Annotated in this window: 49 protein-coding genes and 1 pseudogene (2 of these 50 only partly in view); 24 read left to right on the top strand and 26 right to left on the bottom strand. The window is 57.2% G+C overall.

Annotation, left to right across the window (positions count from 1 at the left end):
- Both JOE34_RS20270 and JOE34_RS20265 read left to right on the top strand, forming a co-directional pair.
- On the top strand, positions 1 to 717 hold the 3' portion of the coding sequence (locus JOE34_RS20270) for an Nramp family divalent metal transporter (protein WP_004417997.1). 603 nt of this gene lie to the left of the window's left edge; only the last 717 of its 1,320 coding nucleotides appear in the window; the start codon falls outside the window, past its left edge; it ends in the stop codon at positions 715 to 717.
- A gap of 61 nt (positions 718 to 778) precedes the next feature.
- On the top strand, positions 779 to 2,227 hold the full coding sequence (locus JOE34_RS20265; RefSeq protein WP_024662731.1) for an MFS transporter: 1,449 nt from the start codon (positions 779 to 781) through the stop codon (positions 2,225 to 2,227).
- Positions 2,228 to 2,236: 9 nt separating this feature from the next.
- Here the strand turns inward: JOE34_RS20265 and JOE34_RS20260 are convergent, their stop codons facing one another.
- From JOE34_RS20260 to JOE34_RS20240, 5 genes are all read right to left on the bottom strand, one after another.
- The gene (locus tag JOE34_RS20260) at positions 2,237 to 2,434 is read right to left on the bottom strand and encodes a hypothetical protein (protein WP_003349205.1); all 198 of its coding nucleotides are present in this window, start codon (positions 2,432 to 2,434) and stop codon (positions 2,237 to 2,239) included.
- 154 nt (positions 2,435 to 2,588) lie between these two features.
- Positions 2,589 to 2,792 carry a hypothetical protein gene (locus JOE34_RS20255; protein WP_004404016.1) on the bottom strand — a complete coding sequence of 68 codons (204 nt, stop codon included), beginning with the start codon at positions 2,790 to 2,792 and terminating at the stop codon, positions 2,589 to 2,591.
- 63 nt (positions 2,793 to 2,855) lie between these two features.
- Positions 2,856 to 3,344: a DUF3828 domain-containing protein gene (locus JOE34_RS20250; protein WP_016567990.1), complete on the bottom strand. Its 489-nt coding sequence runs from the start codon at positions 3,342 to 3,344 to the stop codon at positions 2,856 to 2,858.
- Positions 3,345 to 3,688: 344 nt separating this feature from the next.
- Positions 3,689 to 3,997, bottom strand: coding sequence for an RcnB family protein (locus JOE34_RS20245; RefSeq protein ID WP_003317877.1), 309 nt, complete (start codon positions 3,995 to 3,997; stop codon positions 3,689 to 3,691).
- Between the two features lie 97 nt (positions 3,998 to 4,094).
- The gene (locus JOE34_RS20240; RefSeq protein WP_209996509.1) at positions 4,095 to 4,952 is read right to left on the bottom strand and encodes an SDR family oxidoreductase; all 858 of its coding nucleotides are present in this window, start codon (positions 4,950 to 4,952) and stop codon (positions 4,095 to 4,097) included.
- A gap of 88 nt (positions 4,953 to 5,040) precedes the next feature.
- On the opposite strand from JOE34_RS20240, the gene JOE34_RS20235 reads away from it, so the two are divergent.
- The 4 genes from JOE34_RS20235 to JOE34_RS20220 all read left to right on the top strand — a co-directional run bounded on the left by JOE34_RS20235 (position 5,041) and on the right by JOE34_RS20220 (position 11,741).
- Positions 5,041 to 5,505, top strand: a complete 465-nt coding sequence (locus JOE34_RS20235) for a helix-turn-helix domain-containing protein (RefSeq protein WP_010410693.1) — start codon at positions 5,041 to 5,043, stop codon at positions 5,503 to 5,505.
- 138 nt (positions 5,506 to 5,643) lie between these two features.
- A complete protein-coding gene (mrdA, locus tag JOE34_RS20230) occupies positions 5,644 to 7,533 on the top strand; it encodes a penicillin-binding protein 2 (protein ID WP_024648895.1) in 1,890 nt (629 codons plus the stop codon).
- Positions 7,534 to 7,689: 156 nt separating this feature from the next.
- Entirely contained in the window at positions 7,690 to 9,408 is a 1,719-nt protein-coding gene (poxB, locus tag JOE34_RS20225) for a ubiquinone-dependent pyruvate dehydrogenase (RefSeq protein ID WP_003424086.1), read from the top strand.
- Between the two features lie 371 nt (positions 9,409 to 9,779).
- Positions 9,780 to 11,741 carry a methyl-accepting chemotaxis protein gene (locus JOE34_RS20220; protein WP_050511479.1) on the top strand — a complete coding sequence of 654 codons (1,962 nt, stop codon included), beginning with the start codon at positions 9,780 to 9,782 and terminating at the stop codon, positions 11,739 to 11,741.
- Positions 11,742 to 11,965: 224 nt separating this feature from the next.
- On the opposite strand, the gene JOE34_RS20215 is transcribed toward JOE34_RS20220, so the two are convergent.
- Positions 11,966 to 12,226, bottom strand: coding sequence for a hypothetical protein (locus JOE34_RS20215; protein WP_154232073.1), 261 nt, complete (start codon positions 12,224 to 12,226; stop codon positions 11,966 to 11,968).
- A gap of 133 nt (positions 12,227 to 12,359) precedes the next feature.
- On the opposite strand from JOE34_RS20215, the gene JOE34_RS20210 reads away from it, so the two are divergent.
- From JOE34_RS20210 to JOE34_RS20200, 3 genes are all read left to right on the top strand, one after another.
- Complete coding sequence (locus JOE34_RS20210) at positions 12,360 to 12,677, top strand: hypothetical protein (protein WP_010410725.1); 318 nt, start codon at positions 12,360 to 12,362, stop codon at positions 12,675 to 12,677.
- Between the two features lie 204 nt (positions 12,678 to 12,881).
- A complete protein-coding gene (locus JOE34_RS20205; RefSeq protein WP_010410728.1) occupies positions 12,882 to 13,400 on the top strand; it encodes a chalcone isomerase family protein in 519 nt (172 codons plus the stop codon).
- 17 nt (positions 13,401 to 13,417) lie between these two features.
- Complete coding sequence (locus tag JOE34_RS20200) at positions 13,418 to 13,951, top strand: DUF3833 domain-containing protein (protein ID WP_010410731.1); 534 nt, start codon at positions 13,418 to 13,420, stop codon at positions 13,949 to 13,951.
- A gap of 39 nt (positions 13,952 to 13,990) precedes the next feature.
- Here JOE34_RS20200 and moaA read toward each other — a convergent pair whose 3' ends face one another.
- From moaA to JOE34_RS20155, 9 genes are all read right to left on the bottom strand, one after another.
- Entirely contained in the window at positions 13,991 to 14,989 is a 999-nt protein-coding gene (moaA, locus tag JOE34_RS20195) for a GTP 3',8-cyclase MoaA (RefSeq protein WP_003317890.1), read from the bottom strand.
- Positions 14,990 to 15,255: 266 nt separating this feature from the next.
- Positions 15,256 to 16,602 carry a sodium:proton antiporter gene (locus JOE34_RS20190; RefSeq protein WP_024664650.1) on the bottom strand — a complete coding sequence of 449 codons (1,347 nt, stop codon included), beginning with the start codon at positions 16,600 to 16,602 and terminating at the stop codon, positions 15,256 to 15,258.
- A 149-nt stretch (positions 16,603 to 16,751) separates the two neighbouring features.
- A complete protein-coding gene (locus tag JOE34_RS20185; RefSeq protein ID WP_003409951.1) occupies positions 16,752 to 17,804 on the bottom strand; it encodes an ABC transporter substrate-binding protein in 1,053 nt (350 codons plus the stop codon).
- Positions 17,801 to 18,985 (bottom strand): FAD-dependent oxidoreductase, encoded by a 1,185-nt coding sequence (locus tag JOE34_RS20180; protein WP_209996506.1) that lies wholly within the window; start codon positions 18,983 to 18,985, stop codon positions 17,801 to 17,803. Before JOE34_RS20180 ends, JOE34_RS20185 begins: the two co-directional genes overlap by 4 nt.
- A complete protein-coding gene (locus tag JOE34_RS20175; RefSeq protein WP_209996504.1) occupies positions 18,982 to 20,373 on the bottom strand; it encodes an FAD/NAD(P)-binding oxidoreductase in 1,392 nt (463 codons plus the stop codon). The genes JOE34_RS20180 and JOE34_RS20175 overlap by 4 nt, the downstream gene beginning before the upstream one ends.
- Positions 20,370 to 20,660, bottom strand: coding sequence for a (2Fe-2S)-binding protein (locus tag JOE34_RS20170; RefSeq protein ID WP_024664646.1), 291 nt, complete (start codon positions 20,658 to 20,660; stop codon positions 20,370 to 20,372). Before JOE34_RS20170 ends, JOE34_RS20175 begins: the two co-directional genes overlap by 4 nt.
- A 16-nt stretch (positions 20,661 to 20,676) precedes the next feature.
- Positions 20,677 to 21,471, bottom strand: coding sequence for an ABC transporter permease (locus tag JOE34_RS20165; protein WP_161421266.1), 795 nt, complete (start codon positions 21,469 to 21,471; stop codon positions 20,677 to 20,679).
- A 3-nt stretch (positions 21,472 to 21,474) separates the two neighbouring features.
- A complete protein-coding gene (locus JOE34_RS20160; RefSeq protein WP_116816932.1) occupies positions 21,475 to 22,347 on the bottom strand; it encodes an ABC transporter permease in 873 nt (290 codons plus the stop codon).
- Positions 22,344 to 23,372: an ABC transporter ATP-binding protein gene (locus JOE34_RS20155; RefSeq protein ID WP_116816933.1), complete on the bottom strand. Its 1,029-nt coding sequence runs from the start codon at positions 23,370 to 23,372 to the stop codon at positions 22,344 to 22,346. Before JOE34_RS20155 ends, JOE34_RS20160 begins: the two co-directional genes overlap by 4 nt.
- Positions 23,373 to 23,613: 241 nt before the next feature.
- Between JOE34_RS20155 and JOE34_RS20150 the strand changes: the two genes are divergently transcribed.
- Both JOE34_RS20150 and JOE34_RS20145 read left to right on the top strand, forming a co-directional pair.
- Entirely contained in the window at positions 23,614 to 24,453 is an 840-nt protein-coding gene (locus tag JOE34_RS20150; protein ID WP_004403948.1) for an IclR family transcriptional regulator, read from the top strand.
- A gap of 194 nt (positions 24,454 to 24,647) precedes the next feature.
- Positions 24,648 to 26,267 (top strand): methyl-accepting chemotaxis protein, encoded by a 1,620-nt coding sequence (locus tag JOE34_RS20145; RefSeq protein ID WP_074953592.1) that lies wholly within the window; start codon positions 24,648 to 24,650, stop codon positions 26,265 to 26,267.
- 57 nt (positions 26,268 to 26,324) lie between these two features.
- On the opposite strand, the gene JOE34_RS20140 is transcribed toward JOE34_RS20145, so the two are convergent.
- The 5 genes from JOE34_RS20140 to JOE34_RS20120 form a co-directional block, all read right to left on the bottom strand.
- Positions 26,325 to 27,287, bottom strand: coding sequence for a class I SAM-dependent methyltransferase (locus JOE34_RS20140; protein ID WP_003317900.1), 963 nt, complete (start codon positions 27,285 to 27,287; stop codon positions 26,325 to 26,327).
- 65 nt (positions 27,288 to 27,352) lie between these two features.
- The gene (locus JOE34_RS20135) at positions 27,353 to 28,057 is read right to left on the bottom strand and encodes a YoaK family protein (protein WP_017278376.1); all 705 of its coding nucleotides are present in this window, start codon (positions 28,055 to 28,057) and stop codon (positions 27,353 to 27,355) included.
- Positions 28,058 to 28,107: 50 nt separating this feature from the next.
- Complete coding sequence (locus tag JOE34_RS20130; RefSeq protein WP_003317903.1) at positions 28,108 to 28,335, bottom strand: hypothetical protein; 228 nt, start codon at positions 28,333 to 28,335, stop codon at positions 28,108 to 28,110.
- Between the two features lie 129 nt (positions 28,336 to 28,464).
- Entirely contained in the window at positions 28,465 to 28,806 is a 342-nt protein-coding gene (locus JOE34_RS20125) for an FKBP-type peptidyl-prolyl cis-trans isomerase (RefSeq protein WP_046266251.1), read from the bottom strand.
- Positions 28,807 to 28,960: 154 nt separating this feature from the next.
- Complete coding sequence (locus JOE34_RS20120; RefSeq protein WP_003424123.1) at positions 28,961 to 29,242, bottom strand: hypothetical protein; 282 nt, start codon at positions 29,240 to 29,242, stop codon at positions 28,961 to 28,963.
- A 668-nt stretch (positions 29,243 to 29,910) separates the two neighbouring features.
- Here JOE34_RS20120 and JOE34_RS20115 point away from each other — a divergent pair.
- Entirely contained in the window at positions 29,911 to 31,479 is a 1,569-nt protein-coding gene (locus tag JOE34_RS20115) for a TerC family protein (RefSeq protein ID WP_046265644.1), read from the top strand.
- A gap of 70 nt (positions 31,480 to 31,549) precedes the next feature.
- Here the strand turns inward: JOE34_RS20115 and JOE34_RS20110 are convergent, their stop codons facing one another.
- The 6 genes and pseudogenes from JOE34_RS20110 to JOE34_RS20085 all read right to left on the bottom strand — a co-directional run bounded on the left by JOE34_RS20110 (position 31,550) and on the right by JOE34_RS20085 (position 39,747).
- Positions 31,550 to 32,125 (bottom strand): N-acetyltransferase, encoded by a 576-nt coding sequence (locus JOE34_RS20110; protein ID WP_010410890.1) that lies wholly within the window; start codon positions 32,123 to 32,125, stop codon positions 31,550 to 31,552.
- 56 nt (positions 32,126 to 32,181) lie between these two features.
- Positions 32,182 to 32,864, bottom strand: a pseudogene (locus JOE34_RS25995) (permease).
- On the bottom strand, positions 32,861 to 36,259 hold the full coding sequence (locus JOE34_RS20100) for a toxin VasX (RefSeq protein ID WP_209996500.1): 3,399 nt from the start codon (positions 36,257 to 36,259) through the stop codon (positions 32,861 to 32,863). The pseudogene JOE34_RS25995 and the gene JOE34_RS20100 overlap by 4 nt, the downstream one beginning before the upstream one ends.
- Complete coding sequence (locus tag JOE34_RS20095; RefSeq protein ID WP_046266633.1) at positions 36,249 to 37,130, bottom strand: DUF4123 domain-containing protein; 882 nt, start codon at positions 37,128 to 37,130, stop codon at positions 36,249 to 36,251. The genes JOE34_RS20100 and JOE34_RS20095 overlap by 11 nt, the downstream gene beginning before the upstream one ends.
- The gene (tssI, locus tag JOE34_RS20090) at positions 37,127 to 39,157 is read right to left on the bottom strand and encodes a type VI secretion system tip protein TssI/VgrG (protein WP_046266655.1); all 2,031 of its coding nucleotides are present in this window, start codon (positions 39,155 to 39,157) and stop codon (positions 37,127 to 37,129) included. The genes JOE34_RS20095 and tssI overlap by 4 nt, the downstream gene beginning before the upstream one ends.
- A 71-nt stretch (positions 39,158 to 39,228) precedes the next feature.
- Positions 39,229 to 39,747 carry an Hcp family type VI secretion system effector gene (locus JOE34_RS20085; RefSeq protein WP_010410937.1) on the bottom strand — a complete coding sequence of 173 codons (519 nt, stop codon included), beginning with the start codon at positions 39,745 to 39,747 and terminating at the stop codon, positions 39,229 to 39,231.
- Positions 39,748 to 40,348: 601 nt separating this feature from the next.
- Here JOE34_RS20085 and tssA point away from each other — a divergent pair.
- The 12 genes from tssA to tssM all read left to right on the top strand — a co-directional run.
- Complete coding sequence (gene tssA, locus JOE34_RS20080) at positions 40,349 to 41,899, top strand: type VI secretion system protein TssA (RefSeq protein ID WP_010410941.1); 1,551 nt, start codon at positions 40,349 to 40,351, stop codon at positions 41,897 to 41,899.
- Positions 41,900 to 41,930: 31 nt separating this feature from the next.
- A complete protein-coding gene (gene tssB / locus JOE34_RS20075; protein ID WP_003318346.1) occupies positions 41,931 to 42,431 on the top strand; it encodes a type VI secretion system contractile sheath small subunit in 501 nt (166 codons plus the stop codon).
- Positions 42,432 to 42,459: 28 nt separating this feature from the next.
- The gene (tssC, locus tag JOE34_RS20070; protein WP_010410950.1) at positions 42,460 to 43,935 is read left to right on the top strand and encodes a type VI secretion system contractile sheath large subunit; all 1,476 of its coding nucleotides are present in this window, start codon (positions 42,460 to 42,462) and stop codon (positions 43,933 to 43,935) included.
- Positions 43,936 to 43,946: 11 nt separating this feature from the next.
- Positions 43,947 to 44,357: a type VI secretion system baseplate subunit TssE gene (gene tssE, locus JOE34_RS20065; RefSeq protein ID WP_010410954.1), complete on the top strand. Its 411-nt coding sequence runs from the start codon at positions 43,947 to 43,949 to the stop codon at positions 44,355 to 44,357.
- Between the two features lie 97 nt (positions 44,358 to 44,454).
- Positions 44,455 to 46,242: a type VI secretion system baseplate subunit TssF gene (gene tssF, locus JOE34_RS20060; RefSeq protein ID WP_010410956.1), complete on the top strand. Its 1,788-nt coding sequence runs from the start codon at positions 44,455 to 44,457 to the stop codon at positions 46,240 to 46,242.
- Positions 46,206 to 47,213 (top strand): type VI secretion system baseplate subunit TssG, encoded by a 1,008-nt coding sequence (gene tssG, locus JOE34_RS20055; RefSeq protein ID WP_010410959.1) that lies wholly within the window; start codon positions 46,206 to 46,208, stop codon positions 47,211 to 47,213. The genes tssF and tssG overlap by 37 nt, the downstream gene beginning before the upstream one ends.
- A 9-nt stretch (positions 47,214 to 47,222) precedes the next feature.
- Positions 47,223 to 49,814 carry a type VI secretion system ATPase TssH gene (gene tssH, locus JOE34_RS20050; RefSeq protein WP_017278258.1) on the top strand — a complete coding sequence of 864 codons (2,592 nt, stop codon included), beginning with the start codon at positions 47,223 to 47,225 and terminating at the stop codon, positions 49,812 to 49,814.
- 1 nt (position 49,815) lies between these two features.
- Positions 49,816 to 51,345: a sigma-54-dependent Fis family transcriptional regulator gene (locus JOE34_RS20045; RefSeq protein ID WP_046266635.1), complete on the top strand. Its 1,530-nt coding sequence runs from the start codon at positions 49,816 to 49,818 to the stop codon at positions 51,343 to 51,345.
- A 271-nt stretch (positions 51,346 to 51,616) separates the two neighbouring features.
- Positions 51,617 to 52,126, top strand: a complete 510-nt coding sequence (gene tssJ / locus JOE34_RS20040; RefSeq protein WP_010410989.1) for a type VI secretion system lipoprotein TssJ — start codon at positions 51,617 to 51,619, stop codon at positions 52,124 to 52,126.
- Positions 52,123 to 53,454 (top strand): type VI secretion system baseplate subunit TssK, encoded by a 1,332-nt coding sequence (gene tssK / locus JOE34_RS20035; RefSeq protein WP_003318358.1) that lies wholly within the window; start codon positions 52,123 to 52,125, stop codon positions 53,452 to 53,454. Before tssJ ends, tssK begins: the two co-directional genes overlap by 4 nt.
- Positions 53,436 to 54,323 (top strand): type IVB secretion system protein IcmH/DotU, encoded by an 888-nt coding sequence (icmH, locus tag JOE34_RS20030; RefSeq protein ID WP_024661667.1) that lies wholly within the window; start codon positions 53,436 to 53,438, stop codon positions 54,321 to 54,323. Before tssK ends, icmH begins: the two co-directional genes overlap by 19 nt.
- Before the next feature lie 13 nt (positions 54,324 to 54,336).
- Positions 54,337 to 57,671, top strand: the 5' portion of a protein-coding gene (gene tssM / locus JOE34_RS20025; protein ID WP_046266636.1) for a type VI secretion system membrane subunit TssM. It continues 169 nt past the right edge of the window; the window shows 3,335 of its 3,504 coding nt (coding positions 1–3,335); it begins with the start codon at positions 54,337 to 54,339; its stop codon lies off the right edge, out of view.

Genomic DNA, 57,671 nt, shown 5'->3' with positions numbered 1-57,671 from the left:
CTCAAGCCGAGTTGGGATGTGTTGAGCAGCCAGGAGCCGCTGTATATCGCCATCGGCATTCTGGGCGCCACCGTCATGCCGCATAACCTTTATCTGCACTCATCGGTGGTGCAGACGCGGGTCAACGGTTCCGACCAGGCCAGCAAGGCCAGCGCCATTCGCTATGCACGGCTCGATACCATCGGTTCGTTAAGCCTGGCGCTGCTGATCAATGCGGCGATTCTGATCCTTGCTGCTGCCGCTTTTCACAAGACCGGGCATACCGAGGTGGTCGAGATTCAGGACGCCTACCACCTGCTTGATCCGCTGGTGGGTGGTGCGATCGCCAGCGTGCTGTTCGGTATTGCCTTGCTGGCGGCGGGGCAAAGCTCGACCTTCACCGGCACCATCGCCGGCCAAGTGGTGCTCGAAGGTTTTCTGCAGGCGAAGATTCCGTGTTGGCAGCGGCGTTTGATCACTCGGGCGCTGGCACTGATTCCGGCGCTGATCGGCGTGGTCTGGCTGGGTGACAGCTCGGTGGGGCAGATGCTGGTGCTCAGTCAGGTCGTGCTGAGCCTGCAACTGCCTTTCGCGCTCTGGCCGTTGATTCGTTTTACCAGCGACCCACAATTGATGGGGCCGTTCGTCAACAGCCGGCTGGTGAAAACGGCTGCCTGGGGGCTGTTCGGGCTGATCTCGGCGGCCAACCTGACGTTGCTGTGGTTCTGGATCAGCTGAACTTGATCGGCTGCAGCGACTCTCACACCTGACACCAATGTCAGCCGTCAGGTAGCCGGACATGAGCACACCGAGCGATAAGGGCAGCGTCTTCGAAACCGATTTGCCTGCACGTCTGGACCGCCTGCCTTGGGGGCGATTCCATACCTTGCTGGTCGTGGCGCTGGGGATCACCTGGCTGCTGGACGGCCTGGAAGTGACCCTCGCAGGCTCGGTAGCCGGGGCCTTGAAAGCCAGCCCGGCGCTCAACCTCAGCAACAGTGACATTGGCCTGGCGGGCGCCGCCTACATTGCCGGTGCTGTGCTGGGCGCGTTGTTCTTCGGCTGGCTGGCGGACCGTCTCGGGCGTCGCAAACTGTTCTTCATCACCTTGCTGCTGTATGTCGGCGCGACGGCCGCCACGGCGTTCTCCTTCAGTGTATGGAGCTTCATGCTGTTCCGCTTTCTGACCGGCATGGGCATCGGCGGCGAGTACACGGCAATCAACTCGACCATTCAGGAATTTACCCCGGCCCGCTATCGGGGGTGGGTCGACCTGACCATCAATGGCACGTTCTGGCTGGGCGCTGCGCTCGGGGCCATTGGCTCGATTGTCTTGCTCGACCCGCTGTGGATCGGGGCCGAGCTGGGCTGGCGCCTGTGTTTCGGGATCGGCGCGGTATTGGGGCTGCTGGTTCTGCTGATGCGCCTGTGGTTGCCAGAGAGCCCGCGCTGGTTGTTGATACATGGCCAGGCTGAACAGGCGAAGCAGATCGTTGAGCAGATAGAAGCAGACTTGCAGCGCCAGGGCCATGTATTGCCCGCCGTGTCGGGCAGCCCCCTGCGGCTGCATGCCCGTGACCACACGCCGCTGGGCGAGGTCGCCAGAACGTTGCTGGTGACGTTCCGTCAGCGTTCGCTGGTAGGCCTGACGCTGCTCACCGCCCAGGCGTTTTTCTACAATGCGATTTTTTTCACCTACGCACTGGTACTGACCGACTTCTATGGCGTGCCGGCCGAGCGCGTCGGCTGGTATGTGCTGCCACTGGCGTTGGGTAACTTCTGCGGCCCGCTGCTACTAGGCAGACTGTTTGACGTGGTAGGACGACGGGTGATGATCAGCCTCACGTATGGCGTTTCGGGCGTACTGCTGGCAATCAGTGGCTACCTGTTCCAGCAAGGCTTGCTGGACGTTACCCAGCAGGCCATCGCCTGGATGGTGATTTTCTTCTTTGCATCGGCAGCGGCCAGCTCGGCCTACCTGACCGTCGCCGAAACCTTTCCACTGGAAATCCGTGCCCTGGCGATTGCGGTGTTCTACGCATTCGGTACCGGGCTGGGCGGGATGATTGGTCCGACGCTGTTCGGCGAGCTGATCGAAACCGGCGAGCGCAGCAACGTGCTTATCGGCTATCTGATCGGAGCAGGGCTGATGTTGCTGGCGGCGATTGTGCAATCGATATGGGGCACGGCTGCCGAGCGCAAATCTCTGGAAGATGTGGCCAGACCGTTGTCGCAGGCCGGGGACTGATAGGGGGCGTTAACGGAATATGCCGCGCAGGCTGTCCACGGACGCCTGCAGGCCGATGATCCGCTCACTGACCTCTTGCGCTTCGTGTGCCCGGGAAGTTCGCTCGAGGTACAGGAGATGTCCGGCCAGGTTGGCCGAAACAAGTTCCAGGTCGTCGGCAGTACGCCTGATGTACGCCTGCATGTCTTGCAACTGTTCGATCTGCACGGATGGTGCCCTTATAGGTCGCATCCGAGCGCACTAAATGAATGGGGGGCAATCATCAATCCACCCAACCGGGTTGTCGGCGGCAAGGCCGGTTTTCTTTAGTGCCGCAGGTAAATAAACAGGCCAATCATTTTTTCGCATCGTGCCGAGCGATTTATTCGTCTTCCTGATCATCGTGTTCCGAGTAGGAGTCCAGCAACTCGGCCAGCGCCAGAGTGCGGTCCAGCCCTTTGCGGGTGGACATGATTTCGGCTACCGCCTGCGTGGCGGCAACTCTGGCAGCTTCGCGTTCGGCATCGGTGTTATTGGGCGTGGCGGCCTGCGCAGCCTCAATAATCGATTGCTCAAAGGTATTCATGGTGCTCGCTCGTGAAATTCAAGTGCCTGTGATACCGAGAATGGCGGATTGTTTCAAGGCCGATCAATCACCTTCGTAGGGAAATTCCTCCAGGCTCTGCATCAGCGCGACACCCTGTGGGCCCTGAAGATTCTCCAGCACCCAGCAACTGTTGGCATTTTTGGCCAGCAGCAGGCGTGTCGTCTGGCTGGCGACCGGCTGCTGCGGGGCGTCCTTGTAACCCAGGTTATAGGTCATTTCGACCACCGCCTGCTTGTCCGAAGTGGACACCAGCTTCCAGTCGATCGGCTTTTGCACATCACCGTCCTGCGCGTCGGTCCACGGGTTGGCACTGACGGCGCATTGATCGCCGTTCTGGCACGCCCAGTCCTTCTTGAGCAGGCTCAGCAGCGGTTTGGACAAATAATCAGCGCTGCCTTTGCCATTCAGATAAAAATCCTGGTGCTTCTCGTAGATCCAGCGCGCCGTGTCGACCGGGGTTGCAGCCGGGCAGGCCGCATGGGCAGTGGTTGAAAGCAGGCAAGCAAATGCAATGGCGACGGTTCTGGACATGGAGCGGGCTCGCAGAAAAGGTGGCGGTGAGGGTGACAGGCACATGACAGTGCATTTGTAAGCCAAGTGGACAAAAAAGCAATGGTTTTGGTCGTGTAGAGCAGGGGGCGGTTCGGCAAAAACCGATTGCGGGTCATTCAGTTAATACGCAGTTCGCTGCCGTCACTCCCTTTATTCGGGTATTTGCCCCGTCTTTGAAGAAGGTTGCCATGAGGCTGCTTATTTTAATGGAGGCATTTGCACAGGGGGGTTATCGAATCATGCCCTGCGCTGGCATGTTCGCCGTTAAGCCTGCGTTACTTGAGCGTGCTCGCGCAGAGCGCGAGCACCAAGGAGAGTAGCCCTTACTTCTTGACCGGCACGATCTCCATGATCTGGCCATTGACCTTCTGGAAACGCACGTACTTGTCGTTAATTTTCACCCATTCGCTTTCCTTGGCGGGTGTTTCCAGGCCTTTGCTTTTCCAGTCCTTCACTTCCAGATCGCTGCGGCGATATTTTTCCGGAACACGGGAGCCTACTTCCAGCTCATGGACGTTGTCCTTGGATTCGGTGACTTTCGGGTCCGCCGTCTCTGCTGCGTGAACCGGCAGGGTGACGGCGGAAAAGCAGCCGAGCAAGGTCATGCAGGCGATCAACGATTTGCTGTTCATGTGAAGACTCCCAGTCTTTGGTATCAGGCGATGGCTTAATGCCTCGTAATAACTCGGACCCTCACTGTCGCAAATCATTCGATCGGGTTTGCTGTGCTCAGCCTTTAAGTGTCTCAGCGATGGTTACAGAGAGTAGGGTGGTCGGGCGGCCGATCAGCGCGCTCAACTGGCGACTGTCATCGAACAAGGCGTCCTTGGCAGCCGCGGCATCGGAATCGGCCAGCAACCGGGCCACGAAGTCCGGCAAACCTGCCTGGATAAGCGCTGCTTCGAATTCGGCCTGTGGCAGGTTGACGTAAGGCAGGGACTTGCCACTCTGCGTTGACAGCTGCGCTGCAAATTCGGACAGCGTGTAGGACTCGTCGCCTGCCAGTTCATACACGTTACCGGCCTGTGCTGTTTTCGAAGTTAGCAGCACAGCGGCCGCCTCGGCGTAATCCAGACGCGAAGCGGAGCTGATACGACCCTCGTCGGCACAGCCCATGACCGCACCATGGGCCAGTGCGCCTGGAATGCCTGCGGTGTAGTTCTCGGTGTACCAGCCATTGCGCAGCAAGGCGAACGGCAGTTCACTGGCGCGCAGGTAGTCTTCGGTTTCGCGGTGCTCTCTGGCCAGGCCTAATGCCGAGGTGTCGGCGTGCAGAACACTGGTGTAGGCCAGCAGCTTGACCCCGGCGCGTTTGGCCGCATCGATCACCGCCTTGTGCTGCGGCAAACGCTGGCCCACTTCGCTGGAGGAAATCAGCAGCACCTTGTCGGCGCCGGCAAATGCGCTGTCCAGTGTCGCAGGCTGCGAATAGTCGGCCTGGCGAACCTGAATGCCCTGCCTGGACAGATCGGCGGCTTTTTCCGGACTGCGCACGGCTGCAATGATTTGCGAAGCAGGTACGCGGCTGAGCAATTGTTCAATGACGAGGCGGCCAAGCTGGCCGGTGGCACCGGTGACAACGATCATGGAATGATTCCTTGAATCAGGTTGAAAGGAAGCGCCAGCATAGTCATGATGCTTACCTTTAGTAAGTACGTACAAAAAGGTAAGTGTCATGAGCGAATCCGCTTCGCAATCAAGTGCCTCGCGATCAGATAGTGTGCAGCAAGGCCTCCAGCCGGAAGTGGCCGAGACGCTGTTGGCGCTGGTTCGTCAGGGCCAGGTGCTGGCGTCTGACTGTCCTTCGCGGGTGGTGCTCAATCACGTCTGCAGCCGTTGGGGTGTGCTGGTGCTGGTGGTGTTGCGGGGTGGCATGCATCGCTTCAGCGAAATACGCCGCAAGATTGGCGGGGTGAGCGAGAAAATGCTCGCGCAAACGCTCCAGCATCTGGAACATGATGGTTTCGTCAGCCGCAAGTCGTTGCCGGTGGTGCCACCGCATGTTCAGTACCGCTTGACCCCGATGGGCGAAGAGGTCGCCTTGCAGGTTGAAACCCTCGTCACCTGGATCGAGACCAATCTGCCGCGCATCATGCACGCCCGCGAAGCGTCGAATACGCTGCATACCACGCCCGAATGAGTCTTTTCTGACAGATTTTTCATCCTGCGATTGTCGGCTCGATCGCCTGCAATCAGCCGCTTCTTGGTATGGTGCGCGCCGAAATCTTTATATACACGTTCAGTTGCGCCGTTTGCCCTTCACCGAGAAGCTGTAGAAATGCCCAATCCAATTCCTCTGAAAGACCACGAAAAAGAGACGCGGCTGGTCAATCAGCGCCTGATTGCCTGCGCAGTGCTGGTGGGCGTGCTGGCTGCCTGTCTGGTCGCGCGCATGTATTTCCTGCAAGTGACAGAGTTCGACTATCACTCGACCATTTCCGAAAACAACCGTGTTCACGTGCTGCCGATCCCGCCCGAGCGCGGTTTGATCTTTGACCGCAATGGCGAAGTGCTTGCCGACAATCGTCCCAGCTTCAACCTGACCCTGACCCGCGAGCGCGCTGGCGACTGGCACAAGGTGATCGATGAACTGATGACCCTGCTGGAATTGCCCGACGAAGACCGGATTCTGTTCGACAAGGAGCTGAAGCAGGTTCGTCACCCGTTCGAGCCGGCAACATTGCTCTACGAACTCACTGAAGAGCAGATCGCAACGCTGGCGGTCAATCAGTACCTGCTGCCGGGCGTGGACGTGGCGGCGCAGTTCGTCCGTCACTACCCGTTGGGCGCTCATTTCGCGCATTCGATCGGCTACGTCGGGCGTATCAACGAAAAGGAAGCGGCGCATCTCGACAACGAGTACCGCGGCACGCAGTCCATCGGCAAGACCGGTGTCGAGCGCTTCTACGAGTCCGAGTTGCACGGCCACGTAGGCTATGAGGAGGTCGAAACCAACGCCCAGGGCCGCGTGCTGCGCGTGTTGAAACACACTGATCCGGTGCCGGGCAAGAACATCACCCTCACGCTGGACGCGCATTTGCAGGCTGCCGCGGAAAACGCACTGGGTGATCGACGTGGTTCGGTGGTCGCACTGGACCCGGAAACCGGCGACGTGCTGGCGATGGTCAGCAAACCAAGCTTCGACCCCAACCTGTTTGTCACCGGCATCAGCTTCAAACAATATGCGGCGCTACGCGATTCCATCGACCGGCCACTGTTCAACCGCGTGCTGCGTGGCCTCTACGCGCCGGGCTCGACGGTCAAGCCGGAAGTGGCGATTGCCGGTCTCGACAGCGGCGTGATGACGGCCTCGACAAAGGTCTTCGACCCCGGCTATTTCCAGTTGCCGGACTTCGACCACAAATACCGTAACTGGAACCACAGTGGCGATGGCTGGGTGGACATGGACACCGCGATCATGCGTTCCAATGACACTTATTTCTACACCGTGGCGCACAAGCTCGGCATCGACCGCCTGCACGACTACATGACCATGTTCGGCATCGGCCAGAAGGTGTCGCTGGACATGTTCGAGGAGTCTGCAGGCTTGATGCCGTCCCGCGAATGGAAGCGGGCCACGCGTCGCCAGGCATGGTTCCCTGGCGAAACGGTGATTCTCGGCATTGGGCAGGGCTACATGCAGGTCACGCCGTTGCAGCTGGCTCAGGCCACTTCCCTGATTGCCAGCAAGGGTGTCTGGCATCGCCCGCACCTGGCGATGGAAGTCGGTGATAAGGCACCCGTCGACGAGCATCCGATGCCAAACATCGTGCTGCACGATCCCAACGAATGGAATCAGGTCAATACCGGCATGCAGATGGTCATGCACGACCCGCGCGGCATTGCGCGGGATGCGGCCAAGGGCGCTCAGTACCGCATCGCCGGCAAAAGTGGTACGGCGCAGGTGGTGGCGATCAAGCAGGGTGAGCGCTACAACCGTCTGAAAACACTGGAACGTAACCGTGACAACGCCTTGTTCGTCGGCTTCGCGCCGGCTGACCATCCCAAGATCGTCGTGTCGGTGACCATCGAGAACGGCGAGGCGGGTGGCCGGGTAGCAGGTCCTGTGGTGCGGGAGATTCTTGATGCCTGGCTGCTCGACAGCGAGGGCAAGCTTAAACCGGAGTACGCAGCACCCGTCAAGGCACCGGGCAACCCGCACGCCTGATCAGCGTTTCAAAGCGCTGGCCGAATGACCGAGCCCTGAACAGGGCTCAGGTTTTCTGAACTGTCGAGAATGCATCGGGTCGACCACAACAGGCGTGGCAGAGCGCTGCGCGCGTTTTATCGAACTCATTATCATTGCCTCGACAAGGAACCCCGCATGTCCAAGACCATTGCCGACCACCTCGCGCAAACCCTCGCAGCGGCAGGTGTTTCGCACATCTGGGGGGTGTCCGGTGACAGCCTCAACGGCCTGACCGACAGCCTGGAACGCACCGATTCGATTCGCTGGATGCACACCCGTCATGAAGAAGTCGCAGCCTTTGCTGCCGGTGCCCAGGCAGCGTCCAGCGGCAAGCTGGCGGTCTGCGCCGGCAGCTGCGGACCGGGCAACCTGCACCTGATCAACGGCCTGTATGACTGCCACCGCAATCGAGTGCCGGTACTGGCCATTGCTGCGCATATTCCGTCCTCGGAAATCGGTCTGGATTACTTTCAGGAAACCCATCCGCAGGAGCTGTTCAAGGAGTGCAGCCACTTCGTCGAGCTGGTCAGCAACCCCGAGCAGTTCCCGCGCGTGCTGGAACGTGCCATGCGTGCCGCGATCAGCCAGAAAGGTGTGGCGGTGATTGTCTTGCCGGGCGACGTGGCGCTCAGCGATGCGCCGGATGTTGCGGCAAAATGGATCGAAGCCACAGCGCCCAAGGTCGTGCCTGCCGAAAACGACCTGCAGTCGATGGCCGACATGCTCAACGCTTCCAAAGCCGTCACACTCCTGTGCGGTGCGGGTTGTGAGGGTGCTCACGAGCAGCTTCTGGCATTGGCGGATACGCTGGGCGCGCCGATCGTTCACGCATTGCGCGGCAAGCAGCACGTCGAGTACGACAACCCGTTCGACGTCGGCATGACCGGCCTGATCGGTTTCAGCTCCGGCTACCACGCCATGCTGTCCTGCGACACACTGGTCATTCTGGGCAGCAGCTTTCCGTATCGGAATTTCTACCCCGAAAAAGCCGACATCATCCAGATCGACCTCGATCCGACCCAGCTTGGTCGCCGTACGCCGGTGGCGCTGGGTCTGGTTGGTGGGGTGCGGGAAACCCTGGAAGCGCTTCAGCCAAAGCTCAAGCCGCATACCGATCGCCGTTTCCTCGACAAGGCCCTGAAGCACTACGCCAAGGCCCGGGAAGAACTGGACGAGCTGGCCACCCCGACGCCAGATGGCACGCCGATTCATCCGCAGTACCTCACTCGACTGGTCGACGAGCAGGCGGACGCCGATGCGATCTTTACCGTCGACGTCGGTACGCCGACGCTGTGGGCTGCGCGCTATCTGCACATGAACGGCAAGCGCAGTCTGCTTGGCTCGTTCAACCACGGCTCGATGGCCAATGCCTTGCCACAGGCTTTAGGGGCCAAGGCTGAACATCCGGATCGTCAGGTCATCGCCCTGTGTGGCGACGGCGGCCTGTCGATGTTGCTGGGCGATCTGCTGAGCATTCGTCAGCTGAACCTGCCTATCAAGATGGTGGTGTTCAACAACAGCTCGCTGGGCTTTGTCGACATGGAAATGAAAGCCAGTGGTTATGTGCCGCACGGCACTGACCTGCATGAAACCAACTTCGCCGGTATTGCCCTGGGTGCAGGCATTCTGGGCCTGCGTGTCGAGAACGCCGAAGAGTTGCCGGCCGCCTTGCGCAAGGCGTTCGATCATCCCGGTCCGGTGCTGATCGACGTTGTCACGGCCAAACAGGAACTGGGCATTCCACCGAAAATCAAGCTGGCCCAGGCCAAGGGCTTCAGCCTGTACATGATGCGCGCGATCATGAGCGGGCGCGGCAGTGAAGTGGTGGAACTGGCGAAAACAAACCTGCGTTAATACATTATAAAAACCTATGGGATGAATAGAAAAAGTTGCAACTTCTATCCGCTGAGATTGTCACCGCTGTTACAGGTGACAATCTCGGTGTCTCTATATTTCTTTTCTCGCGATGATTGCCCAAGGCGGTCATTTCTTTGTGGATCCAAACTTCTCGCCCCCTCTGCTTTATTGAATTCGCTATTTGAATTAACAAATTCAAATAGTGGGTAAAGCTTCCCGGCAGGCAGCCGAGACAGTGATACGGGAGCAGGACCGGCTACGGCAGGCTGATTACCGAACAGTCCCTGGCGACAAAAAAACGTCGACGTTACAGAACGTTACGCCCTGGAAAGTCTTTATAGAAAAGTCTGCACGTCATGAGGTCTGCAATGCTTAGAAATGCTCCTTTGAGTATGAAACTGCTGCTTATTTTAATATTCCCCTTGGTGGGCTTCCTGGCCTTCGCAGGTCTGTTCGTCGCTGACAAAAGCGAAAACCTCGGTGACATGAGGCGCGCAGTGACAGCCACCAGTGCCGCACAGAAAGTGAGTGACGTAGTCACCACTCTCCAGCGCGAACGTGGCGCCAGCGGCGTATTTCTGGGTAGCGGCGGCAAGTCCATGCAGGACAAGCTGAAAACGTTTCGTCAGGAAACCGACAAGGCGATAAGTGAGATGCGCGCCCAGTCCACCGACGGTATTCCCGGACCTGATAAGGTCAACCGCGCATTCGAGGAGCTGATCGCTCTGCGCCTCAAGGTCGATTCGCTCGGGATCAACAATACAGAATCCGGTACGCGCTTCACCGACATCATCAAGACACTCATAGGCTTCTCTTACTCAATGGAATCGAGTATCGAGGATCCGGAAATATTGCGCGGCCTGAGCTCGCTCAATCAGTTCGTGGATATGAAGGAACGTGCCGGTCGCGAGCGTGTATTGCTTGGTCTGGCATTCAATCAGAACCGGTTTGACGCCGCACTGTTATCACGCTTCAGCCGCAACTTGGGCGAGTTCTCGGGGTATTTCGAAGCGTTCCAGCGCTGGTCACCCGAAGCCTTCAAAACCAAACTCAATGCCGTTTTGCAGCAACCAGGATCGCTCGAAGTGGCGCGCTTGCAGCGTCTGGGCTTCGATACTCCGCTGGGTGAGCCGCTCAACGTCAAGCCGGAAGACTGGTTCAACCTTTCCACCGCGCGTATCGACATGATGGCCAATGTAGAAGCAGAGCTTGGCCAGAACGTCGTCGGCCTGGCAACGGACGCACGCAGCTCCGCTCAAAACAGCCTGTACGTGGCGGTTGCCATTGTCGTCCTGATGCTGATAGTCGTGCTGTGGCTGGCATCGGTGATCATCCGCAACATCAAGGTTGCGGTGGTCGATGTGAACCGCACGCTGATGGCACTTTCCACACGTGATCTGACCGCCCGGACCCGTTATGTCGGCAAGGACGAGTTCGGCGAGATCTCGCGCAATCTGGACAACATGGCGCAACAGATCAGTGATGTCATCCGCGACATCGGCAGCGCCACGGCACAGGTTGCCACCGCCGCCGAGCAGTCTTCCGCAGTGGCGTTGCAAACCAATCAGAACGTGGCGCAACAACGCCAGGGCACTGATCAGGTCGCTACTGCCATCAGCGAGATGAGTGCCACGGTGAAGGATGTAGCACGCAGCACCACCGACGCGGCCGAGATGTCACAGCGCGTCAACAACAGCACCCTGCAGGGCAAGACCGAAATCGACAACACCATCGGTCTGATTCAGGGGCTCTCGGTGCAGGCTGAAGAGACTTCACGGATCATTGATGAGCTCAAGGGCGAGAGCAACTCGATCTCCTCGGTGCTCGATGTCATTCGTGGCGTCGCCGACCAGACCAACCTGCTGGCGCTCAACGCAGCCATCGAGGCTGCGCGTGCCGGCGAGCAGGGGCGTGGTTTCGCGGTGGTTGCCGACGAAGTGCGCAATCTGGCCAAGAAGACTCAGGACTCTACCGTCAGCATCCAGAAAATGATCGCCAACCTGCAGTCCGGTTCAGAACGCGCTGCCGCGTCGATGCAGGAAACCCTGGGCAAGGCGCAGGAGGGTGCCAGCAACGTCGTACGCGCTGGTGAACTGCTGGAAGAAATTGCCGAAGGCATCGCGACCATCAGCGACCGCAACATCCAGGTCGCTTCGGCCGCTGAAGAGCAAAGCCTGGTGGCCGAAGAGATCCACCGCAACGTCGACGACATCAACTCGCTGGTCATCCAGGTCAGTGCCGGTGCCGAGCAGACCGCAGTCACCAGTCGCGAACTCGCGCGTCTGGCTGAGCAGCAGCAGGGGTTGGTGGGTCGCTTCAAGGTGAGCTGACAACAAGCTGTTAGTGTGTTGTGAAAAGGCCTGGAAGCGAAAGTTTTCAGGCCTTTTTGTTGGTCTGCGGATACTGTCGTGCCGCGGTCTCTGATCACCATCGATAGTCCGTCAGCCATGACCCTTCAGTCACCTTTTCACGTAACCCCACGTCCCGCTTACGATTATGTAGTGACTAAAAATAATCACTACATAATCGTTGACGCACTCTATTTGCCCTTGCATTATGCAGCTGTCTCCCTGATCGGGAGCGCTGCAAAAGGTGTGATGAACAGGCTCGGCAAGCCGTCGAGATGTTCCCGGATGTAGGCTGCCCACAAGGCAGATTGATGGAGCTGAACTGGCATTTGTCGTCGATAAGGGCGAGAAGCTGGCGAAATGTCCTCATGATGCTTGTAACGGATCGATTGCCGATCCTGGGCCGGGTCTTTGGGTTTCGTGACTTCTTCTCTCTGCGCTGATGCCGCTGTGTAGCGGCTCTTCATCAAGGCTACCTGCATGTCCTTGAGGGCTGGAACGGTATTCAACGCACATTCAATCGTGTTGCGTTGCTGACGTTCTGGCGCATGAACTTGATGTATCAATTATTGAACAGTCTATGAGCGAAGGGGCATCAACATGAATATCAACACACAACCGACTATTGATGAACTGGCTCGTCTGTTTGCTGCGTGCAAAGACACGCTGGATAACCATATCGCCTGGGTAGCCGAATCGGGTGAAGTTCGCGTCGACGCCATGTCGCCGTTCACGCAAGAGCACGAGTTTCGTGATGCGCACCCGCAACTGCGCGCAGCCCTGAAGATGTTCCGTCGTGGCCAGGGTTATGTTGGCAAGAAGGCCGCTGCCGATCGTGCCTACATGGAGGACACGCTGCAGGCGTTGAAAGGTGAGTGGCAGAAGACTCGTCGGCCGGCGCACTCGCAGGTTGCCTGAGCAGGTCATCGCATGTCTTGAAGCCTGTTCCCGATCCGCGATCGGGACAGGCTTTTTGGTTTTCGGCATCGGGAGGGCGAAGGCCTTATCGGTTGTACAAAGTGATTTTGCTGGTATAGATTCCGGGAGTGAGTCAGTGCATCTGACTCGTCTCGTTCCCAGCCTGCCATCGAAGCCGTGGCAGTGCCTATACAGAGGTTGCCGATGCGTGCGCCACGATGGTTATGGTTGGTGATGTTACTCAGCGCCGGCGCTTCGGCGGACTGGCGCGAGGTATTGCCCAATGCTCAGGTCGTCGGCGGTGGCGAGTTGAGCCTGTTCGGCTTTCGTGTCTATACGGCCAGGTTGCTAAGCCCCACCAAGCCCTTCGTCGCGGATGCACCGCTGGCTCTCGAGCTGACCTACCACCGCGATATTGACCGGGAAGATTTGGTCGATGCCAGTATCGATGAGATCAAGCGTATTTCCGGTTCGAAGGTGACCGAACAGCAACTGACTGAATGGCGCCAGCAGATGAACCAGTCATTTGTCGACGTCCAGCCGGGCATGAAGATTACCGGCGTCTATCTGCCTGGCCGCGAAGCGCGGTTTTATGTGGGTGACAAGCTCCAGCATGTGGTGCCCGACAGCCAGTTCGCCAAGGCTTTCTTTTCCATCTGGCTGGACCCGAAAACCCGTAACCCCGAACTTCGCGAGCAGTTGCTCGGCAGTACCGGCTCATGACCCATCAAGGAGGGCGCATGCTGAGAAAGTGGATGTTAATGCTGTGTGTGGGGCTTGTACTGAGCGGCTGCGGTGGCGTGCCGGTAACGCGTTACAGTCAGGAAGCGCCGAAGCTCGATCTGCGCCAGTACTTCACCGGGCGTGTCGAGGCCTGGGGAATGTTTCAAAAACGCTCTGGTGAAGTCACCAAGCGCTTTACCGTGGTGATCGACGGGCACAGTGAAGGCGAAGTGCTGGTCATGCACGAGGCCTTCAGCTACAGCGATGGCACCAAGCAGGTGCGGGAGTGGCGCTTGCGTCCCGATGGCCCAGGGCGCTGGAAGGGCACGGCAGGTGATGTGGTTGGCGAGGCCTATGGCGAAGTGTCAGGCAACAGCTTCCACTGGAACTATGTGCTCAGGTTGCCGGTGGATGGCACCGAGTACGACGTGAGCCTGGATGACTGGATGTACCTGATCGACGAGAAGACCATGGCCAATCGTTCGTCGATGACCAAGCTGGGTGTCGAAGTCGGGCAAATCACCTTGTTCTTTCGCAAGGTCGGCAAATAAACAACGCCTCGTATGAGGCGTCATCCTTCAGGGCGGCTGTCAGCCGCCCGTCATATTCATGAAGCGCACCACCTGCACGCCATCGTCGTGGGTGAAGTTATGGCTCCACGGCTTGAGCTGCATGGCGTCGATGATGGCTTTTTCGAGCTTTTCCGGCTGGCCGGGATTGGCACGCAATACCGCCTTCAAATCCACGGAATGCTCGTTGCCCAGGCACAGCAGCAAACGACCTTCGACGGTCATGCGCACGCGATTGCAGGTGCCGCAGAAGTTATGGCTGTGCGGGGAGATGAAGCCGATGCGAATGCCCGGCGCCTCGGCCAGGCGCCAGTAGCGCGATGGCCCCTGAGTCGAGTCAGTCGAAGGCACCAGCGTGTAACGTTCGGCAATGCGTTCGCGCACCTGATCGCTGGAGTAGAAGGACTCGGCGCGGCTGTGTTCGCTGATGATGCCCAGCGGCATTTCTTCGATGAAAGAGACGTCCAGGTTGCGATCGATGGCAAACGCCAGCAGGTCGTTGATCTCATCATCGTTGCGACCGTGCATCACCACGCAGTTGAGCTTGGTGTGCACAAAACCGGCGGCGTTGGCGGCATCGATGCCGGCAATCACTTTGTGCAGATCGCCTGTACGGGTCAGCTCGCGGAAACGCTGTGGATCAAGGCTGTCCAGGCTGATGTTGAGACGCGTGACGCCGGCCTTGAACAGCGGGGCAGCCAGTTTGTCCAGCTGCGAACCGTTGGTGGTCATGCACAGTTCACGCAGGCCGGGCAGGGCGGCGATCTTTTCACAAAGCCCCACCACTCCGGCGCGTACCAGCGGCTCACCACCGGTCAGACGAATCTTGCGCGTGCCCAGTGCCACGAAGCGCTCGGCCACCTGGAGGATCTCCTCCAGCGACAGAATCTGTTGCCGAGGCAGAAACGTCATCTCTTCGGCCATGCAGTACACGCAGCGAAAATCACAGCGGTCGGTGACCGACATGCGCAGATAATCGACTTTACGTGCAAAGCGGTCCATCAGGACGGGTTCTGACATTTCACCTTCTAAATAATCGAGTGGGCTGTATTACCGGATTTGGAGGCCAGTGCGTGATAAGGGTTCAGCCAATTTGCGGTGTCCTGATTTCAGGATCGATTGCAGACTGGCAAAGTGCCTTTGCACGAGTTACATAGTAGCTGCACGCATTGCTGCTTGCACTGGCTGCATGAGCGCCACGCTAACCGAGTCGAAATGCCGCAGTCCAATTGCTTGTTCCAATACGCTCATCGACACGCTCTATGGCGCTTTGCCTTGATGGCTGATCAGTCAGGACTGGCGGCAGTACTGCGCTCGTAACGCTCCAGCAAAGGCTGGATACTGATGCCGTGTACCAGGATGCTTAACGCAACAACCGACAGGGTCATGCCGATCACCACGTGGCCGACGTCGTGTGCCAGACCATGTGACAAGGCGAAGCACAGGTAATAAAGACTGCCGATGCCGCGAATGCCGAACCAGCCAACCAGTGCTTTTTGCCTGACGTTGAGCAGACGGCGACTCACTAGCAACCAGACGCTGGCAGGGCGAATCACGCAAAACAGCGCGATCCCCAGGCCGATGGCGCGCCAGTCCCAGTACATCGCCAGCGCCGCGCCCAGCAGGGTGATCAGCAGGACTTCCATGGCGCGCTCCACCAGGCTACCGAACGCCAGCATATCGCCCATCATCACGCCGGCAGCCAGTTGCGAATCGCTCATGTCGTCGACCTGCGCGACCGTGCCCTGTTCGAGGGATGACGTCATATGCCCGAGGACCGGTTGCGCGACATGCTCGGACGGTAGCTCTGAACGCGTGACACGTACCTCAGCCTGACGCAGCCCGAACCCAGCGGCAAATACCGAAAGAAAGCCAAAGGCACCCACGCTTTGCGCGAATACATAAGCCAGAGCGATCAGGGCCAGCGCCAGAAAGTCATTGGGCGAGGTGGTGCTGTCGGCGTTCTTGATGCGCAGGAAGATCATCAGATGGCCGACCCCGCGGCCCATGCCGTAACCCATCAACAAACCGGCCGGCACCGCCCAGATCAAGTCCTTGATCAGCCATCCCTGGACCCAGTCGCTCATCGCGCCCCCGGAACTCAGGTACAGCAAGGCAAAGATCACGAATGGAAACGCGGTTCCGTCGTTGAGGCCCGCTTCGCCGGACAGGCCGAAGCGCAGGCGGTCCTGATCTTGGGCGTTGTTGACCTGCACCATGCCGGCGAGCACCGGGTCGGTCGGCGACAGCATGGCACCGAGCAACAACGACACGCCCCAGTCCAGGCCAATGATGTAATGCCCCGCGACCGTCACGCCGGCAATGGTCGCCAGCATCACCGGCCCGGCCAGCCAATAGGCTGAATGCCAGGCTTTGCCGCGCAAGGGCAGGCGCAACTTGATACCCGTACCGAACAGCGAAAACAGCACCGCCACTTCGGTCAGGCGTTCCAGCCACTCGTAGGATTTCTCGAAATCCAGATCGACGATATCCAGGCCCATCGGGCCGATGCCGAAGCCGAACGCCAGGCACACGGCCGATGTGGTCACTGGCATCCAGCGCAGGTAAGAGGAAGTGAGCGCCAATAGCATCAACAGCACGCCAAGCACGCCCATGCACACAATAAAACTCATAGGGAAAGAACCACCGTCAAAATGCGCCCGAAGAAGAGGGCGTAACGGTGGGACTCCCTTGCACGGTAATAAGTTGAAATAATTTGCCGGATGGTGATCAGTGTAGGTCTTTTGCGCGCGGCGATGCCTTTCGGCGCCGCCGCTGATCTCTAGCGCTCGATGCTGCGGCTCCAGCGTGCGTTCCACTCTGGACGGATCTGATTGACCTGATCCCAGTCAATGGTCACTGCTGTTTCCAGGTACTTCTCCATGGCCTCGACCTGACTGCGTGTCTTGTCAGTGGTCGGGGTTTTCGGGTTCGAGGGGATCTGGTCACCGAACTCCAGCGCAGGCGCCTGTGCTTCCGGCGTCAGCAGATAAGCGGCCAGCTTCTGCGCCAGCTCCGGCTGGTTGTTGTTGGCTATCGCGCATTCAGCCACGTTCAACACCACGCCGCCTTCCTTGGGCGATGCGTATTCCACCGGTACGCCCTTGATCTTCAGCGCGGTGACCTGGGTCGGCGTCAGCGGGAACAGGGCGGCTTCGTCGGTCTGGACCATTTCCGAGATCTTGGCCGAGCTGGCGATGTATTCCAGCACGTTCGGGCCGATGGTTTTCGGCCAGGCCTTGAAGCCGGGCTCGACGTCTTTCTCGCTGCCGCCCTGGATACGGTTGAACATCAGAAAGCCATGCAGGCCGAAGGTCGAGGAGGCCAGTGACTGGAACACCACCTTGTCCTTGAAACGTTTGTCGGCCAGGTCCATCCACGAGGTGGGCGCGCTCCAGCCCTGTTCCTTGAACATTCGCGTGTTGTAGGCCAGGCCGGTCACGCCCAGGCTGACGGCTGCTGCCTGTTCCTTGATTTTGGCCTTGGCAGGCAGGTCTGCCAAGCTTGCGCTGGGTTGCAGCGTGTCGCACAGGCCCATGGAAATGGCCCGGTACATGATGCCGTCGTCGAGAAAGATGACGTGCATCTGCGGGTTGTCCTTACTCGCCTGAACCTTGGCGAGGATATCGGCCGACGTGCCAGGCACGATCACCACCTTGACGTTGTTGGCCTTCTCGAACGCCGGCAGCACCTGATCGGCATACAGGCGCTCCATGGTCCCGCCGTTCATGCCCAGGTACAGCGTGGTTTCGGCCATGGCAGGCGTGGACAGAAGTGCGGCAGCCAGCGGCAGGCAGGACAGCCCGGTGAGGGCGAGACGTTTGGTGCTTTTCATAGGGACGACCTTCCTCTGTGCAATGGGATGACGTTCGTAACAGGTTCGATGGCAGGGGGTTGCAGAGCGATTTGCTGAAAGCGGTTGATGGAAAAGGCATCGAGCGAGATCCGTGAGGCGCCGTCGCAGACCCATTCGGCCAGCGCTTCACCCGCTGCCGGACCGATCTGAAAGCCCGCCCCGGCAAAGCCGAAGCCGTGCAGCAGGCCCGGACGAGTCAGGCTCGGACCCAGCACCGGCTCGCGATCCGGCAGATAGCCTTCGGTGCCACTCCAGGTGCGAATGGCCTGGGCGCCGGCGAGTGGTGGGTAGAGTTCGACGGCGTTGCGCAGGATATCCAGCACCGCCGCCTGTCCCGGTCTGGCGCGTGCCGGGTCGAGGGCAAAGCCTTGTCCGCCGCCCAGCACGCAATTACCACGTGCCACTTGCCGGGCATAAATGCCGCCGCCTTCGACACCGGTGCTGACGTCCATGAACATCGGCAGCGGTTCGGTCACCAGCATTGCCGGGTGCCCTGAATACATCGGTACCGGTTCGTTGAATTGTGCGGCCAGCGCTGCGGCCCACGCCCCGGCGCAGTTGAGCAGCCAGGTGGCGCGCAGTGTCAGGCCGCTGGCGGTGGTGACGACGAACACGTTGCCGTCGTGGCTGACTTCACTGACCGGCGCCTGCTCGAACACCTGTGCGCCTGCCCGACGCGCAGCGCGGGCGAAGGCCGGCGACACCAAACGTGGATTGGCGTGCCCGTCGTCAGCGCACAGCGATGCACCGACGGCGACATCGCCGGCCCAGGGATAACGCGCGCGCAGTTGATCGCGATCAAGCAACTGCAAGTCCAGGCCGAATCCCTGGCTGGCTTCGGCATAGGCGCGCAAGGCATTCATGTCCTGTTCGCTGCGCGCCAGTTTGAGGTGGCCCGAACGCCGGTACTCGCCGTCGATGCCGATCAGCTCGCGCAGGTTGCCCCAGATCTGGTGCGCCCGTTGCGACAAGGGTAACTGCGACAGCGGACGGCCCTGACGCCGCACGCCGCCGTAATTGACGCCGCTGGAGTGCGATCCGCAAAAATCGCGTTCCAGCAAGGCGACCCGCTTGCCCTTCAGAGCGAGGGCCAAGGCTGCCGAGGCGCCGACTATGCCACCGCCGATGACAATCGCATCGGTTTCAATCAGCGTGCTCATGGTTGCGTCTCCACTGATTGCTTTTCCACGGGCTGCATCCCCAGGCCGAAGGGCAGCGGCTTGATCGGTGCCTGACCGCGCAGACGGCCGACGTGCTCGACGGACCGGCCGCTCTCGCGGGCGATGATCTCGGCCGCGGCCAGACCACACATCCGTCCCTGACAGCGACCCATACCGACCCGGCACATGGCCTTGACCCGGTTGATCTCCCAATGGCCATCCTGCACGGCACTGCGAATCTCACCTGCAGAGACTTCTTCGCAACGGCACACCAGCGTGTCATCCGCCACAGTGGCGGCCCAGTCCTCAGGGAACGGAAACGCGGTTTCCAGCCCGTGGCGGAAGCGTTCGATGCGTCGCAAGGCAGTTTTAAGTGTGTCGATACGTGCGGTGTCTGCCACCACACCGATGTCTTGCAGCAGCCCGAGCGCGGCCAGTTCTCCGGCCATTTCCGCAGCGTCTGCGCCCATAATTCCCGCGCCGTCGCCCGCCAGATAGATGCCTGACACGCTGCTGCGTCCACACTCATCGCGGGTCGGCAGCCACGCCCGGTTGAGCGCGCTCCAGGCGAATTCACAGCCCAGCAGGTCGGCCAGTTGTGTCTCGCTGCGCAGCGCATGGGCAAAGGCGACCGCGTCACAGGCCAGGTGGCCCGATTTGCCGTTCCGTTGCCATTGAACGCCGTCTACGCGTTTTTCCCCGTCGATGCGTGTCAGCTGCACACCTTGATGCACCGGAATGCCGTGCGCGCTCAGCCACGCGCGGTAGTAGATGCCTTTGGCCAGCGTTGCCGGCTGGCCCAGCAGCGCCGGCAATGCCTTGCATTGCGCCGAAAACGGCGCGCTGTCGAGCACCGCCAGCACTTTTGCGCCAGCCTTGGCGTACTGATAGGCGACCAGATACAGCAACGGGCCGCTGCCACAAAACACCACGCGCTGGCCGATCGCGCAGCCCTGGTATTTGAGCGCGACCTGCGCTGCGCCGAGGCTGTACACGCCGGGCAGGGTCCAGCCGGGCACCGGCAGAATGCGATCCGTGGCACCGGTGGCGACGATCAGGTGGCTGAAATCGACGGTGGCAGCGGTACCGTTTTGCAGGGTATCGAGTTGATGATCTTCGGCATTCCAGACCAGCGTCTGCGGCCGGTAGTCGATCTGCGCTGCCAGCGTGTCGAGCGCTTCGTGTACCGCGACCGCCTTGGCACTTTCAAAACCGTAGAGCGCCTTGGCCGAGCGCTGAAAGTTGTCCGGCTGGCGACGGTAGATCTGGCCGCCGCCGCGCAGCCCTTCATCGATCAGGCAGGCCTTGATGCCGTGAGCCAGTAGCGTCTGGGCGGCGCGAATACCGGCCGGTCCTGCGCCGACAATGGCAATGGCCTGATCGCTCATACGCAGCGCCCCGGTTCACGAATCACCGCCTGACCGGCTTCCAGCAGCGTCGAACAGGCACGCACGCGCTGGCCGTTACCCAGCCTTACCCAGCAGTCCTGACAGGCGCCCATCATGCAGAAACCGGCGCGAGGTTCGGCACTGAAGTCGCTGCCGCGCAAGTGGTCGCTGGCGGTCAGTACCGCAGTCAGCAAGGTGTCGCCCAACAGACCGCTGGCCGGTTGGCCGTCAAGGGTAAAGGGCAGAACCGGGCGGTCATGTTCGGTCAGTCGTTTCAGCAATGCCATAACGTCAAAGCTCCGGTTAGTGTTTGCCGACCAGCACGCGATCCAGCCCATAGACCCGGTCGAGCAGGATCATGGTGGCGGCGGTGAGGGCGATGACCAGTGCTGACACTGCGGCCATCATCGGGTCGATGGACTCGGTGGCGTAGACATACATGCGCACCGGCAGGGTCTGCGTCGCGGGCGAGGTGACGAAGATCGACAGCGTGACTTCATCGAAACTGTTGATGAACGCCAGTAACCAACCGCCTGCCACGCCGGGCAGGATCATTGGCAGGGTGATCTGTCGAAACAGCGTGAAACGGTCGGCCCCCAGAGACTCGGCAGCGTGCTCGGCGCTGCGGTCAATGCCGATTGCCGCTGCCAGTACCAGGCGCAGTACGTAAGGCGTGATGACCAGCACATGGGCGAAGATCAGCCAGGTGAAGCTGCCGTTCACGCCCATCAGCGCAAACAGGCGCAGCATCGCCACCCCCAGTACCAGGTGCGGAATGATGATCGGCGACAGAAACAGGGCATTGAAAAAATTGCGGCCCGGGAATGTATGGCGAGTGGTCGCCAGAGCGGCGGGTACCGCGATCAGGGTGGCCAGCGTCGCCGATACGAACGCCAGGATCAGGCTGTTGTAGAAAGAATCGATAAAGTCGGCGCGCTCGAAGACGGCCTTGAACCAGCGCAGCGAGAAGTGGGTGGTGGGCAGGCTCAAGGTGTTTTCCGGGGTGAACGCCACCAGGCACACCACCACCAGCGGGGCCATCATGAAGATCACCACCAGCGCATGAAACGAGAGGGCCAACGGACCGTTCTTGGACATGGATCATTCCCCCAGAGTTTTTTTGTAACGGCCTTCGATCATGCGGTTCCAGGACAGCATGACCAGCAGGTTGACCAGCAGCAGCGCCACGGCAAGGGTTGCGCCCATCGGCCAGTTCAGCTCCGAGAGGTACTGGTCGTAGATCACTGTGGCGACCATCTTCAGGCGTCGTCCGCCGAGCAGGCCGGGGATGGCGAACGAACTGGCGGCCAGACCGAACACGATCAGCGAGCCGGACAGCACGCCGGGCATGACCTGCGGCAGCACGATCAGACGCATGACTTTCGCCTGGCTAGCGCCCAGCGACAGCGCGGCCTGTTCGGCAGTGGGGTCGAGCTTCTGCAGCGAGGTCCAGACCGGAATGATCATGAACGGCAACATGACGTGGACCAGCGCAATGACCACGGCAAACGGGGTGTACAGCAGTTTCACCGGGCGTCCGCCCATGAACTGGATGACCTGATTGATCAAGCCGTCCGCGCCCAGCAGCAGGCTCCAGCCGAATGCGCGGACCACCACCGAGATCAGCAGCGGCGTGAGAATCAGGATCAGGAAGATCGAGCGCCACGGCGTGCCCATGCGGCTGAGAATGTAGGCTTCGGGGACGCCGATCAGCACGCACAGCAGGGTGACCAGCGCACTGATCCAGAAGGTGCGCAGGAAGATTTCATAGAAATACGAGTCGGTGACCACGGCCATATAGTTGGCCAGCGTGTAGCTGTCGCTTTTCACCCCGACCTGATAGTCGAACACGTTGAACGACAGCACCAGGGTCAGACCCAGCGGCAACACCAGCAAGCCGATATACAGCGCCAGCGCCGGTGCTGACAGCCAATAGCCGTGGCCGCCCCGACGCATTTCGCTCAGCAGGCTCATGCGCGCACCTCGTCGGCATCCAGCACGCGCAGCAACTCGTCGGGCCAGTCCATGTCGACCGCCGCGCCTTGTTCCAGCGGCGCCTGGCCGTCGTTGCGACGTACTACCGTCACTTCGCCAATGCCGGTCTGGATGCGATACAGCCACTGGCTGCCAAGAAAATAACGGGTGACGATGCGCCCGGACAGTCTTCCGCAGCCAGGTGCCACCAGATCGATCTTCTCGGGACGCAGGCTGAGGGTCAGGCTGCCATCGCCGGGCACCTGACGAATCTGCGGAATGCCGCTGCTGTCCAGATCACCCTGCAACATGTTGGCCTTGCCGACAAAGCCCGAAATGAAGCGTGTACGCGGGTGTTCGTAAAGTTTGTAAGGCTCGTCGATCTGGGTGATACGACCGGACTGCATCACCACCACCCGATCGCTGATCGACAGGGCTTCGGCCTGATCATGGGTGACCATCAGCGTGGTAATGCCGACTTCATTCTGAATGCGACGGATCTCGAACTGCATCTCTTCGCGCAGGTTGGCGTCCAGGTTGGACAGCGGCTCGTCGAGCAGCAGCACTGGCGGCTCGATCACCAGTGCACGGGCCAGTGCGACCCGTTGGCGCTGACCACCGGACAACTCGCGCGGGTAACGCTCGGCATGCTGACCGAGGCGCACCAGCTCCAGTACCCGTTTGACACGCGGGTGCAACTCGGCGGCAGGCACCTTGCGCATACGCAGGCCAAACGCAACGTTGTCAGCCACGGTCATGTGCGGAAACAGCGCATAGCTTTGAAACACTACGCCGAGGCCTCGGCTGCTGGGTTTGGCGTGGGTGATGTCGCGCCCGTCGAGCACAATGCGTCCGTCACTGACGTCAACGAAGCCGGCGATCATTTGCAGGGTGGTGGTTTTGCCGCAGCCGGAAGGGCCGAGCAGTGAAACGAATTCGCCCTTGTCGACGGCCAGGTTGGTGGCAACCACCGCGTCAATGGAGCCGTAGCGTTTGGAAAGTCCTTCGAGCTGCAGAAATGCCATGCCTGCTTCCACCTTTGTGCATGCGCGCCGAAGCACGCGTTTGTCATGGGCAGATGCGAAATGAAGTCATGCAGTTCTGTGGACGTTGGTGCTCGCTCTGCGTCGGCTACCGATGATTGTTCAAATCGCCCCTGTGGACTGAGAGTAGGGCGAAGGCTAGGATGGGCTCAACAGAGAATTTCACTGAATAACATTTTTCTTTGAATTAATTCTTTTAGTGGAAATATAAAGAGATATTGCCATGGATAATTCCACTGATCGGAATAGCGAGAAAGCTGAAGTCGGAGTGGGAGCCGTTTCCCGTCTGTTCGCGGTACTGCGCTGCCTGGGCGATTGTGATGAAGGCGGCGAGCGGGTCACGCAACTTGCCCAGCGGGTCGGGTTGTCGCAACCCACCACACACCGCTTGCTGCGCAGCCTGATGGATGAGGGCATGGTCGAGCAGGATCTGCTCAGCAAACGTTACCGGTTGAGCATCGAGTTCTTCGCCCTGGCCGCCAAGGCGGGTAATACCGGCAACCTGCGTGACGTGGTGCGCCCCAGCCTTTTGCGCCTGTCGGCCTCACTGGGTGACTCGCTGTTTCTGCTGGCACGCAGCGGTTTTGACGCGATCTGTCTGGACCGCAGCGAAGGTCCGTACCCGATCCGCACGTTCACCGGCGACATCGGCGGCCGTGTAGCCTTGGGCGTGGGGCAGGGCAGTCTGGCGATTCTTGCGTTTCTGCCCGAGGACGAGCGGGAAACGGTCATTGCCTACAACCTGCCACGGCTCAAGGATTTTCACCTGTACGACGAGGTATTTCTGCGTTCGGAGGTGGAAAACGTACGACGCCAGGGCTACGCGGGGCGCAACACCGGCGCGCTTCCGGGCATGGCCGGGCTTGCTGTGCCGATCCTGGACCGCAGCGGTCGTGCAGTGGCTGCGCTCAGCGTGGCGACCATTTCCGATCGGCTGGGGCCGGATCGCCTGATGACCGTGGTCGAATTGCTCAAGCGCGAAGCCACGGCCATCAGTGCCAGAATCAACCCGTTCGACCCGTCGCTGCGGCGGCCCAGCCAGGTGTTCGGGCAGGTCGATTAGCCAGCAGGTTACCCGCTGCTGTTTTGTTCTTTTATCGGGTGTATTGCCGATCATCGCTGTTTTTAAAGAAAAAGTTTTGTGGGCCGATGTTGATCGCAAGGGCCACATATACCTGATCCACAAGATCGGTCTACAGGGACGTGTCTGCAACTTTCGCGTATCCCGCGGATTCTTTTTCTCCAGAGATCGTCCTGATGTCCAAATCCCTGCGACTGCAAATTCTAGGTCTGCTCGGCGGTAGCCTTGCGCTTGTGCTGGTCATTGCCTTGGCCTGCTTCAACTTTCTCTCCGATAACGTGCAGGCTTATCGCAGCCTTATCGACGGCCCGGTCCGGGCGTCGCAACTGGTGGACGAAGCCAACCTGGAGTTCAAGATTCAGGTACAGGAGTGGAAAAACGTCCTGTTGCGTGGCAAAACACCCGCCGAGCGCGACAAGTACTGGGGGCAGTTCGAAGAGCAAGAGCGCAAGGTGCAAGGCACGCTGGGTCGGCTTGCTGAAATGCACGGCACCGACGCGGCGCTGAAAAGCCAGGTGCAGACGCTGCAGCAGGCACACCAGGCGCTGGGTACGGCCTACCGGACCGGTCGTGATGCGTTTGTTGCTGCGGGCGGTGACGCTGGCGCGGGTGACATGGCGGTCAAAGGCGTCGACCGTCCGACCAGCGAGCAGATGGCTGGTCTGGTCGATCAATTGCACAAGAGCAGCGACGCTCAGTCCGTTGCCATCAGCCATGAAGCCCAACGTACCATTCTGGTCGGTGCCGTGGTGATGCTGGTGTCTGCGCTGCTGGTCGGTTTGTTGGCGCTGTGGATGGTCAATCGCAACCTGATTGCGCCCATTCGCATGCTTATCGAATACGTCGCCCAGTTGAGCGAAGGCAAATTCGGGGCGCGTGTCGAGGTCACGCGACAGGACGAACTGGGTCGTCTGGCCGTTGCCGCAAATACCCTGCGGGATTTCCTGGCCGACACCTTCAACCGCCTCAAGCGCAGCAGCACCGATCTGGACACGGCGGGCGGCGAGTTGAATGCCATTGCCGAGTTGATGGCGCAAGGCACTCATGAGCAGTTCGAGCGTACCGATCAGGTCGCGACCGCTATGACTGAGATGTCTGCCACCGCTCAGGACGTTGCCCGACATGCCGCCGATGCTGCGCGAGCTGCGGATGAGGCTGACCAGAGCGCTCAGGATGGCGAGCGGGTCATGCAACTGACCATTGCGACCATCACCCGCATGCGCAACGAGATCGCTTTGACGGCCGATGTCATCGAGCGACTGGAAACCGACAGCGGCCGTATTGGCAAAGTGCTGGAAGTGATCCGCAGCATTGCCGATCAGACCAATCTGCTGGCGCTGAATGCCGCGATCGAAGCCGCACGGGCCGGTGACGCCGGACGCGGTTTCGCGGTGGTGGCTGACGAGGTTCGTACACTGGCGCAGCGTACTGCCGTTTCAACCTCCGAAATCAATCAGATCATCAATTCGGTGCAAACCGGTGCCAGTGATGCGGTGCAGGCCATTCAGGGCGGTCAGGCGCGGAGTGAAGAGAGCGTGGAACAGGTCGCGAACGCTGGCGCAACCCTTCAGCGCATTACCATGGCCGTGGAGAATATTCGCGACATGAATCGCCAGATTGCGACCGCTGCCGAAGAGCAGACTTCCGTGGCAGAGGACATCTCGCGCAACCTCACTGAAATCACCGCCATCGCCGTGACCAATCAGGACAACGTCAAACGTACCCAGAACGCCAGTCAGGAACTGAGGGGCCTTTCTACTGGCCTCGGGGATGTGATTGCGCGTTTGGGTGCCTGAGTCACTTGAAAACCTGACAGCCTCTTCGGCGTATAAGAGGCTGTCAGCCCCGGCCCGTTACGCCCATCCGCTGCGGCTCAAGCCTTCTGCCTTGAATACCAGCGCCTTCAGGCCGCCCTCAACGCGAGCGTCGGGGAACTCCGGCGGGTTTTCCAAGCGCTGTTCGAAGCGCAGGCAAGGTGCTTCGACTGCGGTGTGCTGAATCAGAAAGTCCGGTCCCAGTGCGGGATCGTTCATGCACGCCAGCACTGAACCGTTCTCGTCCAGCAACTCCGGCAATCGACGCAGGACACGCTGGTAGTCCTTGTCGAGCATGAAACTGCCTTTCTGGAAGGACGGCGGGTCAATAATGATCAGGTCATAAGGGCCGCAACGGGTGACCTTGGCCCAGGACTTGAACAGGTCATGGCCCAGAAAGGTCACGCGGCTGAGGTCCTGATCATTGAGGCGATGATTCTCGCGACCGCGATTCAACGCAGCACGGGCCATGTCCAGATTCACGACGTGGTCGGCACCCCCGGCCAGGGCTGCGACCGAGAAGCCGCAGGTGTAGGCGAACAGATTGAGGATGCGCTTGCCCTTGGCCTGAGCCTGCACCCATTCACGGCCGTAGCGCATGTCCAGAAACAGGCCGCTGTTCTGCTTTTTGCCGAAATCGACTTTGTAGCGCAGGCCGTTTTCGGTGATCACCCATTCATCCACGACCTCGCCGGTCAGCCATTGCGTAGTGCTTTGTGGCAGATAGCGGTGCTGCAGCAGCAGGGTGTGCGCCTGGCTCTGCTGCCACTGGGGCGTGTCGATCAACGCGTGCAACAGCTGCATCAATGCTGCCAGCTCGGCTTCAAGAGGCTCCTTGAACACCGAGACCAGCACCACGCCCTGCATCCAGTCGACGGTGATGTGCTCCAGCCCCGGCCACACACGACCACGGCCGTGAAACAGGCGGCGGGTTTCATTCGGGACGTTGTTCAACGCGTCGATCAGGTGCTGTTGCAGAATCGCGAGTGCTTCAGGGGTCATGGCGCAGATCGGTCAGGAAAAGCGGCGTATGGTAAACGTATTTCAGCAGATGGGCATCGCAGGGTTCAGCGTGGCATGTATTGACGTTGCCAGCGGTGCGGGATTTTCAGCGAAACCAGTCCCAGCAACGCCGACAAGCTGCCGCTGATCAACAGGGCGTTGAGCCCCAGGCGGTGCTCGAGTAGCGCGCCTATCACGGCCCCGATGAACATGCCGACCCAGGGGACCAGTTGCACGCGCCAGCCGTCCCGGCGTTCCCCCAGCATCCAGCGCCCCAGGCCACGACCGAAACGCGACAGCGCACCGGTCACGTAAGTCAGACCGACCGGCAGCCCGTTGACCTGCTCGACGGCGGCGTTGAGCATGCCCATTGCCAGAATCGCCCAGATCAGCGCGAGCATGTTGCTTTCCAGTGGCCATGCGGCAGCCGCACACAGCAGCGTGGCGATGCCCAGCAGCAAAGGCAGGGCACGCCGCCCGCCAAGACGCACAACCACCACGCCCAGCGCATTGCCGGCAATGAAAGCAAGGATTGCGAGGGTCAGACGCACCGTCACGCTCAGGTCGCCATCACTGATCGCGACGGCAAGCCGGGTGGTGTTGCCACTCATGAACGAAACGAAATCGCCGGTCGCCATGAAGCCAATGGCATCGGTCATGCCGGCCAGAACCGACAGGCTCGCAACCAGCCCCATACCGACCCGGCCACGCCATTTCTGCAGGCTCAGATGCCTGGGGCTGACGCTGGAAGTGGCGGGCTGTGGCAGCATCGAAGGTCCTCTGGACCGAAGAAAGCGCGTCTGAACTTGGGTGCAGCGATTTACAGCGGCTTGGCGCGCACGATCCGCTTGGCCTTAACCTCATCAGCATAGGCTTTGAGCTGGTCGGCATCGCTGTAAAGACGGTTGACCATCTGCAGCACTGCAGTGACATCCACATCGTTCATCTGTGAGGCGAGTTTGAGAATTTCTTCCGCCGTGTTTTCCAGGTTGGTTGCTGTCCCTTTCAGGTGTCGCTTCAGCTCCTGAGTCGACTTATTGAGCGCCATACGTGTTCCTGTGCCAAGACCTTGAATTCCATACCCGGAGCATGGCTTTTTCTGCGATAACAAGCAATCAGGCGTGTGCCTGTGCGTCAGGGTATCGGCCGATTCAGGCTGATCTGCAAGGCAAGCTGCTCAATCGTCGCGGGTCAGCACTTCCAGCAGTTCTATTTCGAACGTCAGATCGGCTCCGGGCTTGATGTGTGCGCCCATGCTTCTGTCGCCGTACGCCAGATGTGCGGGGACGACCAATTTACGCTTGCCGCCGACTTTCATGCCCATCAGGCCCTGGTCCCAGCCTTTAATGACGCGACCAGTGCCGATCACGCACTGAAACGGCTTGCCACGCTCGTGGGAGGAATCAAACATAGTGCCATCTTCAAGGGTTCCGGTGTAATGCGTGGTGATCAGCGCACCCTTTACCGCTGCCTTGCCCTCGCCGGGGTGCAGATCGGTAATCTGTAATTCTTTGCTCATTGCCAAGCTTCCGGTTGCAGCGCGCTCTGTCATTGGCGCGAGCGGGCTTTCTCGCAGAAAAGCCGCTTCATGACAAGCCGCCTCATGACAAACCGGTGGAAACGAAAACGGGGGAAGCTTTCGCTTCCCCCGTTTAGTCGAACCCCAGTAACTGTCAGAGATTCTGCGAGCTGACCACCATGGCCTGCGCGATGTTCTCTTTCTGCTCCTGAGTGAAGCCGTCCCAGATGTTGGTCTTGGCGTAGTAACCCAGGCCCGCCAGGCAATAAAGGCTGAGGGTCAGAACGATGACGATCGAGACAAAGGTCCAGCGGCCTTCGTCATCGTCTTCCCGTGTGAAGCTGCGCGAATAGTTGTCCTCTGCGCTGCGGAAGAACAGCGCGGACGACAGACGCTTGAGCCACTGGAACAAATGAACAACAACGATGCGCAGCATGGGTAAATCACCTCAAAGGTTAAGAAAACGGGTTGCCGGGATGCCGTCGAGGGCATCGGATGCAAAAGCTGAAAACGAAAAAAGCCCGTCTATGACGGGCTTTCTTTTTATGATTCTGTTCAGGCGAGCAGTGAAGGGCGACGTTGAAACGGATCGCGGGAAGCACTGCGCGTGCCTGACGTTATGGAAACATTTTAAAACAAATGGATTGGCGCATCTACCCGCGCCATTCTGTTGTCAGACAACTGGTAGTGCCTGGAGGTGTGACAAAACGTCGCCCTGTGCTCATTTGCTGCTCAGCAAGCAGCAAGCAGCAAGCAGCAAGCAGCATGCTCCGTGGTCAAGTCTTGTAATACTTTCTCAACGTACGAAACATCTATGTGTATTGTACGATCAGCGCCCGTATTGATTTTCAGGACCGTATGAATACCCTCCAGGAGCCTCCGAGTTGTCCTCCTCCCATCGCTTATGGCTGGCCGGTGATCTCACTGTTACCGAGCAGGCCGCTCCATTCGAACGTCTCTCTACTTAACCTCTTGCACTGCATGGATTACGGCAGACCTTCGCGTCCTGACGCTGCAACGCCATGCCTGACGTTCAGCCATGGTGTCTGGTCTACAGTGACCCATACCAATCCCTGCCATTTTTATCGTGAGGCTGCATAACCCATGGAATGGATCGCTGATCCCACGGCATGGCTTGGCCTGCTGACCCTTATCGTGCTGGAACTGGTGCTAGGCATCGACAACCTGGTGTTCATCGCTATCCTGGCCGACAAGCTGCCCCCTGAACAACGTGACAAGGCGCGCGTCATTGGCCTGTCGCTGGCGTTGATCATGCGCCTTGGCCTGCTGGCGAGCATCTCGTGGATGGTGACCCTGACCGAGCCTTTGTTCGAGGTCTTCGGCAAGACGTTTTCCGGTCGCGACCTGATCATGCTGTTTGGTGGTGTGTTCCTGCTGTTCAAGGCCACCATGGAACTGCATGAGCGGCTGGAAGGGCATGTCGCCCAGCGCGCCGGTAATGCGGGCTATGCGTTGTTCTGGCCTATCGTTGCGCAGATCGTCGTACTGGACGCCGTGTTCTCGCTGGATGCGGTGATTACCGCCGTCGGCATGGTCGAGCACCTGTCGGTGATGATGATCGCGGTGATCTTCTCCATCGGCCTGATGATGATTGCCAGCAAGCCGCTGACCAAATTCGTCAACAGCCGCCCGACGGTGATCATGCTGTGTCTGGGCTTCCTGATGATGATCGGTTTCAGCCTGACCGCCGAAGGCCTGGGTTTCCATATTCCCAAGGGCTATCTGTATGTGGCCATCGGCTTCTCGATCCTCATCGAAGTGTTCAACCAGATCGCCCGCAAGCGCAGCAAGAAGTCGTCTCATGGCCACCTGCCGCGCCGCGAGCGGGCAGCCCACGCGGTGATGCGCCTGCTGGGCGGTCGCAAGCTGGAGTCTGGTGACGTCGATGAGGAAATCACCGACATGCTGGATGGTGAAAGCAGCGAGCCGGTGTTCGACCGTCGTGAGCGCGTGATGATCAGCGGCGTACTGCAACTGGCAGAGCGGCCGATTCGCACAGTGATGACGCCGAGGGCGGAAGTCGACTGTATCGACCTGAACGACAGCGCCGAGAAGATCCGTCTGAAACTGATGCACTCGTCCTACTCGCGTCTGCCGCTGATTGGCGAGCGCGGTATCGATGAGCCGCTGGGCTTCGTGCACAAGAAAGAGCTGTTCAAGGAGCTGTTGTCCGGCAACGAGCCCGACTTGAAACTGATGTCGCGCAAGGCAATCAACCTCCTGGAAAGCTTCACCATCCTCAATGCCCTGGAGCAGATGCGCAAGGAATCGACGCACATCGCCTTTGTGGTCAACGAGTTTGGTGACTTCATCGGCGTCTTGAGCATGACCGACATTCTCGAGTCCATCGCTGGCCAACTGCCTGACGCCAGTGAAGTGGAAGGCCCGGACATCGTCGAGCAGGGCGAGGACTTCGTGGTATCGGGTGCCTTGAACCTGAGCCTGATTCGCGAGCGCACCGGCTTCCAGGCCAAGGCGACCGAGGATTATCAGACCCTGGCCGGACTGGTCATGAGCCTGCTGGATCGCCTGCCGTCTACCGGCGACAGCCTCAGCTGGCAGGGCTGGAACCTGCACGTCGTCGGCGTGGAAGAGCGCCGAGTGACTCGGGTGTTGCTGCAGAAGCAGCCCGACATGGGGGCTGGCAAATAAGCACCGAGCTGTAATGCAAAACGGGGCCTGCTCATGCTGAGCAGGCCCCGTTTTCTTGTGCGCGTCATGCTTATTTTCGACGCGGACGCGACACCACGGATTCGATATTCTTGCGGCCAATCAGCTTGGGCTGCGCAGGCTCTTTGGCCACCGGCTCATCAGCCAGCCACTTGTACATCACCAGACAATCCACCAGGCCCAATCGGGCATGACGATAAGCCTTGGGCAACCGCCCGACCGTCTCGAAACCCAGCTTGCTCCACAACCCGACCGCCACCTCATTGCTGGCGACCACCGAATTGAACTGCATCGCCAGGAATCCGCTGTCGCGCGCCAGTTGCTGCGAATGCTCGCACATCAACCGCGCCACACCGCGCCCCCGCGCCGCGTCCGTCACCATATAGCCACAGTTGCACACATGATTGCCCGGGCCTGCTGCATTGGCCTTCAGGTAGTAGCTGCCCAACAGCTGGCCATCTTCCTCGGCAATCAACGTGTGCAGCGGCGCCTTCATCCACAGATCGCGAGCCTGCTCCTGAGTGAGGGCAGGGTCGTAGGCGTAGGTTTCCTGAGCGATGACGACAGCCTGAAAGGTGGGCCAGAAGCGCTCGAAATCTTCCGGTGTCATGGGGCGGATCTGGATCATGGTGAGGCCTTGGTGGGTATGGCTTGAATTCCGGCATGTACGTTAACTTGGGTGTGTTACCACTTCCAGGCTTTTTCGGTGAACTCGGCAGTGGAGGGAGCACGGTGTGGAGAAAGCTCAGGTACTTGTTGAACAGTACTTCGTGCTGGAAGCGGGCCTCGAAGCCGAGAGTGACGTCCGTGCGGTGCGTGATGATCATCAAGCGTTTGCGGTCGACAGTGACGAAGTTGTACTCGCCCCATGGCAGGCTTTGTTCGTGGTGGATGGGGTTTTCCCAGTTGAGTAGCTTGATGGCTGCGATGAATGCCATGGCCACGGGGCCTACCAGGAACAGCAGCGAGCCGGTGAGTATGGCTACGAATACGAACAGCATGATCACGGCGATGGCGATGCCTTTGAAAAAGGAAGAGGCGAAGTCGGGGTAGTGGAGGTAGTACTCGAGGTGGGCTCTGTCGGTTTTGATGGTGTAGTTGTAGATGGTTTTTTGGCGGATGAGGAGGCATAGGTAATAAGCAAGAATTCCGGCAAGCGCGAGTATCGTGCCCACTAATGAGTAGAGGCTGTCTGAAAACATTATCCAGCCTCCCCACATGTAAAGTGTGCTTCCTGTCATGTAGATCGCAATGAATATGGACTGAGTTATCATCATTTCTCTAGGCGATCTCGCAAATGTTTTGATCTTCCAGTTCAGAACGTCTTTACTTTTTGGCAGGCACAAGGCTTTTTCTTGCTGATTCATACAGGTGTACCTTCTGCTACTTCCAGAGTCAGTGTGCCAATCCTGCTTGATGCCTTCACTTCAAGCTCCACAGCAGCCAAACCATCGATAGCAGTCTCGCCTTTTGTGCCAAGCTCCATCTGAAACAGATAGCCTCGATCCTCCTCGCCAAGATGTATCAGATTGCTGGGGTACCAGATTTGTAACTCAAGATATGTTGCGTCCTTGTCGAGCGGTAACCAGGTTTCCCAGATGAGGTCTTCATTTTCAGGTGGCATGAGAGGATAGGTGAAATCTTCACTCGCCTTGCCAGCTGGATTGTTGGTAAGCGTCCCGAACTGTTCAGCCTTCCTGAATTGCCCACGGTCCAGAAAAGCTTGATGCAGTGGGTCGTCTATTTTTTCTACAGGTAACACGCCCCATGGTCGCTTGCTGCTGACGATGTTGAAGTGCACGGACTCCCCGCGTACCAGCTTTGGCAAGCGTACTTGTACTCCAGCGCCATTTTGTACCGCTACGCTGTAGTAATCGCCTTTGCCAAGATAACGACTCTCATAATGCACGGTGCTTTTAACATGAATCTGTGGAGACAATTGAATTTCCATCAATGCGCGTACTTCTTCACTCTCGCCTTTCGCAGTCTCGGGGTAGCGATAGTCTAGGGTTCTCGACCAACAGCACTTGCGTAGCCACCAGCCCACACTGTCTTGCTTGAAATAACTCAAAGCCAGCGTAATAAAAAGATATATAGATCCTATTACGAGTAGCGCCACACTGAACCATGGACTCATCGCAACAATTGTGAAGGTGCTTGCAGGGGACAACCCTGCCATCATTTGAAAAGTTGAGCCTACTCCCATTGCGAATATAGAAATGCCCTTTACAATAATTGCGTTTTTTTCCTCTGATGTTTTCGCTGCGTAAAAATCATTTGTGACATCAAATAGTTCCAGCGTAACCGCCGCCAGCCCAAACCCACCCATAGCCACCATCGAAACCCGGAACCCACGTATCGCATCACTCCACGCCGCATTTCCCTTGGCTTTCCAATACGCACTGGACCTGTCCAGAATCCCCACATTCTTGCCATCGGTCAGCACCGGCGTCGCATCCCTGATAACCGCCCACGGCGCTTCAACAAACACCGCCATCAACAGGTTGAAGCTGTACCCCAACCCATAGGTCACCTTGCCGATGTCCTTGGCACTGAAGTCGCCGTCCCGAGTAAGGTCGCGATAGGTGAAGGCGGTGTTGATGAGGTTGAGCATGATCACGCCCCAGGTGATCGAGCCCGCGATACCGCCCAGGTTGTCGATCCAGCGTTTGGCGGAAGCGAGCCAGTCCTTGGCCAGTGTTTTGCCGGACTGGAAGTGCCGGCGAATCTCGTCCTGTAATTGCTTGGCGTATTGGTTGTTCTGAAAGTCGAGTAGGGCGGGCATGCTCAGTTCGTGCAGGCGAAGCTTTTGCTCGAGGGCACGCAGGTGGCTGGCGATGCTTTTGCGGGGGTTGTAAGCGGTTGGATAGAGCCAGCTGCGACGGATATCACTGATCTGTTTGTTGAGTACCCGCCATTCGCTGATCCAGTTTTTCAGCTTCGCGAGCATGGTGTGATCGATCGCAATACGGGCCTTTGAATCGAGCAGGATCTGGCCGACCAACAGTGTGCGAATCAGTGCGACGATGTTCTGCTGCTTGCCCACCGCCAGACGGCTGTCGATGGGCACCCAGGCCAGCAGGATACTTTCGAACGTTGCCTTGCCTGCGCTGCTGGCCAGTTGGCCGAGGGCTTTGAAGGTGTCCTGAACGGGGTGTTTCAGCGCCTTCATCCACGGCTTATCGGCAAAGCCCTGATGATTGAGCGTGCCGTTGAGTTCGCCGATGCGGGTAGCCAGGTTGGTGACGTCGCCAAGGCCGTTCAGCAGCGCGTTGGCCTCCTGGTGCAGCGCGTGTTTGAGCGCCGGTGAGAAGCCGTAGCGCAAGGTGCCAAACAGGCTGCTGTCGTTGGCTTCCTGCTCGGCGAGCCAGGCGCTGGCGGCGTTGTCCTGAGCGTAAATGATCTGCAGGTTAAGCATGAGCGTTTGCAGATAAAGCAGGCTTTCAGGGTGTGTGGGGTCGACAAACAGCTTGAGCGGTTCCGTGCCCAGATAGGTCGACCATTGCCGAAAGTCGCTTTGCGTGTCACGCAGCTGTTGCAGCAGTGTGTCGCCGGTTGGCAGGTGCTGCTGAAGGTACTGGCGCGCACCGCTCAGATCGACCTCGCGCCGCCATTTGTGGCGATCTTTCCAGGCTTGCAGGGCCTCGTCGGAGGGCGCGCTGCCGTAACGCATTTCAATCGATCTGCGCATCTCCGGGCTTTTGAAAATATCCGGCAGCAACAGCACGCCACCGGGAGCGGTGTTGTTGCCGATCTGCTCTTGTTCAAACGTGCATTGTTCAAAATAGGCTTCGACGTCGCTCAGGTACTGATGGGTAAGCGCGGCATTGCCGCGCACCGATGCCGGCAATTTCTCCGGTTCGCCTTCAGCGCCACACAGTGCGGTGACAGTCTGGGCGATCTGGATCTTGTGTTCGTGCTCGGCTTGCCAGTTGCGGTAAGCGGCCTGATCGGCGGCCAGTTGCATGCCCAGATCATTGAAAATGGCCAGCGGGTCATCAAGGGCGATGAGCAGGGAGCTGTCCTGATCTTCAACGCTGCCCTGCCAGAAAACGTCAGCGCCGATTGGTGAAAACAGCGCCTTACCTTCATCGCTATCCGAAGGCGGGCGAGTAGCAGGAATCGCCGAGTCTGCAAAGCGGCCATCATCAACCACATGCTCTTTGTCGATGTCCGCTACCGCTTCGGCAATGCGGTTCAACGGCAAGGTATCCGGCTCGGCCATGGTCATGCAGTAGCGTTTCAGATCCAGCATTTTCATCCATGACGCGCGGCTTGCCGGATTAGAGCGCAGGTGTTCGCAGATTCGCCAAGTCCATTGCTGAGGGGAAAAGGCGATGTGAAGCCGGTTGTTTCGCGGATAGAGCAAGAAGGGTTTGCCATCGTCGGTACCGCTTCGCCGGTCACTGCCGATCTGCGCATCGGTCCAGACAATACGGCTCAGGTTGCCAGTGGCGGCTGACACCACGTACTCATGCAACACTTCGGCAGTTTCGTCGTAGACATACACGTAGCCGTCATACAGCTGGCTAAGGGTATAGCTGCGTGTTTTCAGCTTCGGCATCACCGCCCAGCGGCTGCCCTTGAGTAGCGGTTTCAGTTTCTGGGGAGCGGCATCGTAGCGGGAGCGATCCAGCGCATAGCGCACTGGCACGATGGCGACTTCAGGTTTTCGGAATGGGCACAGACTGGTAGCCGTGGCGGGTACCTTGGCGAACGTTGCAGCACGTTGTTGCGAATGTGTGCCGGATTTATCGGTCATGCGTGGCATCCCTGTCTATACGAACTTTCTGACGGTATTCATCGAGTACGTTTACGCGGAGTTCCGGGGGCAAGCGCTGTTGCTCGGGGTGTTGAGTACACCAGGATTGGTAGTGGCCCTGTGGCGAGCTCGCAAAGCCAAGACCCCAGTCGTGGCAGATGTCTGCCCAGGTCGCCAATGCATATTCACTGACCAGCCCCCACTCAATTGCGCTGTCCAAAACACCCTTCAGCCAGATTTTGATTTGATCGTCGCTCTGGCCCAGAAAGGCCAGCGGATCCTGCTTTTTGATCCATTCGTATAGGCGCCCTTCGAATAGCCATCGATGGCAGCTTTCGAAGGCTTGCAACTGACGTTCGCTCACCAGAGGAAAATGCGCTCGATAGACTTTTTGCGCACGCTCGTTAACAAATGTCGTGATCGCTGGATCGAGGTTTTGTTGCCAGCTGCGCAGGGGTGACTGAACCCAGAGTTGATCGATGGGGCCTAGCGTCGAGCTCAAATGTTCAGGGTCATAGCTCGATAGCCAGTAGTGCATCACCAGCGGATCTGCGAAGCGCAGCAGACTTGAATGACCGAGATAATCAAGGGGGCTCAGGAAACGCTGCAAATGTTCAGATACGATTTTCAAGGATGCATTGCTGAAAAAAATGCAGGCGTCGACACGCTGTTCAGGATGCCGATGCCACTGCGCTATGAGTTCGGAGGGATGATCCGCGTGCACAAGTACCGGGCCTAAATCCATGATCTCCGCCCACCGTGTGCCGAGATAAAGCGGAGCGATCTCGATAGGTTCGTCGCACTGGTATAGCTGTTTTACGGCGTCAGGTCTCAGCACTCCGTCAATCAACAGATAATTGGCTTGATTCATTTTTTCGGTTCTTCTGTGGCTTGCGAGCATTGGCTACACAATGGGCTGCGTATCATTGCCTGTCGCTGTGCGGAGATAAGCATGTCACCTGATTCGCCAGCTTCTGGTCGCTCTGCATTACCCGGAAGTAGCGGGTTTGCTCCAGAGCCGTTTCCGGGGCTGCCCCCCGAATTGAGCTTTATCTGAGACCCGTTCACGGTCACGCCACTGGCATCGACCTTGATAAAGGAGCCGCCTGCTTTTAGCGTGATTTCCAGCCCCGCCTCGATGATCAGTTTGTTACCGGCTTTGAGGTGGATTTCCTGTCCGGCGTGGGCCAGTAATCCATCACCCACTTTGATGTGCCGGGTTCCGCCCACCGTGACGTGATCGCTCGCTTTTACCTCGGTCAGCCGGTCGCCATCGACAGTCCGATGTTCCTCGGTCTTGAACTCGCTGTAGCTGTTGCCTTCGATCCGCTCATGCCGATGATGACCGACCCGGATTTTCTGCTCGTGCTCAATGTTCTGCTCCCAGTCGCGCTGGGCATGAACGTAGATCTGCTCCTGACCGGCCCGGTCTTCGATGCGCAGCTCGTTGGAACCATTGCCACCGGGGCTGCTCAGGGTCTTGAATACACTGCGCGTCTGATGTGCAGGCAGATCGTAGGGCGGGACGTGCTCTGCGTGATACAGGCAGCCGCTGACCAATGGACGGTCAGGGTCACCGTCAAGGAACGTCACCAGTACTTCCATACCGACTCGCGGGATAACCATGCTGCCGTAGTGATGACCGGCCCAACCTGACGACACCCTCACCCAGCAGCTGCTGCGATCGTTGGCCTGACCCTCGCGGTCCCAATGAAACTGTACTTTGACCCGGCCGTGCCGGTCGCAGTGTATTTCCTGACCTTTCGGACCGGTGACCACAGCGGTCTGGCTGCCGAATATTCTTGGCTTGGGATGACGCCGGGGAGGGCGATACGAGGCTGGCCACGGCGTAGCGAGAAAGGTATTGCGATAGCCCTGATGAAAGTCCCCCTTGTTCTGTAATGCATGGGCGGACTCCTCAAGCCCCTGCGGCTGGCGGCCCTCATGACGAACTTCGGTCAACAGCCACAGGTCGTTCCATTCCTCGTTGGGGTGCTCGCGCAAAGGCAGAAAATGGCCGCTGACCAAGGTGGGTTGATCACTTTGGCCATCGCCCAGTCGGTAATCCTGGCGATGGCGCTCAAGTGCGCGGCTCGCCAGATGCGCTCCTCGATCCCGATGAATGAAGCCGCCCGGGTATTCGTAGTGCTCCAGCTCCGGCCGGGCGTCGTCATATGCCGAGCCTTCCATTTTCAGAAGTGGTTTTTCAAAGTGATAATCGCGATGAGTAACGCTGTTTGTACGTGTTTCCAGGCGCAACCTGAAGCGCTTGATGACCGACTTACCCGGTACCAGGCCACTGTCCGGCTTATAGATAACCGGATTTAGTTTAGGAAATACGGTCTGGTCGTCACCAAACACCAGTTGATGTGCTGTGTGGCTGTGTTTGAAGTGGTAGTGCAGGCCTTCCTCTTCGCAAAGCCGCTGGATGAAGTGCAGGTCGGACTCGCCATACTGCACGCAGTATTCGCGTTCGGGGTAAGTCATACCGAGCTGGAAGCTGTAGGCGTCGCCTATCAGGTGATGTTCTTTCAGTACCTGCTCAATAATCTCCTTTACTGTTCGATTCTGGAAAATACGCTGATTGGTACGATGCCTGAGCCTTGCCAGATTCGGTCGCAAGGTGACTGAGTAGTGCGTAAGACGCCTGCCGGAATCGCCTTGGGAAACCTGATCAATCACTCCATGAATGCCGTTGCCCCTTGATGTGTACTGCAGAAATGCGGGGCAATTCAGCAGGCTTTCGAGATTCAGCGAAGCGCGCTCGCTGACCAGCTCAAGCTTGAAACAGAAGGGCTGATTGATAGCTTCATGGCCGATAAATGAAAGGATTTGAAAATCATGCTCAGGGCCGTCGATGCTCAGGCTGAAATAAGGTCGATCAGTGGGGTTCAGCATCATAGGGACCACCGTGTCTAGCCGGTTTATAAAAACCCCGCCGATTCTGTCGAACCGCCGGGGCAGCGGAGTTATTCCGACTTCGGACTTCTCCAGTCATCAGATCCGGTAGTAGTGGCCTTTACGTGGTCCCAGGTTATTTTGCGATAGCTGAATTGAACGTCCTCCAGGTGTCCAAAGTGCGAGTTCTGCGGATCCTGGCAGTTGTGCATGTAGGACTTGATGTTGACGATGACCGCATCCTCCAGGGTGGTGGTGTAATAGTGTTCCTGCTTGCCATCGATAGACGTCCGGTACCACTTGATTTCGACTGTGCTTAGCGTTGAGCCTGAGCAAAGAGCCTCCAGAAGCAATGGCGAGGTCTTGTCGAAAATTTTCGTGACACACGCAGGACCATGAATGCGTTGGCCAGTAGGCTGTCCTGACTGCGTATCACAGGGTGTAATGATGTTATGGCTGAATGCCTGGATTATTGCTTCATCTTCATGGCCTTCCTGATAGACATTGCCGACAGAGTCTGCTGTGAAAGCTCCTGCTGTCAGTATTTTCTGATTGACGTCTATGACAGTCATATAGGCGGGTGTAGGCATTAACGTCCTTCCTTACAGTCGGTGACGCCTCACAAGCAAATCGGCTTGGAGGTCGAAGCATCGCTATAACAAGTTACGTGCCAGGTATATATTAAGTCAGTGTTGTCAGCTGGTTTGGCCATTTGAAAGGATATAAGGGTGCCGCTCGCTGTGGGTTTTTTCGAGTGACTTGCGCAAGTTTCTGCGCACTATTTTCCTTTTTTTGCGCAGCTTTCCAGTATTCCATCCGAATATATCCATATTTTTATATCTGGTCTTTTTGTGCGGAAGGCCATGGATTTTGTACGTGCTATTGGCAAGGTTGCTGGCCGTTTAATGGCGCCTCCTGGGTGAGTTTTAAGCCGAGTATATATGTGTGTTCTGATGAGCATGTGATAGCGTGTTTGGTCAATAGATAGTTAGGTTATTAAATGTTTTGGTACATAAATTATATGCATTCCTACGTATTCTCTTCGTTTGTTTGTAAGAATTTTCCGAAAGTTTAATATCTTTCAGGTGTCACCTTGCTTGCTGGTTTTCATGGCGATAAGGTCTGTCTGGCTTTATGAGTGGTTGGAAAAAACGTTAACAATGAAATGCACGATGTGTGGGAATATGAGCAGTGGCCAGTAAAGACAAGCTCTCTATTCGATATCTGGATCTGGCCCGGCATCCTGTCGCAACGGGTGATTATGCAGGCGAAGACATCCGTTTTTCTACGGCGTTTGAAGCCTTGGAGCGTGAGTTGGGCGGTGCACAGGCCATTCTCGGGGAAGTGAATGTAGACTGGCTGCGGATCAGAGAGGGCTGCAAACATATCCTTTCAAATCAGTCCAAAGACCTGCGCGTCGCCAGCTGGCTGGCGTGGGCTCTATATGAATGCGAGTCTGTTAAGGGATTATCTGCGGGGCTGGAATTGATTAATTGTTTGTGCAAAGAGCATTGGCTGCTTTTTCATCCCCAAAAATTACGAACACGTTCAGCGGTCATGCAATGGCTCTTGCTGAAAATCGACAAGGCGCTGGGAGAAGATACTTCTATTACTCACCAGCTTCCTGAATTCCAGCAACTGCTCAGACAGCTTGATGGCCTGGATGAGATATTTAACCTATATATGGGAAGTGATGCCCCTTTGCTGCTGCCGTTGAGAAGACGGCTCGCCCGTATGATTCAGCGCGCTGAGCAAGTTGAGAAAGAGCCTGTCAAGGTGGTGGAGCGTGTCAAGCAGGCTGCGGTCCAGTTGTTTTCAAGTGACTCTCACATCGACAACGAGAAAGACGCCCAGCGGACGTTAAGTGTGCAAGAGAACTCGGTACGCAGCCTTTGCAGATGGTGGCTTAAACAGAAAACCACAGATCCGCGAGCTTTCCGCCTGGGTCGCTCGCAGACCTGGTATGCAGTGGACAGTCTTCCTGAAAGAAACAGTGAAAAAATAACCCCGTTAAGGAGGTTGCCCGCTGACAAATTGAGCAGCTATCAAGAGCGATTCGAACAGGGTCTTTACGCAGACCTTATTGTGGATGTTGAAGCAAGTCTTGCAGGGTCGCCTTTTTGGTTTGATGGTCAGCGAATGGTCTGGAACTGTCTGAAAGCCCTGGGGGGCGAAGCGGCAATGCGCGAAGTGGAAGCTCAGTTTGCTTTGCTTTTAAAGCGCATTCCGGACCTTGTTGAACTTCGGTTTCACGACGGTGTGCCGTTTGCAGACGCGGAGACATTACAGTGGATCACCACTTATATCCTGCCTGCCGAGGTCTATGCCGGGAATGGGTGTGGCAGCGAAAGTCAGCATGATGCCTCAGAGCGAAACTCGTTGTACCACGACGCACTGCCGGTTTTGCAGAAAAAAGGGCTGAAAGCCGCTGTGCAATTAGTGAATGATCGCTTGAATGGTGTAAAGGGAGGGCGAGAGCGATTTTTCTGCAAGCTATGCATCGCACGTCTCTGTATCGATGCAAACAAATACGAGTTGGCGAAGGTTCAACTTGAGTATCTTGATCAGGAGCTCCAATCAGCAAGCCTCCCGGCATGGGAACCCGCGATCTTCCTCGATGTGTCGCGCTTGTTATATAGCTGTTACGAGCGAACGGCGCTGAACGATAAGGCAGCAGCGCGCAAAGAAGTGATTTACCAGAGGTTGTGTCATCACGACCTTGAAAGATTTATTGATGGCTAACGTACAGTTTAATAAATTGAGGGGAAATGGAATGGCCAGAGAAGGCTCTGTAGCGCCCAAAGAGCGGATCAACGTGACGTTCAAGCCTGCTGTTGGTGGCGCGCAGGAAGAAATAGAGCTGCCACTTAAGTTGCTGGTTCTTGGCGATTTCATACAGCGCGCGGACGAGCGAAAGCTTGAGGACCGTAAATCAATCAGTATCGATAAGAACAATTTCGATGATGTGTTGGCGAAGCAGGAGCTTGAGCTGGTACTGAATGTACCTGACCGCTTGCAGGCTGAAAGCGGGGCTAACGATCTCACTGTCAGCATCAAGGTCTCTTCGATGAAAGACTTCAACCCTGCCAGTCTCGTCGAACAGATTCCTGAGCTTAAAAAGTTGATGGAGCTGCGCAACGCCCTCATGGCGCTCAAGGGGCCGTTGGGGAACATGCCTTCTTTTCGTAAGGCCATCGAGCAGGTCATTACGGATGAAACATCGCGTAAGAACGTGCTGGATGAGCTTGGGCTGGATGTCGCGGCGCAACAGTAACATCGGACCCATTGTCAGGAATTAACATATGAACACAAAAGCCATACCGCAGCGCGATGCAAGTGAGCTTCACCATGGAATTCTCGATCAGATTATTGCACATACCCGATTAGAGCCTTGTGACGACGCCTATGGTATTGCCAAACGAGGGGTGGCTGCATTTATTGAAGAACTGCTGAAACCGCGTAATAACAATGAGCCAGTCAAAAAAGCGCTGGTTGATCGGATGATTACCGAGATTGACGTCAAGCTGAGTCGCCAGATGGACGAGATCATCCATCATGCGGAATTTCAGGCGTTGGAAGCATCATGGCGCGGGCTGCAGTTACTGATTGATAGAACCGATTTCCGCGAAAATATAAAAATCGAGTTGTTAAGTGTTTCCAAGCAAGATCTTCTGGACGATTTTGAAGACTCGCCTGAAGTGGTTCAATCGGGCCTCTACAAACATGTCTATACCGCTGAATATGGTCAGTTTGGCGGTAATCCCGTGGGCGCGATCATTGCTAATTATTTCTTCTCGCCAAGCGCTCCCGATGTCAAGACCATGCAGTACGTTTCAAGCGTTGCCTGCATGGCGCATGCACCTTTTGTTGCGGCTGCGGGCCCCGATTTCTTCGGGCTTGAGCAGTTCACCGGTCTGCCCGATCTAAAGGATCTGAAAGATCACTTCGAAGGGCCGCAGTTCGCTAAATGGCAAAGCTTTCGGCAGCGGGAAGACGCGCGTTATTTCGCACTGACAGTACCGCGTTTTCTTTTACGCAGCCCCTACGGGCCGAAGGAAAATCCGGTGAAGACGTTTGCCTATGAGGAAAACGTCTCGAACGACCACGAGCACTATTTGTGGGGCAATACGGCCTATGCATTTGCTACCAAGCTGACAGACAGCTTCGCCAGATTTCGGTGGTGCCCCAACATCATTGGTCCTTTGAGTGGTGGTGCTATTGAAGACCTGCCTTTACACCACTTCCACAGCATGGGTGAAATCGAGACCAAGATTCCGACTGAGGTACTGGTGTCTGACCGTCGTGAATACGAGCTGGCGGAAGAGGGCTTTATCGCATTAACCATGCGCAAGGGCAGCGACAACGCAGCGTTCTTTTCTGCCAGCTCAGTACAGAAGCCCAAGTTTTTTGGCAACAATCCAGAGGGGAAAATAGCCGAGCTTAATTACAAGCTAGGCACTCAACTGCCCTACATGATGATCGTCAATCGCCTCGCACATTACCTCAAGGTGCTGCAGAGAGAGCAGATAGGTTCCTGGAAAGAGCGAGCGGACCTGGAGAGTCAGCTTAACAAATGGATACGTCAGTACGTTGCGGATCAGGAGAATCCGAGTTCAGAAGTGCGTGGCAGACGACCGCTGCGCACGGCACAGGTCATTGTCAGTGATGTTGAGGGTGATCCCGGCTGGTACCGGGTCAGTCTAAATGTTCGTCCTCATTTTAAATACATGGGCGCTGACTTTACGCTGTCGCTGGTGGGCAAAATGGATAAAGAGTAGATCATCTGTTGATGATGAATCCAAAAGGTAGCCTCTTTCAACGCCTGGCAGGTGACGTACTGCAACAGCAGTCTTTTGACAAAGAGGAGCAGTTAATGATGTTGATATCGGCTCATCTGACCAAGATATTGGGTACGCGAGCCGGTAGCGTAAAGATGCTGCCTGATTATGGTTTGCCTGACTTGAACAATATGGGGCTGAGCCTTGACGATACGCTGAGGCACTCTCGCATGATCATCGAAAAGATGATTCGAACATATGAACCACGATTGTTCGATGTTCACGTGACGGTGGAAGAATACGAAGGTTGTCTGCTGAGGCGAACATTCTCGATCGGTGCGGCTCTGGACATTGCAGGTGTAAAGAAGTCCATTCGATTTTCTGCACTGCTCGGTGGCGACGGCAAAATAAGCATTGTTTGAGTAAGTTTTTCGCCTCGCGAAGCGGTGCGCCGATTATCCACAGTTTTACACCCAGATTTTTCATTATCGATTTACGACCGGCCAGGTAGAAAAAACGGTGTCATTTAACCACTATTATCAAGAAGAACTGACGGCTCTTCGAGAGTCTGGACGTCGGTTTTCCGAACGTAATCCGGCGTTGGCTCCTTTTTTAGGGCTGGCGGGCCAGGACCCGGACGTAGAACGTTTACTTGAGGGAGTTGCTTTCCTGACGGGCCGTTTGCGTCAAAAACTGGATGAAGACTTACCTGAGCTGACCCACTCCCTCATGCAGTTGTTATGGCCCAATTACCTTCGACCTCTGCCCTCGGTGAGCATGCTTCAGTTTGACGCTCTGGACGGCTCCGGCCCGGGTTTCGTGGTGGAGCGAGCAACACCTGTAGAAAGCGAGCCAGTGAATGATCAGGTGTGCCATTTCCGTACCTGCTTTGCCACTCAGGTATTACCGTTGAAACTGACTCACCTCTATTGTTCGTCAAGCGGGAGCGGGACAACGCTGAAGCTGTGTCTGGCGATGAATGGAGACAGCCATTTAGGCGAGGTAAAGTTCAGTCATTTGCGCTTGCACCTGGCGGGTGAGCGTCGCGTCAGCCAAGCTATTTACTTCGCGATGATGCAGAAGCTCAAGGGCATCACATTATTGCCTCTTGATGCGATGGGCGAACCGTTACTGAACTCTTCAGGCAAAGCGATCGAACTGATGATCCCTGTGGAGCAAGTGAAACCTGTAGGCTTCGCTGAAGAGGAGTCGTTGATTCCCTACCCACTAAATACCTTTCGGGGCTATCGCTACCTGCAAGAGTATTTCTTTTTCCCTGAGAAGTTTCTTTTTGTCGATGTTCTCGGTTTCGATGTCATTCACTCATTGACTGACGATCTGCTGAAGCGCGCGCGCGGGCTACAACTTGTTTTTGATGTGCAAGGAAAGGACATGCAACTCCTTCGTCCTACCCTCGAAAACATCAAGCTTTACTGCACGCCGGTCGTGAACCTGTTCAAACAGGATGCCTTGCCCATTCTTGCGGATGCCCGGCAGGACGAATATCTGCTCATTCCTGCGCATTACGCACACGGCGGTTGTGGTGTGTACTCGGTCGATAAGGTTGTTGGCTGGCAGCCTGGAGGGCTGGGCTATCAGAATTACGTACCCTTTGAATCGTTTGAACATGACGCTGCGGTCGATGTGGATAGTAACTCGCCTTACTACAGCGTGAGGCATCGTACTTCCCTGCAACACAAGGGTCTCGATACATTTTTAAGCTTCGGTCTTCGAGCGGGGCGAACTGACGAGACAATGTCTATTGAAATGACATGCACTAACGGTGACCTTCCGTGGCACATCAAGGCAGGAGGCCTATGTAAACCATGTGAGGGGACCCCTGACTTTTTGCGTTTCAGAAATATATCGCCTGCCACAAAAACATTTGCGCCACCCATGAACGGGGATTTTTTCTGGCGTGTGATCAGCAACATGTCGCTCAACTACTTGTCGCTCGAAAATATCGAAGCACTGAAAGTGATTCTCGAAACGTACGATTTGCCTCGGTATTACGATTCGCAGGCAGAGAAAGTCAGCAAGCATCTCCTGGGCGGGTTGAAGTCCATTCGGCACCAACATATCGACTACCTGCATGACGGGCTGCCTGTAAGGGGAGTCAGGACGGAGTTGACCGTCGAACCTGACGGCTTTGCAGGGGAGGGCAGCTTGTTCTTGTTCGCCTCCGTCCTCAACGAATTCTTTGCGCTCTACGCGAGCCTGAATTCCTTTCACGAACTGCATGTAAAGAGCACACAAGGTGGAGGATACGAATGGGCACCGCGCATGGGTATGCAACCGCTGCTTTAGCCAGGCTGAGTCAGGACATACGGCGATACTCTGTTTATCAGGCGATACCGCTGATTCTCAATATTTTGCGTGAAATCCATCCCGATATGGATGAGCGCCGCGTTCATGATTTTCTCGATTTGCGGGCAAATCCGGGTCTTGGATTTCCGGGCAGTGATATTGAATGCATGGAGCTTTTTTACGAGCAGGGTCAGTTGCACGTACGACTTGATCTAAATGTGATGAGCCTGGTCGGTTCCGGCTCTCCATTACCTGCTTTTTATGCTGAACAAGCCCTGGGTGAGCGGGACAAGCCTAATGTGACTCGCGATTTTCTGGATATCTTTAATCGTCGATTGCAGATGTTAATGCTCCCCGTATGGCGCAAGTATCGCTATCACGCCATGTTCACCCGTGGCGCGACAGATCCGTTTTCCGAACAGCTGTTTGCACTGATCGGCCTGCACGGGCAGCGCATTCGCGAAACTCCCGAATTGAACTGGAAACGGCTGTTGCCCTATCTGGGGCTTTTGAGCCTGCGCGCTCATTCGGCCGCCTTGATCGAGTCGGTGCTTCGTTATTACTTCAAGCACGCTCAGCTGTTTATCGAGCAGTGCGTTGAGCGAACCGTCGATGTTCGCAGCTCTCAGCTTAATTGCCTTGGAGTGACCAATCATCAGTTGGGACGCACTGTTGTGCTGGGTAATCGGGTCGCTGATCGGAGTGGCAAGTTCCGCGTCCACGTGAAAGAACTCGATTGGGAGCGGTTCCACGAATTTTTACCCATCGGCCCTGGCTACCGTCCGTTGGGCGCTCTTGTCCGATTCACATTGCGCGACCCTTTGGACTACGACGTTTGTCTTGAGCTGCGCCATGAAGACATCAGAGAACTGCGCATTGGCCAATCGAACACCTGTCACCTGGGCTGGACCACATGGCTCGGGCGCGAGCATGCCCTGGGTCTGGTCATGCTCAACAGACCGATACATTAAGGACGACTCATGATCGATGTAGATTTGCAGCAACTCGTCAATGCCCTCGATGCGCCTACACGCGGAGAACTGGAGGGAACGGCCGAACGATGCGTTTCGAGAGGCAGCAGCAAAATTCTGGTTGAAGACCTGTTGCTTGCCCTGTTGGAAAGACCTGATGGAATGCTTGCCCGTGCGCTACTGGACGCCGAGGTTGGGGCTGACGAACTTGCAGGGTTTCTTCACCCGCCAGTCGAGCAAAGTGCTACCCGGAGCCCGGCGTTTTCTGCTGAACTTGTTCAATGGCTTCAGGACGCGCTGTTGATTGCCAATCTGGATCTGGGCCAAAGCCTGATTGATCAGTCTGCGTTGATTCTTGCCTTGCTGCGTAATCCCTTGCGCTACGCCGACCGTCCATACCAGCCATTATTGGCGAAGATTAATATCGAGCGCTTTCGCGATCATGCCCTTGCCGAACAGATGCCGGAGGTAACAAAACCGTCAGTGAATCAATGTGATTCGCTGCTCGAACGCTTCACTCATAACCTGACGCAGCAGGCCAGGGAGGGGTTGCTCGATCCTGTGCTGTGCCGTGATGACTGTCTGCGTCAGATGATCGATATCCTGTCTCGTCGACGCAAGAACAACCCCATTGTGGTGGGCGAGGCGGGTGTCGGCAAGACTGCGGTTGTCGAAGGGCTGGCGCTTAAAATCGTTCACGGGGAAGTCCCCGATCTATTGGAAAACATTGAATTACTGTCTCTGGATATGGGGCTGCTCCAGGCGGGTGCCAGTATCAAGGGCGAGTTCGAGCGTCGTTTGAAGGGCGTAATTGACGAGGTCAAATCCTCATCCAGGCCGGTTATTCTTTTCATCGATGAAGCCCACACACTCATCGGCGCCGGCGCGCAGGCGGGTGGTTCGGATGCGGCCAATCTGTTGAAACCGGCGTTGGCACGCGGCGAGTTACGGACAATTGCAGCGACGACGTGGGCCGAGTACAGACAATATTTTGAAAAGGATCCGGCGCTTGCACGTCGCTTTCAACCGGTCCGGGTGCTGGAGCCTACAGTAGAGCAGGCCATCACTATTCTGCGCGGGCTTGCTCCGCTATATGAACGTACTCATGGTGTCTATCTGCGCGATGATGCTGTAGTCGCCGCCGCCCGGCTTTCGGCGCGCTATATCACCGAGCGACAGTTGCCGGACAAGGCAATCGATCTGCTTGATACAGCTTGCGCTCGAGCACGAATCGGTCTGGTCGCCGTGCCGGAGCGTCTTGAATATCTACGAAGCGAGATGGCGCGTCAGCAGAGGCAGTTCGACGCAGTGCTGCGTGATGCCAATGCCGGTCTGTCGGTTGATGACAAGGCATTGGATACGCTGGCTGCCGATCTGTCACGGCTGCAGAGCGAGGCTGTAGCGCTGGAGTGTAGGTGGGCTGATCAACGGGCAGTCGTCGAGCGTCTGCTGGAATTGCGCAAACAACTGGCTGAACGAGCAGCACAGTCGGCTGAGGCGAGTGGGTGTGAGTCCATACGCGCGCTCGAGTCCGAGTTGACCCAGGTTAGACAGACCTTGAGCGATACTCAACTGAACGACCGTCTCGTGAGCTTTGAAGTATGCCCCAGGCTGATAGCTGAAGTAGTGGGTGGCTGGACCGGGATTCCTGTATCGCGTCTGGCTCAGGAGCACAGCCCGGCAATCAACAGCTTTTCCTCAGAACTGCGTATGCGCATCCGGGGTCAGGAGCCGGCGATGCTGACCATTGAAAAGGCAGTCCGGGCATCGGCTGCGGATTTGAATGCACCCGGTGCCCCAACAGGCGTATTTCTTCTGGTCGGACCCAGCGGAGTGGGCAAGACGGAAACAGCCATTGTTCTGGCTGACCTGTTATATGGCGGCGAGCGTTTTCTCACGACGATCAACATGTCCGAATTTCAGGAGAAGCATACCGTTTCCCGATTGATCGGCGCTCCTCCGGGCTATGTTGGTTATGGCGAAGGGGGCATGTTGACCGATGCCGTTCGATGCAAACCGTATTCAGTCATTCTGCTCGATGAGGTGGAGAAGGCTCATCCGGATGTACTGAATCTGTTCTACCAGATTTTCGATAAAGGCACGGCCAATGACGGAGAGGGCCGGGAAATCGATTTCCGCAACACACTCATTCTGATGACCTCCAACCTGGGTGCCGATCTGATCCATGCAAGCTGCCACGAGGGCAGACGACCTGATGTCACAGAACTGAAAACCAGGCTGAAACCGATACTGAGTGCGCATTTCAAACCGGCATTGCTGGCTAGAATGCGGGTTGTGCCTTATTACCCGATCATGGGGTCGGCGCTGCGTGAACTGGTCGAGCTAAAACTGGTTCGTCTTGGCGAGAGACTTCAATCCCGTGGCCTGACCTTCAGCCATTCGCATGATCTGGTTTGTCATCTGCTTGAACAGTGTACGCAAGACGACAGCGGCGCCCGGCTGATCGATCAGTTACTGGAGTCCGGTCTGACCCCTTTGATAGCAGACCATTTACTTGGCGCCATGAGCCGTGGTGACAAGGTCGTCAGGGTTCACGCAACACTGGACAGTTCAGGTGGTGTTGTCTGTGAGTTCGAATAAGGTGGTCTCGTCCTTTCATTCGCTACACGACCCATTAGGCTATGCGCAAACATTGGTTTCGCGATACTCGGCGCTTTCCCGATCAGCCGACAGCCAGTCGTTGCAGCATGATTTTGTACTATCTGCTGCCGAGCTCAGTAACTGTCAGGCAAGCCAGTTGTTTCTGCTCGACGCGAGCCATAAGCGCCTCTGCCTTGCTGCGCAAGCCATCGACAGCGTCATTCAGCCTGACCAGGAAACGACTTCACTTAAAGACTATCGGGACGAGCCTTTACTGCAGTTCTGTCTGCTTCAGAACCGGGTTGTCAGCGTGCCGAAAATCAGCAGCAGTCTTTACGGAACCCGCTTTTTACCGGTACAGGCGCAAGAGTGGAAATCACTGCTGTGCGTTCCGCTGCACAATCGTGAGCGGACAACTGTCGGGGTGCTGGTCTGTGTGAGCAGGCATTCTGGAGAGTTGGAAGGCTACGCAGAATCCCTGGGCGCGCTAGGGTCGTTTGTGATTTCTCAATTATCCGTTCTGCATTCATCAGCCGGGCCAGTGGGCGCGAGGCTTCATCCGCGCAGGTGCGCCCTGCAGGCAGAGCGCTTTGGACTTATAGGGCGTAGCGCTGCCCTGGATCGAACCACCCATCTGCTGAGCAAGATTCTCGACAGTACCTGCACAGTGTTGCTGACCGGTGAGACCGGTACAGGCAAGGAGATAGTGTCTCGTGCCATTCACGAACACGGGCCTCGTCGCTCCAACGCGCTCGTGGTACAGAATTGCGCCGCCTTTCCAGAAGCGCTTCTGGAAAGCGAACTCTTCGGTTATCGCAAAGGCGCGTTTACCGGCGCCGATCGTGATCGGCTTGGCCTGTTCGACGCAGCTGATGGCGGTACGCTGGTACTCGACGAAATTGGCGATATGCCGCTGCAATTACAGGCAAAGCTTTTGCGTGTCTTGCAGGAGGGCGAGATTCGTCCACTGGGCGGCAACGACGTTCGTAAGGTGGATGTGCGAATCATCGCGGCGACTCATCGCCATCTACCGACATTGGTCGCCGAAGGGCGCTTTCGAGAAGACCTCTATTACCGCTTGGCGCAGTTCCCTATCGAGCTTCCTCCGCTACGTCATCGCGTGGAAGACATCGAAATACTGGCCCGGCATTTCTCCGGCATAGCTTGCCAGAATTCACGGCGAGAGCCTGTGCAGTGGTCGGAAGCCGCGTTGAGTGCGTTATCGGGTTATGCCTTCCCTGGAAACGTTCGAGAGCTGAAGGGATTCGTCGAGCGTGCAGTATTGTTATGTGAAGACGGGGAGTTGCGATCGGAACATTTTCCCGTTGCCGCCGACTCGCCAAGCCATCCGGTTGGTTTTTCTCTGCGTGAGCGCATCGAACAGTTCGAGCGTGGCGTTCTGCTTGAGAGTCTGCGCGATAGCGGCGGTAACCGGAGCCTTGCAGCACGCACGTTGGGGGTGTCGCGGCGCACGCTGCTTTATCGCCTGGCACATCTGAAGATCGGTGCTGCTCATGGACGGCGTACCTAGCCATTCAATAATCACGTTTAGTTAATTTCTTGTCTGGAGACGTTCCAATGAACTTTCATTGTTGGCGCACTGTGCCTATCACATTCGTTGCGCTGATTTGCCTCGGAGGGTGCAAAGGTCATTTCAAGTTCAGTGATGATCAATACCGCGCGCTGGGCAGTCCAGAACCCTCTATCCCACTGAATGCGTTGCGTCAGGATTCGGTGCATGAAAAAGAGATGCCAGCGTCGCATGCTTTTTCGATTGCGGCCCTGCGTCAGGATTTTCAGAAATGATCTCGGTGAGCTCTTGTGTTACCCGAGTCTTCCAAAAGGTACTGATAGTACTCCTGATTTTGATCTCGGGTTGCTCCGCACTATCGCCGTACTCAACGCAAACACGTCTGGATATCAGACTGAACGCGGATGATCGACTGAATCCCGATGTGAATGGCAGACCGTCTCCGGTTGTTTTCAAGCTGCTTGAACTTCGGCGTCCCGTCACGTTTGAGAGCATGGATTTTCTCTCGCTTTATAAACGTACCGGGCAGGTGCTGGGAAATGATCTGGTGGCCAGTGAAGAGTTCCAACTTCGTCCCGGCGACAGTATTGAGTTGAAGCTGAAACTCGACGACAGCAGTCGTTATGTCGCGGTGCTCGCGGCTTACCGCAACGTGTCCGAGACCCGCTGGCGTCAGGTGATTCAAATCTTCCCCAACCAACAGAACAGTGCTGTTTTCGTATTGGGGGATTCCGGCCTTCAACTGGCAGACAGACCAACACGCACAGGAAAGTCGCTATGAATTCGCACAAGGTTGTCTGGCAGGAAGGCATGCTGCTTCGCCCGCAGCACTTTCAGCATCATGATCGTTACTATGACGATCAGTTGCGGATTCGGACTCGATTGGCAGGCGCCTACAACTGGGGCTTTACAGCCCTGGAAACTGATCCGCAATTTCTGGGTTCAGGGCAGATCGTGATTGCCCAGGCCTCGGGCATCCTGCCGGATGGCAGTGTCTTCGATATACGCGGCCATGAAAGTCCTTTGGCGCTGGATATTCCTCCCAATACTTCAAACGTGTCGGTGTACCTGGCACTGCCGATCATGGCAGGTAATTGCATTGAGTCGCGCAGTCACGAACAGCCGGATGTGGTCGCACGGTTTACAAGCTACTCAACGAGCATCCGCGATTCAAACGCGGGTGAAGACCGTTCCACGCCAGTTTTGTGCGCCCGACCAGAGTTCCGATTGTTTATGGGGGAGCCCCAGGGAGAGCACACCTACAGCATGCTTAAGGTCTGCCACATTCTGATCTGCAGTCCTGACAAGTCGCTTTCGCTGGACCTCGAGTTTTCACCTGCCTTTATCAACGCCAGCGGTTCCCGATATGTGATGTCGTGCCTGAGGGAAGTGGCAGGTCTGCTGAATCACCGTGGGGACGTGATTGCCGAACGTATCGGTGTTCGTGGTCAGGCCAGTGGCGCAGAGGCAAGTGATTTGATGATGTTGCAGCTTGTCAATCGCAATGCATTGGTTTTTCAACACTATCTCAATATTCGAAGCCTCCACCCTGAAGAGCTATACCGCGCACTGCTGTCGCTGTTGGGCGAGTTATCGACATTTGGCGGTGAAAGCAGACGTCCTCGATTGGAGGTTACTTATCAGCACAATGACCAGGGCGGCACATTCAGAGGCGTAATGTTCGAGATTCGGCAGATGCTGTCGATGGTTCTCGAACAGCAGGCTCAGGAACTGGAGTTGCAGCCTCGACAATACGGAGTTCTGGTTTCGCCTCGGGTGGATCGTGAGCTATTGGGGGATGCCTCATTCATTATTGCTGCCCGTGCAGATTGCGATGCTGAAGAACTGCGTTTGCGACTGCCTTCGCATCTTAAAGTCGGTTCGGTAGAACGTATTCGCGAGTTGGTGAGCCTGCATTTGCCAGGCTTACGCATCAGGCCTCTGCCTGTGGCGCCTCGGCAAATACCGTTTCATGCTGCCAAGAGCTATTTCATTCTCGATGTCGATGACCGGGAGCAGACCGGGATCGATCAGTCGGGAGGGTTCGCTTTCCATGTATCAGGGGAGTTTCCCGGTCTTGAACTGCAGTTCTGGGCGATCAGAAATTGAACAGGGTGGCGGATGTGCAAAGCGGTCTCGAAGATCATGCTGCGTTCGACCGGGACAATACCGCGTCGGGAAGCGGCTACTTCACCGACACCCACCACACGAATCTTTTCGAAGGTCTGCAGGAGCAGTTGCTCTGCAGCACTCGGCGAGTATCGGAAAGAAAGGCCGGTAGCCACGTCAATCCACTGGTTGCTGCAGCCAGCGAACTGCTGGCTCAGGTGGCAAAGCTGGGCGCAGCAGATGACGTTGGGGATATCCATCTTCTGAACGTACAGCTTTCCGACCAGGTGAAACTGTTCGAAGCCAGGGCAAGGCGAAACGCGATAGCAAACGATCAACTGCTGGCCGCGCGCTATGTGCTGTGTACGGTAGTGGATGAAGCTGTGCTGAACACCGTTTGGGGTAGCCAGAGTGACTGGTCGAAGATCAGTCTGCTAAGCCGCTTTCACAAGGAGACCTTCGGCGGCGAAAAATTCTTTCAACTGCTTGAAAAGCTCTCCGCAAACGCTTTCAGGCATCTCTCGATGCTCGAGTTGATGTACCTGTGCCTGGCACTCGGTTTTGAGGGGAAGTACCGCTCCCATCGTCGCAATGGCAACGAGCTGGAAGATATCCGGCATAACCTCTATCTGCAGATAAAACACGTAAAAGGCGACGTTTCGCGAACGCTTTCACCTCACTGGCAGGGCGCACGCTCCGGCGCAGCCGACCGGCTGCGCATTATGCCTGCGTGGCTGATTGTGTTGTTCACCGCTATAAGCCTGACCGCGCTGTATTGCGGATTTGCCTGGGTACTCGGCGAGCAGCGTGAGGCCGTACTCAGGCCTTATCAGTCAGCGGATGCGGTAGTCATCGAGCGGCGGTCTTGAAATGAGAAATGCAGTGAAAATCTTGTTAAAAAAACTCATGACGCTATTGGGCAGCAGCTGGTTCTGGTCGCTGCTATTGGTACTGACGCTGGCTGCCTGTATCTGGATATTCGGGCCCTTGCTGGCGATGGCCGATAACCGGTTCTGGGAGAGTCCCGTTGTGCGCCTGGCGACTATCAGTATGTTGTTGCTGATTTGGGGCCTCGGGGTTGTATTTCTCAACTGGCGCAGCGGCTTGCAGAAAAGGCAGAAGGAGGAAAGCCCGGCAGGCCAGGAACATCTGCGTAGAACTGTCGCGGTAGAAAAAGAGCGCCTGGAACTTGTGTGGCGGTTCAGGGATGCCTTGCGCGTGCTCAAGGATTCGGACCTGTACGGCGTATTGGGTACTCGGGGCCGGAATGAGCTGCCATGGTATGCAGTGATCGGCCCCAAAGGTAGCGGCAAGACCAGTCTGCTGGATTTTTCCGGGCTCGATTTTCCCTTGGACAGGCGCGGGCGCAGGTTGACGCACGATATGCGCAGCACCAGTAGTTGTGGCTGGTATTTCACTGAGCAGGCAGTTCTGCTGGACACATCCGGGCGCTATCTTGAGCAGCCCGTGCCCGAGGTCGACGGCAGTGCATGGACCACGTTATTGGAGTTGTTGCGAGGCCGCCACCGCGCGCATCCACTCAGCGGGGTGCTGGTAACACTGCCAGTCGACACTTTGTTTGACGAGCACGACAAGCGTCTGGAGAAAATCGCCGAAGACGTGCGGGCTCGCCTGGACGACATATTTCATCAGTTGCATGTCGATGTGCCGGTTTACCTGGTACTGACCAAAGCCGACTCGGTTGCAGGCTTCGACGCCTTTTTCGATCAACTCTCCCGGGAAGAAAGTGAACAGGTCCTGGGCACTACGTTCCGGCAGGGCGAGCAAGGCAGTGACGTCGATGTTCTTGGCACGGCGTTCGATGCCTTGCTGCAACGCCTTGGCAGTCAGGTTATCACTCGCATTCATCAGGAGCGGGACAGCCGACGCCGTGGCGAAATGCTTGAGTTCCCCAACCAGCTTGGAGGCATCGCGTATCGACTGAGCGTCTTTGTCGAGCTGGCATTTTCCGGAAATCGCTATCAGCGTGCCAGTCAGTTTCGTGGATTTTACCTGACCCGAGCGCCGCAATTTCTTCAGAATGATCAGCCCTCTGACAGGGAAAGCGACACTGGATCACCGAACCGCTATCTCGGGAAAGCTCGGTTTATTCATGATCTGCTACGGCATGTGATTTTCCCTGAGGCCGATCTCGCGATTTTCGATAAAACAGCACGCCGAAAGATTCAGTGGCGTCAGCGGGGTATGTGTTGCGCGGCGTTGTTGTTCTTGTCTGTGTTCGGTGTGCTGTGGGCGACCGGTTTCAGTGCCAATCATGATCGGCTGGAAAGGCTGCGTATTCTGGGCGAGCAATGGGCGCACCAAAGATCATCACTGGGCGCCGAGGACGATCTGCTGACGGTCCTTGATAGCTTGAACACGCTTTATCTGGCGGCTCGCGTATTTCCGGAAGGCGATGAGGTCGGGCTGTATGAACGCAGTGGCCTCTATCAGGGCAAGCCTGCCAACGATGTTCTGAGGCGCACCTATCATGCGGAGCTGCAGAGGCAGTTGCTGCCGCGCGTGGCCCACATGATCGAGGCGCGCATAATGGCTAGTCTGGGGGATCGCGAGCAGTTGCTGGATAGCCTGCGTGCCTACCTGATGCTGGTCAAGGACGAGCACCGGGAACCCTCTGCGCTGAAAGCGTGGGTAGCGACCGACTGGTCAGTTCGTTATGTCGGTCATGCGCAGGCTCAGAACCAGCTGACTCAGCATTTCGAACGTCTGCTTGCTCAGTCCTTTGCCTACCCTGTAAACGACGCGCTAGTGGCACAGGCTCGACAGGTTCTGCGCAACGAGTCCTTTGCCAGCGTCGTTTATCGAGTATTGCGCGAAAGGGCAAGTACACTCCCGGACTACAGTCTGGCCCACCACGTCGGCCCTCAGGCAGGTTTACTGGCGGGTACTGACTACCGAATTCCCGGGCTCTACACCCGCCATGGTTATGAGCAGTATTTCGTCACTCGTGGCACGGGTTTAGTGACCGAACTCATGCATGACAACTGGGTTCTGGGTGAAGGCGCGCAGTTCGATGCACAACAGCTGCGGGTGCTGATGGTCGAGCTGGAAAAGCTCTATTTCCGGGATTATGCCGATTATTGGGCCGAAGCGATCGGACGGGTTTCGCTGCAACCCTTCGAGGGGCCTGGTGCGGCTGCTGTGCAGATGGCCGGGCTGACGGCAGCCCATTCACCGTTGTTGCAATTACTGATCGAAGTACGTGACAACACTCTTTTTCCGGTCCTTGCAGACAGTCTCGACGCAATGAAGGCTGAAGCTGATAAGGCTGTATCGCGACCATCGCCAGTTACTCAGGTGGCCGCGATTGGCGATAAAGTTGAGCAGACGGTGACCGTCAGTCTGCCCGGGACGGCAAAGAAATCGTTGCAGCGCCGTTTTGATCCCTTACACCGTTTACTGGACGGGGATAATGGTCCGACTCCCGAACTGATTGCCGCATTGAACGCGATCAATGAGTTGCAGATGCAAATGGCTGCTTTGGGGCGCTCAGGTCAGCCCGATCTTGCTGCCTACGAAATGGCAAAGGGACGGATGTCTGGACAGCGGGATGCACTGAGCAACCTGCGCAACGCGGCGACCGGTCTGGCGCAGCCTCTGGGCGGGTTGTTCAATACGCTTGCGGAGGACACCTGGAGCTTCGTGCTGTATCAGTCTCATCGGTACCTCAACCAGCGCTACAAGGCCGAGCTTTACAGTTTCTACGAGCAGTCTCTCGACAAGCGCTATCCGTTTCATGCACACAGCCGCAGTGATGTGGCGCTTAATGATTTTCGCGAGTTCTTCGGCTCGCAGGGGATAGCCGAGCGCTTCTTTGATAATTACCTGAAACCTTTCGTCAATGGTGATCCGGGGCGATACAAACTGCGCAGCATTGACGGCTACAGCCTGCCCATGAGCCGTGCGTATCTGGATCAGATGGCGGGTGTGCATCGAATCCGCAAAAGTTTCTTTGCCCATCGTACGCCAGAACCGCAGGTGCAGTTTTTCCTTGAACCCTATACGCTCGACCCAAATGTTCTCCGCGCAGAGTTCCGGCTAGGCGAGCAGTCACTGGAGTATCGGCATGGCCCCATCGTTCCGACCTTGTTCAAATGGCCTGCTGATGCTGAAGAGGGGCGTACGAGTCTGGTGATGGAAGGGATGGTTGGCAGGCCACTGGGGATTGAAAAAAACACCGGTCCCTGGTCGCTGTT

The organism is Pseudomonas sp. PvP028 (assembly GCF_017832255.1).
GTDB classification, from domain to species: domain Bacteria; phylum Pseudomonadota; class Gammaproteobacteria; order Pseudomonadales; family Pseudomonadaceae; genus Aquipseudomonas; species Aquipseudomonas syringae.
This window is presented reverse-complemented; position numbering and strand designations above follow the sequence as displayed.

Excerpts from the sequence above, each read along its gene's own strand:
- JOE34_RS20265 (WP_024662731.1), top strand. The coding sequence starts at position 779 with ATGAGCACACCGAGCGATAAGGGCAGCGTCTTCGAAACCGATTTGCCT.
- JOE34_RS20255 (WP_004404016.1), bottom strand. The coding sequence starts at position 2,792 with ATGAATACCTTTGAGCAATCGATTATTGAGGCTGCGCAGGCCGCCACG.
- JOE34_RS20250 (WP_016567990.1), bottom strand. The coding sequence starts at position 3,344 with ATGTCCAGAACCGTCGCCATTGCATTTGCTTGCCTGCTTTCAACCACT.
- JOE34_RS20245 (WP_003317877.1), bottom strand. The coding sequence starts at position 3,997 with ATGAACAGCAAATCGTTGATCGCCTGCATGACCTTGCTCGGCTGCTTT.
- JOE34_RS20240 (WP_209996509.1), bottom strand. The coding sequence starts at position 4,952 with ATGATCGTTGTCACCGGTGCCACCGGCCAGCTTGGCCGCCTCGTCATT.
- JOE34_RS20235 (WP_010410693.1), top strand. The coding sequence starts at position 5,041 with ATGAGCGAATCCGCTTCGCAATCAAGTGCCTCGCGATCAGATAGTGTG.
- mrdA (WP_024648895.1), top strand. The coding sequence starts at position 5,644 with ATGCCCAATCCAATTCCTCTGAAAGACCACGAAAAAGAGACGCGGCTG.
- poxB (WP_003424086.1), top strand. The coding sequence starts at position 7,690 with ATGTCCAAGACCATTGCCGACCACCTCGCGCAAACCCTCGCAGCGGCA.
- JOE34_RS20220 (WP_050511479.1), top strand. The coding sequence starts at position 9,780 with ATGCTTAGAAATGCTCCTTTGAGTATGAAACTGCTGCTTATTTTAATA.
- JOE34_RS20215 (WP_154232073.1), bottom strand. The coding sequence starts at position 12,226 with ATGAAGAGCCGCTACACAGCGGCATCAGCGCAGAGAGAAGAAGTCACG.
- JOE34_RS20210 (WP_010410725.1), top strand. The coding sequence starts at position 12,360 with ATGAATATCAACACACAACCGACTATTGATGAACTGGCTCGTCTGTTT.
- JOE34_RS20205 (WP_010410728.1), top strand. The coding sequence starts at position 12,882 with ATGCGTGCGCCACGATGGTTATGGTTGGTGATGTTACTCAGCGCCGGC.
- JOE34_RS20200 (WP_010410731.1), top strand. The coding sequence starts at position 13,418 with ATGCTGAGAAAGTGGATGTTAATGCTGTGTGTGGGGCTTGTACTGAGC.
- moaA (WP_003317890.1), bottom strand. The coding sequence starts at position 14,989 with ATGTCAGAACCCGTCCTGATGGACCGCTTTGCACGTAAAGTCGATTAT.
- JOE34_RS20190 (WP_024664650.1), bottom strand. The coding sequence starts at position 16,602 with ATGAGTTTTATTGTGTGCATGGGCGTGCTTGGCGTGCTGTTGATGCTA.
- JOE34_RS20185 (WP_003409951.1), bottom strand. The coding sequence starts at position 17,804 with ATGAAAAGCACCAAACGTCTCGCCCTCACCGGGCTGTCCTGCCTGCCG.
- JOE34_RS20180 (WP_209996506.1), bottom strand. The coding sequence starts at position 18,985 with ATGAGCACGCTGATTGAAACCGATGCGATTGTCATCGGCGGTGGCATA.
- JOE34_RS20175 (WP_209996504.1), bottom strand. The coding sequence starts at position 20,373 with ATGAGCGATCAGGCCATTGCCATTGTCGGCGCAGGACCGGCCGGTATT.
- JOE34_RS20170 (WP_024664646.1), bottom strand. The coding sequence starts at position 20,660 with ATGGCATTGCTGAAACGACTGACCGAACATGACCGCCCGGTTCTGCCC.
- JOE34_RS20165 (WP_161421266.1), bottom strand. The coding sequence starts at position 21,471 with ATGTCCAAGAACGGTCCGTTGGCCCTCTCGTTTCATGCGCTGGTGGTG.
- JOE34_RS20160 (WP_116816932.1), bottom strand. The coding sequence starts at position 22,347 with ATGAGCCTGCTGAGCGAAATGCGTCGGGGCGGCCACGGCTATTGGCTG.
- JOE34_RS20155 (WP_116816933.1), bottom strand. The coding sequence starts at position 23,372 with ATGGCATTTCTGCAGCTCGAAGGACTTTCCAAACGCTACGGCTCCATT.
- JOE34_RS20150 (WP_004403948.1), top strand. The coding sequence starts at position 23,614 with ATGGATAATTCCACTGATCGGAATAGCGAGAAAGCTGAAGTCGGAGTG.
- JOE34_RS20145 (WP_074953592.1), top strand. The coding sequence starts at position 24,648 with ATGTCCAAATCCCTGCGACTGCAAATTCTAGGTCTGCTCGGCGGTAGC.
- JOE34_RS20140 (WP_003317900.1), bottom strand. The coding sequence starts at position 27,287 with ATGACCCCTGAAGCACTCGCGATTCTGCAACAGCACCTGATCGACGCG.
- JOE34_RS20135 (WP_017278376.1), bottom strand. The coding sequence starts at position 28,057 with ATGCTGCCACAGCCCGCCACTTCCAGCGTCAGCCCCAGGCATCTGAGC.
- JOE34_RS20130 (WP_003317903.1), bottom strand. The coding sequence starts at position 28,335 with ATGGCGCTCAATAAGTCGACTCAGGAGCTGAAGCGACACCTGAAAGGG.
- JOE34_RS20125 (WP_046266251.1), bottom strand. The coding sequence starts at position 28,806 with ATGAGCAAAGAATTACAGATTACCGATCTGCACCCCGGCGAGGGCAAG.
- JOE34_RS20120 (WP_003424123.1), bottom strand. The coding sequence starts at position 29,242 with ATGCTGCGCATCGTTGTTGTTCATTTGTTCCAGTGGCTCAAGCGTCTG.
- JOE34_RS20115 (WP_046265644.1), top strand. The coding sequence starts at position 29,911 with ATGGAATGGATCGCTGATCCCACGGCATGGCTTGGCCTGCTGACCCTT.
- JOE34_RS20110 (WP_010410890.1), bottom strand. The coding sequence starts at position 32,125 with ATGATCCAGATCCGCCCCATGACACCGGAAGATTTCGAGCGCTTCTGG.
- JOE34_RS20100 (WP_209996500.1), bottom strand. The coding sequence starts at position 36,259 with ATGACCGATAAATCCGGCACACATTCGCAACAACGTGCTGCAACGTTC.
- JOE34_RS20095 (WP_046266633.1), bottom strand. The coding sequence starts at position 37,130 with ATGAATCAAGCCAATTATCTGTTGATTGACGGAGTGCTGAGACCTGAC.
- tssI (WP_046266655.1), bottom strand. The coding sequence starts at position 39,157 with ATGCTGAACCCCACTGATCGACCTTATTTCAGCCTGAGCATCGACGGC.
- JOE34_RS20085 (WP_010410937.1), bottom strand. The coding sequence starts at position 39,747 with ATGCCTACACCCGCCTATATGACTGTCATAGACGTCAATCAGAAAATA.
- tssB (WP_003318346.1), top strand. The coding sequence starts at position 41,931 with ATGGCCAGAGAAGGCTCTGTAGCGCCCAAAGAGCGGATCAACGTGACG.
- tssC (WP_010410950.1), top strand. The coding sequence starts at position 42,460 with ATGAACACAAAAGCCATACCGCAGCGCGATGCAAGTGAGCTTCACCAT.
- tssE (WP_010410954.1), top strand. The coding sequence starts at position 43,947 with ATGATGAATCCAAAAGGTAGCCTCTTTCAACGCCTGGCAGGTGACGTA.
- tssG (WP_010410959.1), top strand. The coding sequence starts at position 46,206 with ATGGGCACCGCGCATGGGTATGCAACCGCTGCTTTAGCCAGGCTGAGT.
- tssH (WP_017278258.1), top strand. The coding sequence starts at position 47,223 with ATGATCGATGTAGATTTGCAGCAACTCGTCAATGCCCTCGATGCGCCT.
- tssJ (WP_010410989.1), top strand. The coding sequence starts at position 51,617 with ATGATCTCGGTGAGCTCTTGTGTTACCCGAGTCTTCCAAAAGGTACTG.
- tssK (WP_003318358.1), top strand. The coding sequence starts at position 52,123 with ATGAATTCGCACAAGGTTGTCTGGCAGGAAGGCATGCTGCTTCGCCCG.